Genomic DNA, 55377 nt, shown 5'->3' on the forward strand with positions numbered 1-55377 from the left:
GGCGCTGCGCGAGGCCTTCGGCCGCCTGCCCGCCACCGTCTCGACCAGCGCCTATTGGTCGCGCACCGCCTGACCGGCGCGGCGAAAGGCCCCGCGGGGCGGGCCGGCGCGGCCTATCGGGCGGCGGCGGCCAGCGCCACCTCGACGAAGTCCCGCACCTGCCTGGAGCGGTTCGAGCGTTTCCAGGCAAGCACGGTGCGGTTGCGGAAAAGCGGGTGCATGATCTGCCGCACCTCGACGTTGGAGCCCAGAAAGCCGATCAGGCTTTCGGGATAGATCGTCACGCCCAGCCCGGCCGCGACCAGGCCGATCAGGGCCAATGTGTTGGACGCCTCCAGCGTCACGTTCAGCGAGATGCCCTCGGCGCTGAACAGGTTGTTCAGCCGCCAGCGATATTCGTCCCATTCATGCGTGTCGCCCAGGATCATCTCTTGCCCGGCCAGGTCGGCCGGGGTGACGGCCGGCAGCCGCAGCAGCGCATGGCCGCGGGGCGTCACCACATAAAGCGGGTCCAGGGAAAGCTGGACCGTCTGGTAGTCGGAATGATCGAAGGGCCCGATCATGTAGCCCAGGTCGATCTCGTCATTGGCCAGGGCGATCTTTTGCCCCTGGGTCCGGATATAGCGGATCCTCAGGTCGATATGGGGATGGCGGCGCTGGAACCCGGCGACGGCCAGGGGCATCAGCTCGGTCGCAGCAAAGGCCATGTAGCCGACGGTCAGCGCGCCCAGCTTGCCCGCGGCGATGCGCCGGGCCAGCTGGACCGAGGATTCGTAGCGCTGCAGAAGATGGGCGTTGTCTTCATAGAAGCTGCGGCCGGCCTGGGTCAGCCTGACCTCTCGGGTGGTGCGCTCCAGCAGGCGAAAGCCCAGCACCGATTCAAGCTTCTGGATCCGGCGGCTCAGCGCGGACTGGTCCAGGTTCAGCCGCTCGGCCGTGCGGCGGAAGTTCAGTTCCTCGGCCAGGGTGATGAAGGAATGGACACTCTCGATGCCCTGGAGATCGTGCAAGCGGCCACCTTCCCAGATTGATGCAAACGGCGCATGAATAAATGCTGACACGCCATTTCCCTTGCGTCAAGCATGGCCGGATTATGGCCATCAGAGCGACGGATCACCAGTCCTGCGGGGGCTGGGGCGGCTCGTAAACCAGGGCCCGCGAAGGCGGCCTTGCATCAATGGCACAAGGAAAGACCGATCATGAGCGAAGTCGACACCAAGGAACTGGACCGTCTGCTGCAAGAGGCGTTCGACACGGCCACGAAACTGTATCAGGAGCGCGGCTTCCAGCGCCGCGTGGGCTTTGGCAAGCGTCCGGCGCTGGTCAGCGTCGATCTGGCGAATGCCTGGACCCGTCCGGGCAACCCCTTCACCTGCGACCAGGAGAAGATGGACGGCGAGATCATCCCCGGCATGCAGAAGCTGCTGAAGGCCTTCCGCGCCGCCGGCCTGCCCGTGGTCCATGTCACCACCGCCTATGAGATCACCGACCGCAATGCCGATTTCACCGACATGGGGCTGTGGCACAACAAGATCCCGGTCGATGTCGTCGACCTGGCCAAGCCGGAGCTTTGGGCCATCGACAGCCGCATCGCCCCGGTCGAGGGCGAATACACGCTGCTGAAAAAGCGCGCCTCGTCCTTTCACGGCACGGAACTGGCGGGCATCCTGCGGGCCAACAACGTGGACACCATCCTTGTCACCGGCGTGACCGCCTGCGCCTGCGTGCGCCAGACCATCTGCGACGGCATCGCCGACGGCTTCCGCACCATCGCGGTCAAGGAATGCATCGGCGACCGCGTGCCGGGCGCCGTGGCCTGGAACCTGTTCGACATCGACGCGAAGTTCGGCGACGTCCACACGGTGGACGAATGCGTGGCCTATATCGACGGGCTTGCGGCGCAAAAGATCGCCGCCGAATAATCCCCACGCGGCGCCCGGAAACGGGCGCCGTTTTCATTCCGGTCGCCAAGAACCACACATGAATTCCAAAGGGAGCTTCGCATGACACAAACTGCCGAATCCGATCCCGCCACCCTGAGAAAGGTGACGACCGCCGCGGTCGCGGGCACGGTGATCGAATGGTTTGACTTCGCCATCTACGGCTTCATGGCCCCGATCCTGGCCGTGACCTTCTTTCCCGAAGGCGACGACCTGGTCGGGCTGTTGCAGACCTTCGCCATCTTCGCGATTTCCTTTGCGCTTCGCCCCATCGGCGGGGCCTATTTCGGCATGATGGGCGATCGGGTCGGCCGCAAGCGCGTCCTGGCCCTGACGGTGCTGCTGATGTCGATCGCGACCGTCGCCATCGGCCTGCTGCCCAGCTATCAGGCGATCGGCATCTGGGCGCCGATCCTGCTGACGGTGGCCCGCTGCGTGCAGGGGTTTTCCGCCGGCGGCGAATATGCCGGGGCCGTCACCTATGTCATCGAACATGCGCCGGCGCATCAGCGGTCGCGCTATTCCAGCTACATGCCCGCCTCGACCTTCGCCTCGTTCGCGCTGGCGGCGATGTGTTCCTATCTGCTGACGGCAAGCCTGACGACCGAGCAGATGCACAGCTGGGGCTGGCGCGTGCCGTTCCTGATCGCGGCGCCCCTGGGGCTGGTCGCCCTTTATATCCGGCATCGGCTGGACGAGAGCCCGCTGTTCCAGAAGATCATGGATGCGCCCGCGCCCGAACATGCCCCGCTGCGCCAGACCCTGCGCGAGCAGTGGCTGCCCATGCTGCGGCTTGGCTGCTACATCAGCCTGACGGCGCTGTCCTTCTACATCTTCTCGACCTATATGACGAGCTTCCTGCGCACGGTCGTCGGAATGCCTGCAGACAAGGTGCTGCTGAGCAATGTCATCGCGCTGAGCGCCGCGGCCCTGGCCGCCCCCCTGATCGGCAAGGTCTGCGACCGGGTCGGACGGCGCCCGACCATGGCGGTTTCGGCGCTGCTTCTGGGTTGCCTTGCCATCCCGGCCTATCAGGTGGCATCCGACGGGACCATCGGCTCGGCCGTATCCGCGCAGCTGATGCTGGCGCTTGGCGCGGTGACGGCGAATGTGGTGACGGCCGTGCTGCTGTGCGAGGTCTTCCCGACCCGCGTGCGCTATACCGCCTCGGCCGTCACCTACAACGTGGCCTATGCCGTCTTCGGGGGCACCGCGCCTTTCGTCGCCACCTGGCTGATCGCATCGACCGGAGACCGCCTGGCCCCGGCGATCTACATCACCGTGATCGCGGTCATCGCCTTCATCGTGACGCTGATTTCGCCCGAAACGGCGGGGCGTCCGTTCCGGGGGATCAACCGCTCGGCCGAGGACGCCACGATCGAGCATGGCCGCGTGAAATCCCCGGCCTGAGAGCCTTGCGGCGGTGCCGATGGTGCCGCCGCATCATTTTGCCGGAAGCGAGCGGAAGTGTGCTTTCCGCTCGCGACCGTTTCCGGGGGCGCGCTTCGCGATCCCCAAGGTGCGGCATCCCGGCGGCCCGGAGATGAGCGCGAGATGCATTCCGAGGCTCTCGGGCTTGGCCGTCGGGGCAAGGACGCCCTGAGCTATTGCGGCCCGAACGGCGGCGGCTACGGCGATCCGCTGGACCGGCCGTCGCGCAAGGTGCTGGAGGACGTGCTGGGCGGCTATGCTCGGCGGACATGCTCGGACGGTCTATGGCGTCGCAATCGGCCTCGGCGCCGTGACGGGCGATCCTGCCGCGACGGAAAAGCTGCGCGGCGATGCGCAAGCCGAACAGGGGCCGCGCAAAGCGGCCCCTTGCGCATGGAAAGCCCGGTGCGGCTGGCCTGCGCAATGGTCCCCACTCACTCGGCCAACCTGATCCCGGCGGCCCTGGCCCTCGTCACCCTGACGCCCAGGCCCTTCATCGGACGCAGCGGCGTGGCTCAAGGCGCCGCCTTTCCGCGGCCAGGAATTTTCTTCTCAAAAAAGGGCGGATTTTGGAATGTAAAACCCGATAAAGATGATAGATATTTAAGGGAAGGAGAAAGCCATGATTCGCACGTTACTTCTTCCCGGCCTTGACGGTTCGCCCGCACCGCATTGGCAGCATTGGTGGGCGCAAACCGATCCGCATGCGGTGATCGTCGAGCAGGGCTCGTGGTCGCGGCCCTGCCCGGACCAATGGCTGACCGAGATCGCCGGCGCCCTGCTGCGCCATCCCGGCGCGGTCCTGGTCGGACATTCGCTGGGCGCCATCGCGGCGGTCAAGCTCTTGCTGCAATGGCCGCAGCTTCAGGCAGGCGGGGCGCTGCTGGTCGCGCCGGCGGAACCCGGCCGCGATCCGCGCACCGCGATCTTCGGCAAGATACCCGAAGGCCCGCTGCCGGTTCCGGCGATCGTGGTGGCCAGCCGGAACGACCCCTGGATGGAGCACGAGCGGGCAAGCACCCTTGCCCGTGTCTGGCGCGCAGCCTTCGTCGACCTGGGGGATGCCGGACATGTCAACGTGGCGGCGGGCTATGGTCCCTGGCCCCAGGGCCGCCAGCTGCGCGCGCTGCTGCCCCGGACCCAGAGCCGGCCGGCGGGGTTGCGCCTGCCGCCCCGGACCGCGCCGGGACGACGCGCCTTGCCGGAACGGCCGGCGCTATGACCCGGCAAGGATCGCAATCCAGAAGCGAAAGGACGAACCGATGTATGGCTTTGCCTATGATCCGGGCTTCATCGCCTTTCTGCCGCAAGACGGCGAAGCCCTGCCCGAGCAGCAGGAAAGCCGGCTGGGACAGGCGCTGGCCGTGTTCTGGTCGCTGGCCTTCCTTTGCCTGATGGTGCTGTGATGGACGGCCAGTTTCCGCGGGACGGCAGCCGCCACGTCATCATCGTCGGCGGCGGGGCCAGCGGCGTGCTGGCGGCCGCGCATCTGCTGCGTGCCAATCCCCTGCTGCGCATCAGCATGATCGAGAAGGCGCAGACCCTGGGATGCGGCATCGCCTATGCGACCGAGAACCCGGACCACCTGCTGAACACCCGCGTCCACAACATGAGCGCATTTCCCGACGATCCGGGGCATTTCCTGCGCTGGCTGCACGATTCGGCCGAGGCGCCGGCCGCCACGCCCGATTGCTTTGCCAGCCGGGCGGCCTATGGCCGATACCTGGAGGGCCTGCTGGCGACCTGGGGTCGGGATCGCCTGACCTGCCACCGCCGGGAATGCCTGCGGGTCGAGGAAAGCCGCGGCTGCGTGCGCGCGCATCTGGATGATGGCAACGCGATCACCGGGCATCTGGCCATCCTCGCCACCGGCCATGCGGTTCCGCAGCACCCGCCGCAGGGCATGCGCGGAGCCTGGGACTTCGGCCCTCCGGCCGATCTTGGGGCGGAGGTGGCGATCATCGGCACCGGCCTGTCGATGGTGGACCATGTCGTCTCGCTGCTGGGGCGCGGGCATCGCGGGCGCATCACCTGCCTGTCGCGGCGCGGGCTCCTGCCGCGCGCCCATGCCGCCGGCCATGCCCTTGCCATTGCGCGCGACGAGATCCCGCTGGGTGCGCCGGTCGGCCGCCTGCTGGCCTGGCTGCGCGCGCGCATCCGAGAGGCCGAGGCCGGGGGGCTGGACTGGCGCGATGTCATCGACGGCTTGCGCCCGCATGTCAGCGCCATCTGGCAGGGCTGGGACGAGGACAGCCGGCGCCGCTTCCTGCGCCACGGCGCCGCCTGGTGGGAGGTGCATCGCCACCGCATGCCGCCGCAATCCGCCGCGATGATCGCCGAGGCCGAGGCGCGGGGCCAGCTGCACGTGCTGAAGGCCCGGTTCGAGCGCCTGGCCGGCGACGGCGTGCATGTGCTGACGCCGCAAGGTCCGCTGCGGCTGCCGGCCGATCATGTCATTGACTGCCGCGGCATCCGGCGCGATCCCGAAACCGACAGCGCGCCGGTGGTGCTGGACCTGCTGGCGACCGGGCAGGGGCGGCTGGACCGCCTGCGGCTGGGGCTGGACACCACCGCCGAGGCGCAGCTGATCGCCCGCGACGGCCGCGTCTCGCGGCGGCTGTTCGCCATCGGCCCCTGCGCCCGCGGCGCACTGTGGGAGATCACGGCGATCCCGGACATCCGGCTGCAATGCGCCCGCCTGGCCGGGTTGCTGGACCGGCTGCCCCAAGAAGCCCTAGGTTGAGCCCCGTGCCCCGTTCGCCGGCGGTCGCCACCCGCCGGCGAACGGACAAGCGGCCGATTTTCCGTGGCCTTCTTTATCGGCAAGAATACTCGATTGATCGCATAGACAATATCGTTATTCTTTCCGTCGAATCCCTGGACGCGAAGAAGGCGAAGCCATGCAGGATCTGGACCTGATCGACCGCAAGATCGTGGCGGAACTGATGCGGGATGCAACCTTGCCGATCGCGCAGATCGCCGAAAAGGTGGGTCTGTCGCAAACCCCCTGCTGGAAGCGGATACAGAAGCTCGAGGCGCAGGGCGTGCTGACCGGGCGGGTGGCGCTGGCCGATCCCGTCAAGCTGGGCTTCGGCATCCTGGTCTTTGTCGAGATCGAGGCGCCGGTCCATTCGCCGGAATGGCGCGACGCGTTCACCCGCGCCGTCGCCGGCCTGCCCGAGATCATGGAGGTCTATCGCATGGCCGGGCGCATGGATTACCTGCTGCGCGTGGCGGTGCCGGACATGACCGCCTTCGACCTGTTCTACAAGCGGCTGACGGATGCCGTGCCGATCAAGAACGTCACCTCGCATTTTTCGATGGAGCGCATCCGGTTCAGCACCGCCTATCCGGTGGACACCCGCAACCGCTGAACCGCGGCAAAGGGGGAATCGGGGTGCGCATCCCATTCGCCTCGAGTGTGGATAATTCACTATAAAAGCGATAAAGTTTATCGTGTAAAATGGGGCCGGATGTGCTATGCTGACGGGGCAGCGCAATCCCTGTGCAGCCCGTTTGGAGGACGTGAAATGACCCGCAAACCGAGCAATCGCGACGTGAAACTGGCCATTTTCAAGGAACGTCAGACGCTGAAGGCGGCGGCGGATGTTCTGGACGACCGCGACGCGGTCGAAGCGAAGCAGCTTGAGATCGTTCCCCAACCCCGGACCTGGGAACAGCATTACGACGCTCTTGGCAGATAATTCGGCCATGGGACGGCGGGTCGCCCCGCCGTCCCCCTGCGAACCGGCGGCCGGGGTCCGGCAAGGACATGGACCCCGGCCGTTGCCGTTTCCGGGGGCGGCGGGTCACTCGGCCGCCAGGGGGCGTTCGGGATCGTCCGCCGCGATCCCGCCGTCGATGCGGATGATCCGGTCGGTCATGGCCAGCGTCGTCTCGCGATGGGCGATGACGATGCGCGTCATGCCCAGCCGGCGGATGGCGAGGTTGATGATTTCCTCGTTGGTGCTGTCGAGGTGGCTGGTCGCCTCGTCCATGAGCAGGACCGAGGGCCGGCGATAGAGCGCGCGGGCCAGCACGATGCGCTGCTTCTGCCCGCCCGAAAGCGTGCTGCCCATGTCGCCGACCAGCGTCTCGTATCCCATCGGCATGGCGCGGATCTCGTCATGGATGGCGGCCATGCGCGCGGCGCGCTCCAGATCCTCGGCCGAGACCTGGGCCGCGAAGCCGGTGATATTGTCGATGATCGAGCCGGCGAACAGCCGATCCTCCTGCAACACGCAGCCGACGCGGCTGCGATAGGCCGCAAGGCCGATGGCGTCCAGCGGAACGCCGTCGATCAATACCTGACCCGAGCCGGGCCGGGCCAGCCCGGCCAGCACCTTCAGCAGCGTGGTCTTGCCCGCGCCCGAGGGCCCGGCGACGCCGACGCATTCGCCCGCCTCGATGCGCAGGCCGATGCCCTTCAGCACCTCGGGGTCGTTGTCGGCATAGCGAAAGCGCACCTCGCGCATCTCGAGCCGGGCGGGCTTTGCCGACGGGGGCGGGGCGGCAAGGGGGCGGCGCGCTTCTTCCTCGGGCTCGGCCATGGCGATGTCGGCGATGCGTTCGCCGTGCAGCGCCAGCATGCGGAATTGCAGCACGGTGTCGATGAAGCTGTTGATGCGGTCGGCGAATTGGTCCTTGTAGGCCAGGAAGGCCACGAACATGCCGACCGTCATGGCCGAGTCGATGATCGCCATCACCCCGAAATAGATGATCAGCAGCCGGTCGATGCCAAAGATCGAGGCCGCGCCCGACCGGAAATAGACGTCGAACTTCTGGACCCGCAGCTCGGCGTTCAGGCGCTCGACCAGGTGGTTGATCCAGGTGCCCTGGCGGCGCGATTCCAGGTTCAGCACCTTCACGCTGCCGATCCCGCGCACCGATTCCATGAAATGCGTGTTTTCCTGCGCGGCATGGACGATGGCCTCTTCGGACATGCGGCGATAGATGCCCCAGGTCGAAAGGCGCAGGACCGCGTAAAGCCCCACCCCCAGCAGCGCCAGCCACAAGAGCCAGCCGCCATAGAGCCACATCATCGCGATCAGCGCCAGCGACATCACCCCGTCCAGCAGCGCCGTCACCGCCGATGCGGTCACGGTGCGCTGGATCGAATCCAGCGACCCGAAGCGCGAGACGATGTCGCCGACATGGCGCTTTTCGTAATAGGCCAGGGGCAGGCGCATCAGGTGGTCGAACAGCCCCACCTTCCATTGCAGGGCCAGGCCCGAGCCCGTCAGCAGGGTGATCCAGCTGCGCGCGAAGCTTGCCGCGACCTGCAATATCAGCAGGAAGGCCAGCGCGATGACCAGGATGGTCAGCAGGTCGCGGTCGGCCGCCACCACCACCTCGTCCAGGATCAGCTGGAAGCCGATGGGCATGGCGATCACGGTGATCTCCAGCAGCAGCGAAACCGCCAGCACCTGCGCCACCGCGGCGCCGATGCCGCGCGTGCGCCGGATCATGTCCAGGATGCTGATCCGCACCGTCTCGTCGCGCCGGGCGAAGCCGTCGGTCGGCCATGCCTCCAGCGCGATGCCGGTGAATTTCCGCGACACCTCGGCCATCGGCACCTTGCGCCGGCCGATGGCGGGATCGTGGATGGTGATGCCGCGCGCGCCGACGCGGGTCAGCACCACGAAATGGTTGTGGTCCCAATGCAGCACGCAGGGCAGGCGCAGCCGGGACAGATCCTCCAGGTCCAGCCGCAGGGCGCGGGTCGCCAGGTGCAGCGCCTCGCCGATGCCGGCCAGATCCTTCAGCGTCGTGCCCTTCATCGAGGCCGAGAAGCGCCGCCGGATCGCGGGCAGGTCCATCCGGTGGCCGTGATGGCCGGCGACCATGGCCAGGCAGGCCAGGCCGCATTCGGCCGCCTCGCTTTGCAGGATGACCGGCGTGGCCCCGAAAAGGCGCGCGTTCAGCCGCTGGGGCAGGGCCTGCGTCATCCCGCACCGCCGGAAACGGCGCCCCGCAAGCCGTAGAGCGGTTCGAGGATCCATTGATACAGCGGCCGGGTCTCGACCAGCAGATGCGCCTCGACCTCCATGCCGGCCTGCAAGGGCTGCGCCTGGCCATAGGCGTTCACATGCGGCAGCCTGGGCTGGACGGTGACGCGGTAAAGCACCGGCGCGTCCTGGTTGTCGCGGCGCAGCTCTCCCAGCCCCTCGGGGCCCAGGCTGGCGCGCGAGATCACCGTGACCTCGCCCGGATATTGCCCGAACTTCTGATAGGGGAAGGCCCGATAGCGCAGCAGGACCGGCATGCCTTCGCGCACGAAGCCGATGGCCGATCCCGGTGCCAGCAGCTGCGCGACCAGCGGGCGGTTCTGCGGCACGATGGTCAGAAGCGGCGCCCCCGCCGCCACCGTCTGCCCGGCCAGGGTGATGATCCCGGTCACGGTGCCGTCGCGCGGGGCGGTGACGGCGACCTCGCGCCTCGCCTCGCTTTCCGAGATCTGCTGGTCGATGTCGAGGATCTGGCGCCGGATCTCGGCCGCCTGCGCCTGGGATTGCAGGTCGAAGGCGGCGATCTGGGCCTGCAGGTCGTTCACCCGGCTTTCCGCCTGCACCCTTTCGCGCCGCAAGGCGGGCAACTGCGCGCGCTCGGCATAGAACACGCGCAGGCGCTGTTCGTATTCGGCCGAGACGGCGACCCCGCGCGCGAGCAGGTCTTTCTGCCGCTCGGCGAAGCCGGAAAACTCGCGCACCGTCGCCTCGAGCAATTGCAATTGCTCGTCGATCTGCGGGATTTCGCGCTGAAGGTCGGCCAGCCGGGCCTGGATCGCCCGCTTCTCCAGCGCCCGCATCCGCCTGTCCCGTTCCAGTGTCCGGGTCAGTTCGACCCGCTTGCCGGCCAGGATCTCGGACACCGCGTCCTGGGTGGGACCAAGCGCGGTGGTGACGTCGATGCTGAGCGTGTAGAGCACGTCGCCGCGCCGCACCTGCTGGCCCTCGCCGACGCGAAGCTCGGTGACCCAGCCCGATTGCGGGGCGGTGACGCGGGTCAGCCCGTCCTGGGGCAGGATCATCCCGCCGACCCGGACGCGGCGGGTGTAATCGGCAAAGGTGACGAACAGCACCATCGCAACCACGAAGGCAATCGAGAACAGGGCAAAGGCGACGATCGGGATGCGAGAGATCACCACCGGGCGCCCCAGCCACGCCTGGGCGCGCGCATGCAGCGATTCCGGCCGGAACAAGGGTGCCATTCGTCAGTTCACCGCTGGTTGATGCCGCCGCGCCTTGGGGCGGGCGGCACCTGTCATGCCGGAACCGGCAGCGGGCCCGGAATCGGCCCCGGTCCAGGATCGGGGGCCGGCATGGTGGGAAAGCGCGGCCAAGGCCGCGGCGGCGGCACGATCGGCCGGCGCGGGCGCTGTTCGGGCGGCGGAACCCCGTCGAGGCCGCCGCCGGCGATCCGCCCCAGCATGTCGTCGGGGATGAGGGTCAGGGTCATGTCGGGTCTCTCCCATATCGGCCGCGTTGCGTTCCCAAGGGTCGCAGCGCAAGGCGCCCGAGTCATTAGTGCGGATGTGCTATGTCGGCGCCCGCCCGATGCGCTAGACTGGGGATGAAGGGGGGAGGCCGAGCATGCCGGACAGCGCGCGGGACCGCATCGTTCTGGCGGACGACCATCCGGTCTTTCGCGACGGGCTGCGCCGGATCATCCTGGGCATCGACCCGACCGTCGCCATCGCCGAGGCCGCCAGTTTCGAGCAGGTGCTGCAACGCGCGCGCGACGGCGCGGCCCCCGACGCCTTCATCCTGGACCTGGTCTTTCCGGGCTTCGAGCCGTGCCAGTCGCTTTCCCTGCTGCGGCGGGAGTTTCCGGCAAGCTCGATCATCATGGTCTCGATGATGGACGACGGCGCCACCATCCAGCGGCTGATGCAGGCCGGGGCGGACGGGTTCGTCGGCAAGTCGCTGCCGGCCGAGGCGATGGCGCAGGCGATCCAGGCCATCCGCGCGGGCGAGCCGGTGATCGCCACCGCCGCCGCCGGCTGCGGGCCCGAGGTCGCGCCGGACGAGCCGTCGATCCTGGACCGGCTGACGCCGCGGCAGGTCGAGGTTCTTCGCCATCTCTCGGCCGGCTGCTCGAACAAGGAAATCGCCCGCAACCTGGGAATTTCGCCCTTTACCGTGCGCATCCACGTCTCGGGCGTGCTGCGCGCGCTGGGCGTGCAGACGCGGGCGGCGGCGGCGGCCAGGGCCGCGGCGGCGGGCCTGCCCGGCAGCTGAGGGTCAGGCCGCTGGGCCGGCGAATTTCTGCGCCATCAGCGCCGCGCGCAGCCTGGCGGGATGCACGGGCTTCGGCAGGATCGGCAGCGACTTGTCCGGCAGCTCGTCGGCGATATGCGCGGCGTCGTGGCCGGACATGATGATCGCCGGGACCGGCCGGCCCAGGGCCGCGCGGATGCGCTGGATGCATTCGCCGCCGGTCCCGTCCTCCAGATCCTGGTCGGCCAGGATCAGGTCGCAATCGCGCGGCAGGGCATGGGCCGAGGCCTCGTCCTCGACGATGCAGCCCCAGCTTTCCAGGATGCGGCGGGTGGCGCCCCGGACCTCGTCATGGTCCTCGACCAGCAGGATCCGCATCCCGGCCAGCGCCGTGGCGGGCGCCGCCACCGGGGCGGGCGCGGCCGCGACCTCCTGCGTCGGCTCCAGCCCGGAAATCTCGATCGTCGTGCCATGGCCGGGCACCGAGTCCAGCGCGACCTGCAGTCCCAGCAGCCTTGCCATCCTGACGACGATGGGCAGGCCCAGCCCGATCCCCTCGCGCGTGCGGCGATGGCGGGGACTGCGATAGAACTCTTCGAAGATGCGGGCCTGTTCCTCGGGCTCGATGCCCGGCCCGCTGTCGCAGATCAGGACCGAGACCTGCCCGCCCCGCCGCCGGCACCCGATCACCACCTTGCGCCCCGGCGCGTATTTCACCGCGTTCGACACGAGATTGCCCAGCATCACCGCCAGGATCGCCCGGTCGGTGCGCACCGACAGCCCACTGTCCACGACCCGCAGCGTCACCCCCGCCTTGTGCGCGGCGTCGCCGTGCTGGTCCGCGACATCGCGCAAAAGCGGCCCCAGCGCCACGACCTGCGGCCTGGGCACGATCCGCCCGCTGTCCAGCGTGGACACGTCCAGCAGCGAGCGGAACAGCGCCGACACCCCGTTCAGCGCCCGGTCGATGCTGTCCACCATCCTGGCCTGGTCCTGGTTCAGCCCCGACCGTTTCAGGCAAGAGGTGAACAGGCCGATGGCATGGATCGGCTGGCGCAGGTCGTGGCTGGCCTGGGCCAGGAAGCGCGATTTCGCCAGGTCGGCGCGCAAAGCCTCGTCATGGGCCCGGCGCAGCGCGGAGATCAGCGTATGGGCATAGGCCGGGACGACCAGCGCCATCAGCGCCACGGTGATCAGGAAATAGGGCAACTCGCGCCAATACGGGCTGAACAGCCCGATGCCCAGCACGCTGAACTGCGACAGCGTCATCGCGATCAGCAGGTAGCGGCGGCCATAGCGGATGCCATAGCCGATGGTGATCCACAGCAGCACCACGAAGACCGGCGTCATGGTCTGTCCCGCCACGCCGATCAGGAAGGCGGTGTTGCCGTAGTCCAGCGCCATCGCCAGGGCGCGCCGCCAGTGGCGCACCCCCGGCCTGGCCCGCGCCGACCAGTGGATGAACAGCGCGATGGCGAAAAGCTGCACCATCTCGAGCAGCAGGATGCCCTCGAGCGGCGGCCCGATCACGTCAAGCGCGATCAGCAGCCCGATATAAAGGGCGACGATCCCCGCCAGGGTCAGGCGGACGTTGCTTTGCCGCTGCTCGGTTTCGGCAAAGAACTCGTCGGATCTTGCGGGATGGGCGGGATGGGGCAGCCAGGCTGTCTTCATGCGGTCTCCGGTCCGGCGCCGCGGGCAGCGCCTGGGCAGGTTCCGGCCGATAGTCCATCTGAGCTAGATGCCTGATCCGGCCCGATCCCCAAGATTGATGGGGGGCACATGCCCCGTCAAGACAGGAGAGGACACCATGACCACTGTTCAACACCAGAGCCGGGATCTGCGTGAGCTGACTTCCGCCGAACTCGATGCCGTGGGCGGCGCCTGGAGCATCGGCTCGTCCGGGGACGGCGGCATCTCGTTCGAGATCGGCAATTACAGCGGCACGGTCTGGACCGACGGCGCGGCGATCGGGACGACCAGGAACGGCCAGTATCAGGTCACCTATTACCGCTGGTGAACGCCATGGAGCGTGACACCGCAAACACCCGCACCGGCTGGCGCGAACTCGCCCGCGACGAGGCCGCGCTGGTCGCGGGCGGCAGGTCCGAGGGCGGCTGCATCAAGCCGGTCAAGCTGCCCGGCATCCCGCAAACCCAAGCAAAGTGAGGCATGACCATGCGCGAACTGAATGACACCGAACAGGGGCTGATCTCGGGCGGCAGCGGCGCGTCCGGCGACGGCGGCTTCGGCTATGGCCAGGTTCCGGGGTTCGACCTGGAAGGACCGAGGGGGCCGAACTACACCCATTCCTTCGGCAATGGCTGGAGCCTGACCTTTGGCTCCACCACCGACAGGTCGGCCCAGGGGATCGGGGTGCGCTATGTCTGGAAGTGACCCCGCGCCGCGCCCCGGCCCGCGGGCGCTCGACCCCGACCAGCTGAAGCTGGTCGCGGGCGGCGTGACCGAGGGACCGGACGGCAAGGGCTGCACGGAACCCCGCAAGGGCACGCTGGCGCAGCATTGACGAAAGGACGGCCCCGGTTCCGGCCGGGGCCTTCGCCGTCAGCGTGCTGCGGTCCCCGGCGAGCTGCATTCCGCTGAGCCGGGCGGATGCCCGAGGCCGGGGAAAGGCCGCGCGGGGCAGAGGGGCGAGGCCTGGGATGCCGGCGCGTTCACCATGATGCCGCGTCGGCGCCGAGGCATCATGCCCGGCGATATGACGCTCGACGACTATGGCGCCCGCCGCCGCCATTACCCGCAACAGCTGGCCGCGCCGGTTCCATCAGCCCTTCCGAAAGCTGCGCACGAACCGGAAGATCGCGACGCCGGCCGCGACGGCATAGAGAAAACCGCCGATGAACATGATGCCGTAGATGGCGGCGAAGAGGTCGCGGTCATGCTCGTAGGTATGAGGCTCCAGCGTCGCGGAAAAGACGAACATCGCGATGAGATAGCCGATGGCATAGCCCAGCAGCCCACATGCGGGCACAAGCGCGACCAGCCCGACGATGAGAAGCGCGATCTTTTTCAGCATGGCGCGCCTCGCTAGAAATCCGTCAGGTGATCGAGCGAGAACCTGTCGGACCCGCTCTCGCAGATGTGCCAGTCCTTCTGGGCATTCGCCTCGTCCTGGCGGCCATGGCACCAGCCGCGTTCGTTCAGCGCCAGCCCGTAGATGATCATCGCCTTGCAGGCCACCACGACCTCGACGTCGCGGCTCGGGTTCCTGAGGCAAAGATCGCCGGCCTCGTGGTGAAGTTCCTTCAGCCGCTGGTCGCTTTCGGTCGCTTCGGCGAAAAGCTTTTCCTCGGCTTGGGCCGGCAGGGGGCAGCCGGCTGCCGCGATCATTGCCGTGAAGCCAAGTGCGGTCAGGCGCATGGCCCTCCTCCTCTTCTTCCGAAAAAGTCGCATGGGCCGGGTTCATAGCACGACCGCGCCTTGGGCGACACCGCCCGGCGGTTTGCACGCTGCCTTGGGCGGTTCGCGGCCGATGGCATCTGCCGGGCAGGTCGACAGCGGGCGGATTTCGCGTTAAAAGAGAATACGCGATTCTCTTATGGAGGCGGGTATGAACGCCGACCAAACCGACACCACCGACCTGCCGCTGGTCGACCTGGACGCGACGGCCCAGGCCGAGATGGTCAGCACCGGCGCGGCGACGCCGATGGACCTGCTCACGGCCGCGATCACGCGATGCGAGGCGCTGAACCCGGCGCTGAACGCCCTGGCCTCGCTGGATGCCGATGCCGCCCGGCGGCGCGTCGAGGCGCTGGCGCCGGGTGGTGCCTTCCATGGCGTCCCGACCCTGCTGAAGGATCTGCTGGCCTGGCCCGGCCTGCCCATCGGGCTCGGCTCGCGGCTGATGGCGGGACAGGTCGCGCCGCAGGGCTCGGCCTATACCGAGGCGCTGGAGGCCGCCGGGCTGGTCGTGCTGGGCAAGACCACGACCTCGGAATTCGGGCTGCTGGGCACGACCGAGCCGCTGGCCACGGGGCCCACGCGCAATCCCTGGGATCTGACGCGCTCGACCGGCGGCTCGTCGGGGGGCGCGGCCGCGGCGGTGGCTGCGGGGATGGTGCCGGTGGCGCATGGCTCGGACGGCGGCGGTTCGATCCGCGGGCCGGCGGCGCTGTGCGGCGTCTTCGGCTTCAAGCCGGGGCGCGGGCGGACCAGGCCCGCGGGCATCCCGCCCGAGGCGCCGCTGGCGGGCATCCTCAGCGATCACTGCCTTAGCCGCACGGTCCGCGACAGCGCCACATGGCTGCGCGCGACCGAGGCGCAGGGGCTGCCCGATCCGCTGCCCGAGGCATCGGCGCTGGCCGGTGATCCGCCGGCCGGGCTGCGGATCGGCTGGTTCGCGCGGGACTGTTTCGGCGAGCTGCCCGAGCCGGAGGTGCTGGCCGGGCTGGAGCGGAGCGTCGCGCTGTGCCAATCCCTCGGCCACCGGCTCGTTCCCGTCGAGGGGCCGCGGCTGGACCGCGCGCTTGTGGGCCAGGCGATGTTCGACCTGATGGCGGTGACGACGGCGGGCATGATCGAGATGCTGGCGCCGGGACGCGAAGACGCCGCCGGCCTGCTGGAGCCCTATACGCGCTGGCTGGCCGATCACGGGCGCGGCTTGGCCCCGCCGCGCATCGGCGAGGCGATGCAGGTGATCGCCGCTTCCGGCGCGGCGCTGACGGATTGCCTGGACGGGGTCGATCTGCTGCTGTCGCCGACCATTCCCTTCACCGCCTTTGCGCTTGGCGCATTCGCCCCCGGCACGGCCAACGAGGTGCTGCGCGCCCATTTCGAGCGCAGCGCGGGATATACCGCGCCGGCCTCGCTGGCCGGCTGCCCGGCGATGTCGGTGCCGCTGCATGTCGGCCGGTCCGGCCTGCCGGTCGGCAGCCATTTCGTCGCGCGGGCGGGCGATGACGCGCTGCTCTTTCGCCTTGCCTTCCAGCTTGAACGGGCCGCGCCGTGGCTGCCGCGCCTGCAGGCCCTGTCGCAGAGGCCGGCATGGCGCAAGTCCTGAAGGAGGGCCTGCGGGCGCGGATCCTCCAGGCGGCGGGATCGGAATTCGCCGCCCGCGGCTTCGCGGCCGCGCGGCTTGCCGACATCGCCCGGCAGGCGGGAACGACGGCCAGCAACCTCTACAAATACGCGCCGGACAAGGAGGCGCTGTTCCTGCAAGTCGTCCCGCCGGACCTGGTCGCCCGCCACATGGACCTGCTGCGCGCCCGCCTGGCGGGGTTCGAGCGGGGCGAGGCCTGGACCTTGCTGACCGCCGACGGGTCGGCGGCGGCGGCCGGGTTGCTGGCGTTCTGGGCCAGCCATCGCCATGCGGTGGCGATCCTGATGAGCAATGCCCAGGGCACCCGCTACGAGACCATGCGCGAGCGGATGATCGAGGAGATGGCGACCGGCGCCATGCTGCGCTTTCCGCGCGGGAACGATCCGGCGCTGGCCTTCGTGCTGCGCCGGATCTTTTCGGCCACGCTCGACACGATCTCCGCCATCCTGCGGGAATACGAGCGGCCCGAGGACATCGGCGAGGCGATCCGCCATTTCTGGCGCTTCCAGCTGGCCGGGCTCCAGGCCCTGCTGGTCGAGGGAAGCCGGGAGACGGGCCAGACGTGATGCGACCGGCGGATGGCCTGGGCAGAGCGCCGGCGAGGGGTCGGTCTGGCGGGCAAAGGCAGCCGGAATGATCCTCCTCATGCTGCGAAGCAGCGTTCCTCGAGCGGACATGCGAATGCGATCCGGGGCTGGTGGCGGGGCAATCCTGGTCGGCCTCAAGACGGAAGCGGCGGGCTCGTTCCTGGCGGGCAGCTTGACGCCGCCGGGTCTTGCTGACGAAGTTCGACCCGGCCCCATGATGCAGGACGTGGCAAGGCGGCCGGAAACGATGCATGTTCGAGAGGCGGGAAGATGGCGACGGAACTGCTGATTGTGCTGGGGCTGCTGGCTGCGGCGATTGCGATGTTCGCCCTCAACCGGCCGCGCATGGACGTGGTCGCGATCCTGGCGCTAGTGGCCTTGCCGCTGACCGGCATCATCAGCCTCGACGAGGCGCTGGCCGGTTTCAGCGACCCCAATGTCATCCTGATCGCCGCGCTTTTCGTCCTGGGCGAGGCGCTTGTGCGCACGGGCGTCGCGCAGCGCACCGGCGATCTGCTGGTGCGCCGTGCCGGCGCGTCCGAGATGCGGCTGATCGTGCTGCTGATGGCGGTCGTTGCCGGGATCGGCGCCTTCATGAGCTCGACCGGCGTGGTCGCGATCTTCATCCCCATCGTGCTGCGGATCGCGGCGAAGATCGGCGCGGCGCCGGGGCGGCTGATGATGCCGCTGAGCGCGGCGGCGCTGGTCAGCGGGATGATGACGCTGGTCGCCACGGCCCCGAACCTGGTGCTCGACAGCCTGCTCAGGCGCGAGGGGTACCAGGGCTTCGGCTTTTTCGACTTCACGCCATTCGGGCTGCCGATCCTGCTGCTGGGGATCGGCTACATGCTGATCGCCCGCCGCTGGCTGGCGACCGACAGCCCGGCCAGCGTCAATCGGCGGCCGAGGCTTGCCGACTGGATCGCCAGCTATGGCCTGGCCGGGCGCGAGTTCCGCCTGCAGCTGTCGGCCCGGTCGGGGCTGGTCGGCAAGCGGCTCGACCAGCTTGATCTGCGCGGGACGGCGGGGATCAACATCCTGGGGATCGAGCGGTCGACCGCCTATGGCCGACGGCTGATCCAGCCGCGCGCCGACACCGTATTGCAGGCCGAGGACGCCCTGTTCCTGGACGTGTTCGGCGAAGGCACGGATATCGAGGCTTTCTGCACCAGCCATGGGTTGCGGCGCCTGCCCATTTCGGGGCGCTACTTCACCGACCACGCGCAAGAGATCGGCATGGCCGAGCTGATCGTGCCGCCCGATTCGCCGCTTGTCGGCAGAAGCATCGCGCAGTCGCGGTTCCGGTCGGTCCACGGCCTTGCCGTCGTCGGCCTGCGCCGCGACAACCGGCCGATCCGGGATGTCGATGCGCGGACCGTGCTGCGCGGCGGCGACGTGCTGCTGTCGGTCGGTCCCTGGAGCCGGATCCGGCAGGTGCATCAGGGCCGGGATCTGGTCGTTCTGGCCCTGCCGGAAGAGATCGATGAGCTGTTGGAGGCGCCTTTCCGGGCCGTTCCCGCCGTCGCCATCCTTGCCCTGGTCGTCATGATGATGATTACCGGCATGGTTCCCAATGTGCTGGCGGCGCTGATCGGCTGTCTGCTGATGGGGCTTTTCGGCTGTGTCGACATGGCCTCGGCCTATCGTTCGATCCATTGGCAGAGCCTCGTGCTGATCATCGGCATGTTGCCCTTTTCGCTGGCGCTTCAGAAGACAGGCGGCATCGAGCTGGCAGCCGAGGCGCTGCGCGCCATGGTCGGGGATTCGACGCCCCGCGCCGCGCTGGCATTGATCTTCGTGACCACGACGGCGCTGGGCCTGTTCATCTCGAACACGGCGACCGCGGTCTTGATGGGGCCGGTCGCGCTGGCCCTGGCGTCCGACCTTGGGGTGTCGCCCCATCCTTTCGCGATGACCGTGGCGCTGGCGGCATCGGCCGCCTTCCTGACGCCGGTGTCTTCGCCGGTCAATACCCTGGTCGTAGGTCCGGGCGGCTATGGGTTCTGGGATTTCACCCGGATCGGTTTGCCGCTGGTCGCCATCGTCCTGATCGTCGCGATCGGGCTGGTGCCGGTGATCTTCCCCTTCCATCCGGGATGAACGGGAAGCGGCCCGCCGGATCTCGCAAGGACGAAAGCCGCCGCGAAATCCGCGCCGCCACGACGGCTTTGCGGGGCGAAGCTGCCGGTCGGCTCTTGATGCCTCTGCCCGGCAATGGTTAGAATTCCCGGCATCGACCGAGTGGCAACTAGGGTTCCGGGCGATCTGCCGCTGGACCGAGCGTTGCAGAGACCGGGGAAGTTCCCCGGCTGCACCCAAGGGACAAAAGCCCAGGGGAGGAGACGTCGAGATCAACCGCGCCGATGGCGCAAAGGGGGTCTCAATGACGCTTGCCTCGCTGCTTCTTGTCGTTCTTGCATCCTTCATCCATGCCAGCTGGAACCTGCTGGCCAAACGTGCCGCCTCGGTCGGGCCGGTGTTCGTCTTTGCCTATAACCTGGTCGCCTGCGTCGCCTATGCGCCATGGGTGATCTGGCTGCTGGCGCAGGGCGGCGTCGACTGGACCAGGGAAGGCATCGGCTTTGTCCTGCTCAGCGGGCTGATCCATCTGGCCTACAGCCTGTGCCTGCAGCGCGGCTACAGGGTGGCGGACCTGTCGGTGGTCTATCCGGTGGCGCGGGGGACCGGGCCGATGCTGTCCTCGATCGGCGCATTCCTGATCCTGGGGGAAAGCCCGACCGGCACGGGCCTGGTCGGGCTGGTCCTTGTCGTTCTCGGCATCCTGCTGATCGCCACGCAGGGAAGGCTGGCCGCCTTCGCCCGCCCCGGCGGGCAGGCCGGGGTTCGATGGGGCACGGCGACGGGCGGGCTGATCGCCAGCTATACCGTGGTCGATGCCTATGCGGTGAAAGCCCTTGGTATCGCGCCGGTGGTGCTCGACTGGTTCTCGAACCTGCTGCGGTTCTTCCTGCTGCTGCCGCTGGTGCTTGCCAACCCTCGCCGTGCCATGGGCGCGATGCGGGGCCATTGGTGGGCCGCCTTGGGCGTGGGGCTGCTGTCGCCGCTGTCCTATATTCTGGTGCTTGCCGCGCTGACGGGTGGCGCACCGCTCAGCCTTGTCGCGCCGATGCGTGAAATGTCGATGATGGTCGGCGCGCTGATGGGGATGCTGATCCTGCGAGAGGCGGTCGGCCCGTGGCGGCTGGCTGGTTGCGGCGTGCTGATCGCGGGCGTGATCCTGTTGTCGGCATCGTGACGACCGCGACGGTCCACCATGCGCTCTGCGCATCATCGCAGGAGGTTCGGCCGGCCCGCTGCCTGCGCGCCCAGCCAGGGGCGGGTCCGGCGCGGATCTGCGCAAAGCGGTCGCCCGTGCTTGCCGCAAGGATGCTTCCGTATCGGCGATAGAGGATAAACGCTTCATTGGAAGCGGCCCCGCCGCCGGATCAAAGAACGCCGCCGTTCGGGTGCCACGCTTCTGCGAGGTGGAAGCCGGGGCAGCGCGCCAGGAAGCCCTTTGGCATCGGGTTTACCACCTGCGGCATTGGTCGAAGGAAGGTCGGCTGGCATTCACGCAAATGCCGGATGGTATTGCCCTGCCTCTTGCCCGGCCAGGGCCAGGGCCCTATTTTCCGGGGCGAAAGGACAGTTTCATGCATCAGTCGATCCGCAAGCGCTAAGGATCCGGTTTCCGGTTTCGCCACCCCTGCCTGCCGGCGGGGTGTCCTTTTGCACTTGCTGGACTGACATCATGAAAACCTTCCACACCTTCGACACCCCCGATGGCTGGGCTTCCGCCGCCGAGGCCTTCCGCGACGATTTCGCCACGGGCGAGCGTATCCAGGTCGCGCCATGGGGAGGTTATGCCATCCTGGGCCACCGGGAACTGGTCAGCCTCGCCCGCGATCCGCTGGCCGACGGCATGGCGCCCGATCCCGCCGCGATGGCGGATACGCCCGCGCTGCTGTCGCTGCTCGACCGGGCGCTTTTCACCAAATCCGGCGATGCCCACCGGACCCAGCGGGCCGCGCTGATCGCCGCCTTCAATACCGTGCCGCTGGCCGGGATCGCGCGCGAAGCGGTGCGGCGGGCGCTGCCCTCCGGCCCGGCCCGGATCGACCTCAGGGCCGGGTTGATCGCGCCGGTCGTGCGCCGGGTCTGGGGCGAGATCATCGGGCTTGACGCGACGGCGGCCCTGCAGTTGGAAGATGCGGTGCGGGACATGGCCCATGTCCTGTCCCTTTCGCCCGATCCGGCCAAGGCCCATCTGGCCGAAGCGGCCGCCGGCAGGGTGCGGGACCTGTCGCTGGCGGCGCTGGAGGGCGGGACGCCCTTTTCGCGGAACCTGCGGGACCGGCTGGGCGACGGGCTGGCCGCCGACCTGATCGCGGGCATGGCCTTCGACGCCATCGAGTCGGCCGCCACCGGGCTGGATGCGGCGCTGCGGGTGGCCTTTGCGCATCGGCGCCAGGTGACGGCGACGGCGCAATGCGCCAACGAATGCCTGCGCCTGGCCAGCTCCACCCCGATGACCATGCGGCTGACGACGGGCAGGATTGCCCTGGGCGATCTGGCGATGCAGGCCGGGACCGTCCTGTCGATGGTCTGGGCCGCGGGCAATCACGACCCGCTGGCGTTTCCGGCGCCGGAACGGTTCGACCCCGACCGCCAGGGCGCGCGCCCGCTGATGTTCGGCACGGGGCAGCATGCCTGCCTGGGCCACGCGATCATCCGGGCGACCTTGGTGCAGCTGCTCGGCGTGCTGGAGGCATTCGCCCCCGAGGCCGGCACCCCGCCAGCACGCTGGTCGCCGTTTGCGAAGGACTCTCTGCCCGCCCTCGGCATCCGTTTCGAGGGCTGATCGCCGCGGGTGGGCCGGTCCATGAATGCCGCAGCCCACTCATGGCCCTTTCCTGGGGCGATGCAGATCGCGCCTTGTTTGCAGCGGGCCGCACCTTGCCCGAGTTCCCGACTTTCGCCGCGGGGGCTGCGGCCGATGCTGCGATTGGCAGCCCGCATCGGCCGTGCCAGAGTGAGGAAGAAGACCCGCGACAGAAGCAGCCGATGACGACGGCACCGCAGCATGGTCCCTCTGGTCCCGAGCCGGATCGGTGCGCCGCTGGCCGGGGAGAGGCGGTCCCTGCCACGGCCCGGACCGGGCGCGCTGGGGTTGGGCGTCGATCCCTGTCGTGGATGGCGAACCAGCCTGCCGGATCGAAGGGGAGGCGGATGAGCGAAACAGGAAAGGAAAGCATCATGAAGGAACTGCCGCTGAGCCGCGCCTTCACCCTGATCGAGCCGGGACCAGTGACGCTGGTCACCACGCATGACGGCGCGAGGGACAACGTGATGACCATCACCTGGACCATGGTGATGGATTTCACCCCGCGTTTCGCCATCACCACCGGGCCATGGAACCATTCCTGGACCGCGCTCGGCGAGACCGGGGAATGCGTGATCGCCATCCCGACGCTGGACATGATCGACACGGTGATCGGCATCGGCACCTGCTCGGGCGCCGAGGTGGACAAGTTCCAGCGGTTCGGCCTGGCGCGCCTGCCCGCCCGCCATGTCCGCGCACCGCTGATCGGCGACTGCCTTGCCAATATCGAATGCCGCGTGGTCGATATAATCGAGCGGCACGGCATCGTCGTGCTGGACGGGCTGGCGGCCTGGTTCGACGGCGACCGTCAGGAAACGCGGACCCTGCATGCGGTGGGCGACGGCACCTTCGTCGTCGACGGAGACAGGCTCGACCGAAGGGAGGCGATGCGGTCGAAACTGCCCGAGGGGATATAGACGGAACCTTGCGGAGACCGGCGGCCGAGGGTGTATCAAAGCTCGGTATCCGGGAAGGCTTGCGAAGGCGAGTTCGGTGTCACGCCTCAGGGCCAGATCGTGCTTGACGTCATGGACGATGGGCGCGGCCTTTCGGCGGGCAACGAGACGCGGATCTTCGAGCCGTTCTTCACCACCCGCCGCGCCTCGGGCGGCACCGGCATGGGCGTTGCGGTGGTGCGCAACCTGCTTGCCGCCCACCGTGCGGGCATCATGCTGTGTTCATGCCAACCAACCCGGTTTCGCATTACCTTCGCCCCCCGGCGCGACAGGCTGAGCCCCGCGCTCGACGGACCCAAAGCATGATGCCGACCGGCCCTGCTGGTTGCCGGCAGCGCTTCCCGACCCCGGCCGCGACGACAAGCGGATCAGGACCAATCCGCGGGCTTGTTCGTGATCGCGCTGGGGACATTGCTGCGGATTTTGCCATCCTCATTAGGCCGGGGGGCGGATCAAGCCATGCGACGGAGCGGCCCCATCCCCGTTCGGGGGCGGCCATGTTCCGTTTCGGCGATTGCCCTTGGCGCCCATGCGGGCTGGTCATGCAGGGCGCAAGCTGCAACCCGCCGGCGGGCATCCCATCCTTCCCTTTCCAGCCGCGGCAGGAACCTCTTTGCGTGGCTCGTCGGAAAGCTGACGGCCGATGTCGCATTGCTGCTGCGCCGGAACAAGGGCGCGGGACAGGATGCCCGCGAATGCCGAAATGCGTCCCCATCGGAAGGTTTCTCAAGAGGTTGCCGAGAATGCTGAAAGAACGGATAGCGGGTTTGCTCGACCAGCGCCGGCCCGGCCATTCCTTGCCCCGCGACTTTTATGTCGACGACGAGATCTTTCGCGCCGACATGCAGGCGGTGTTCGAAACCGACTGGATCTTTGCCTGCAACGTGGTCGAGATTCCGCGCCCCGGCGACTACCTGACGCTGAAGGTCGGCGACAATCCCGTCGTCGTGCTGCGCGACCGCGAGGGCGGGATCGCGGCCTTTCACAACAGCTGCCGCCATCGCGGCTCGCTGATCTGCCAGAAGGAGAGGGGGCGCGCGAACCGCCTGGTCTGCCCCTATCACCAATGGGTCTACGAACTGGACGGCAGCCTGATCAATGCCCGCCAGATGCCCGAGGATTTCGACAGGGCGGCCCATGGCCTCGTCCCGGTCCATGTCGAGGTGATCTGCGGCATGGTCTATATCTGCCTTGCCGAGCAGCCCCCTTCGCTGGCGCGCTTCCGCGCCGGGGTCACGCCCTATATCGCCCCGCACATGCCCGACCGCACCAAGGTCGCCTTCACCTCGACCATCGTCGAGGAAGCGAACTGGAAGCTGGTGATCGAGAACAACCGCGAATGCTATCACTGCGCGGGCAACCACCCCGAACTGCTGGTGACGCTGGTCGAATTCGCCCTGCCCGACGATCCGCTGGTCAAGGCGCAATTCCAGGGGCTGATGGACCGCTCGGCTGCGCGCTGGGACGGGCTGGGGCTGCCGCACAAGCCGGCCGAGGGCGGCGTCGAGTTCCGCTGCATCCGCCTGCCCTTCAACGAGGGTTGCCTGTCCTTCACCATGGACGGCAAGCCCGCGTGCAACAAGCTTCTGGCCGATTTCACCGAACCCGACCTGGGCTCGGTCCGCATGTTCCGGGTGCCGAACAACTGGAACCATTTCCTGTCCGACCACATCCTGCATTTCCGGGTGCTGCCGCTGTCGGCGAACCGGACCGAGGTGCGCACGACATGGCTGGTCCACGAGGATGCGGTCGAGGGCGTGGATTACGACCTTCGGCGCCTGACCGAGGTCTGGCTGGCCACCAATGACGAGGATCGCGTGCTGGCCGAGAACAACCATCGCGGCATCCTGTCGCGCGCCTACCGGCCCGGACCCTATGCGCCTTCCGAGTTCATGCTGAACAATTTCTCGGAATGGTATGCGGGCAAGATGGGTGATTTCACCGGCGGCCCGCAGGCGCGGATCGCGGCGGAGTAAGGCGCATGGACATGCAAGCCCCTTCAGCGGCCCTGCTGTCGCTGTCCTGCATCGCCGTCCGCGACGAGACGCCCACCGTCAAGACCTTCCGCCTGCGCGCAGGCGACGGCCCGGTGGGTTTCGTGCCCGGCCAGGCGCTGGCGCTGAGGGTGCCCTTGCCGGGGGGTCCGGTCTGGCGCAGCTTCACCATCTCGGGCGGCGCGGGGGGCGATCTTGAACTGACGATCAAGGCGCAGGCGCCGGGCGGCGCGACCCGCTGGCTGCACGGGAACCTGCGCGAGGGCAGGGGTATCCAGGCCCGCCCTCCGCGCGGCGCCTTCACCCTGGGGCTGCGCGGCAACGACCGGCTGGCCTTCGTCTCGGGCGGGTCGGGGGCCACGCCGATGATGGCGATGCTGCGGCATCTGGCGCAAACCGATCCCGAAGCCGATCTGGCGTGGTTCCACGCCGCCCGCGATCCGGCCGAGGTGCTCTTTGCCCGCGAACTGACCGAGATGCAGGGCCGGATGCCCAACCTGGCGGTGGCGGTCAGCGTCAGCCAGGCCGCCCCCGGCTGGTTCGGCTATCGCGGGCGGATCAACCGGGCGCGGCTGGCCGCCGCCATCTCCGACCTGGGGCGACGCGAGGTGTTCTGCTGCGGCCCGCAGGGCTTCATGCACGAGGTCCGGCTGATCCATGCCGCCGAGGGCGGCGCGCGGGCGCAGTTCCACACCGAAAGCTTCGGCGGTGCCGACTTGGCCCCGCCGCCCATGGCAACCGCCGCCGCCGATGCCCCCGGTTTCGGCCTGACCGTGAACGGCCGCGCCATCGGCATCCGCCCGGACGAGACGCTTCTGCAGGCCAGCCTGCGCCAGGGGGTCGTCATTCCCTGCGGCTGCGGCGCAGGCATGTGCGGCACCTGCATGGTGCGGATCGTCTCGGGCCGGGTCGACAGCCGGCCGAACGGCGGGCTGACGCCGGAAGAGGCGGCCGAGGGCTATGTGCTGGCCTGCTCGACCCGCGCGGCGTCGGATGTCGAGATCAAGCTGGCCTGACACCCGGATCACGGTCGGATTCCTTTTCCTTCCGGGCGGAAACCTGATGTCGGCGGGGCTGGCCTTGCCCCAAGGATGACCCTGCCGCGATGCCCGCCGACCAGCCACCAGAGGACGCAAGATGACTACAGACCCCCGATCCGTCGCCGGCAAGCGCCTTGAGATCGCGGAACGGACCCAGATCCTGATCGTCGGTGCCGGCCCCGCCGGGATCGCCGCCGCCCGCCACGCGCATCGGGGCGGCGCGCAGGTGCTGCTGGTGGACGAACATCCGGTGCCCTTCGAGACCATGGGCGAAAGCGTCCCGCAGATCTGGGGCGGCCGCATGGGCGGCGCGGTCCGCAACCGCAACGCCATGACCGAACGGATGCTGGAGGCGCGGCCCGATCTGGTCGAACTGTTCGAGGCCGGCATCGACATCCGCCTGGGCACCGCCTGCTGGGGGCTGTTCGCCAACCAGCCCAACCTGGGCTGGATGCCCGGCCTGGTCGCCGGGCTGGTGGACGAGGGCCAGGGCAGCCATCTGGTCGGCTTCGACCAGGCCATCGTGGCGAGCGGGCGGCGCGACATGGGGCTGGCCTTCCCCGGCTGGGATTTGCCCGGCGTGCTGGGCGCCGGCGCCGCGCTGATGCTGGCGCGGCTTTACGATGCGCTGGACAGCCGGCGCGCGGTCATGCTGGGCTCGACCCCCGAGGCGCTGCTGGCGGCGCTGGACCTGATCGACGCGGGCGTGACCATCGCCGCCGTGGTCGAACAGGCCGCCGCCCCCGCCGCGCCCCAGGATCTGGTCGCGCGCATCCGCGCCGCCGGGGTCGAGATCGTCACCGGCGAAGCGCCGCGCGGCGTCACCTCGGACGCGGATGGCGTCACCGGGCTGGTGCTGCGCAACCGCACCATCCCTTGCGATTCCGTGCTGCTGGGCGTGGGCGCGGTGCCGATGATCGACCTGCTGCATGCCGCGGGCGCGCGCTGTGCCTTCGACAACGATCGCGGCGGCTTCGTGCCGCTGCTGGGCGCGGGCGGCGAAACCAGCCTGCCCGGCATCCGCGCCGCCGGCGACTGCGCGGGCATCTGGCCCGCGAAAACCGCCGATCCCGTGCTGGCCGATGCCGAGGGGCGACTGGCCGCCGGGGCCGCGCTGGCGGCGCTGGGGCTGGCGGATGCTCCGGCCGAGAACGCGCCGCAGCCCGGCCCCGCCGCCGATCTGGGCGAATACCGCAAGGCCTGGGTCCGCGCCTCGGTGGTCGAGGCCGTGGCCGAGATGCCGGTCTGCCAATGCGAGGAGGTCACGGCGCGCGAGATCCTGGAGGTCAGCCCGCCGCGCTATCTGAACGCGCCGCATCTGCCGAACCTGACGCGCAGCCTGACCCAGATCCTGGGCGAGGGGCCGCCCGATCCCGACCAGATCAAGCGGCTGACCCGCGCCGGCATGGGGCCCTGCCAGGGCCGCCGCTGCCGCGAGCAGATCCAGGCGCTGCTGGCCTTGCAGGACGACCTGTCGCTGGGGGTGGTGCCGCTGGCCGGCTATCGCAGCCCGGTCCGGCCGATCAGCCTGGCCGCCGCCGCCATGCCCGAGGATCCCGCCATCGCCGCCGCCTGGGATTCCTGGTTCGGCATGCCGCGCCAATGGGTCCCCTTCTGGGATGTCGAGGAACATTACACGGTCGCCGCGCTTGCGACGGAGAAGGAACATGTCAGCGAATAACCCCATCCCCGGCATCGACGCCGGCGACGACAATCGCGGCGCCCCGGTCATCGTGATCGGCGGCGGCGTCACCGGCCTTTCCACCGCCTTCTGGCTGGCCGAGGCGGGGGTCGACGTGCTGGTGCTGGAACGCGGCATCACCGGCTGGGAGGCCTCGGGGCGCAATGGCGGCGGCTGCTCGCACCACCACAGCCCGCTTTTCGCCGAGGAACAGCGGCTGTGGCCGATGATGGACGAATTGCTGGGCTATCCGACCGAGTTCCGGCCGAACCGCATCCGCATCGCGCTGTCGCCCGAGCAGTTCGCACTTTACGGCCGCGCCGTGGCCAATGCCCGCAAGCAGGGCTTCCGCGCCGACGACCTGGATGCGCAGACGGTGCGCGAGCTGGTGCCGCTGGCCGGGGACAATGTCCATGCCGGGCATTACTATCACTTCGGCGGCCATGCGAACCCGCACCGCACCGTGCAGGCCTATGCCTGGGCGCTGCGCGACCGCGGCGGGCGGCTGCGCCAGCACGTCACCGTCACCGGCTTCCGGCGACAGGGCGACCGGGTGACGGCGGTCGAGACCGACAGGGGCGTCTTCGGCTGCGACCACCTGGTCATCGCGGCGGGCCCGCAGACCGGCCGGCTGGCCGCGATGCTGGAGGTGGCGATCCCCATGCGCGCCGCCCGCGCCGAGATGATCGTGACCGAGCCCCTGCCGCTGATGCCGCTGGGCGGGATCGACGGCAACGGGCTCTATGGCCGCCAGACCCTGCGCGGCAACCTGGCCTATGGCGGCGGCCCGCATGAATGGGTCGAGACCGAGGAACAACCGGGCGGGCCGCGCCCCTCGACTCCGCTGGCGGGCAGCATCGCCCGGCGCGTGGCCGAGCTTTTGCCCAAGGCCGCCCATGCCCGCGTCATCCGCAGCTGGGCTGGCATCATCGAGAACACCCCCGACGGCCGCCCGGTCATCGACCGTCCGGCACCGTGGCAGAACCTGACCGTCGCCACGCTGTCCGGCGTGGGCTTCGGCCTGTCGCCGGCCTCGGGCCGCGCGCTGATGCAGCTGGTGATGCGGGGGCATTGCGATTTCGCCGATCTCTCCAGCCTGCGGCTGGCCCGCTTCGACCGGCTGGAGCCGGACTGGGACGCGCTTCAGGGCTGGCTGCCCGCCGCGATGGCCTCGGCCTGATGCGGACCGCTTGAAGCAGGGCGACTTGAAGAGCGGGGCGGCTTGGCCGAACATGGCGCATCGCAACCCGGATCCGCCGATGTTCTACCATGACGCGGGCGAGCCCCTGTGCTTCGCCTTCCTGATGATCGAGGGGCTCTCGATGCTGAGCCTAGCCTCGGCGACGGAACCCTTGCGCGCCGCGAACCGCCTGCTGGGGCGCGACGCCTTTCGCTGGGATCTGTGCAGCATCGACGGCCAGCCGGTCATGCCTTCCTCGGGCATCCCGTTTCCGGCCATCCCCGTCGACCAGGCGATCGAGCGCAACCACGCCCTGTTCATCTGCGGCGGCGCGCGCGTCGATCCCCAGGACGAACGCCCCTATCTTGCCGCGCTGCGGCGGGCGGCGCATCGCGGCCGGGCCATCGGCGCCCTGTCCACGGCCAGTTACCTGCTGGCCAAGGCCGGGCTGCTGGACGGCTATCGCTGCACCATCCACTGGGAAAACCGCGCCGCCTTCGAAGAGGATTTCCCCCACCTGCCGATCACCGGCACGCTTTACGAGATCGACCGCAACCGGCTGACCTGTTCGGGCGGGACGGCCTCGATGGACCTGATGCTGCATATCATCGCTGACCTGCACGGGCGCGACCTGGCCAACGGGGTCGCCAACCAGTTCCACCATGCCCGCATGCGCGATGCGGGCGAGAACCAGCAGGGCGGCCGGGCCGAACAGATCGGCACCCTGCCGGGGACGATGCAGATGGCCATCCGGCTGATGCAGGCCAATATCGAGACGCCGTTGCAGATCGAAAGGCTGGCCGCGCTGACGGGGGTCAGCGAGCGGCAGATGGAGCGCAACTTCCGCAGCTTCCTGGGCATGACGCCGGCGCGCTGCTACCTGTCGCTGCGGGTCGAGCGTGCGCGCGAGATGCTGCTTTACACCGAACAGCCGATCATCGACATCGCGGTCGCCACGGGCTTCGCCTCGACCTCGCATTTCTCGAAATGGGTCAAGGAATTCTATGGGATACGCCCCAGCGAGATGCGCGAACAGGCACGCGCCGCGCGGGCCCGGTCGCGCCGCATCGCCTGAGCCGCCGCTCAGGTCGCGCCCAGCAGGCCGAACAGCGCCCCCGAGCCGCCGCCGTCGCCCAGCCGGTCCACGGTCCTTTCCAGTTCGGCGGCGCGGATCTCGCCCAGAACCGGCGCGGCATAGGCGCGGAACTTGGCGCGCACCGCATCCGTCGTTGCCGGCGCCTCGGGGTCGCCCGCCGCCTCGGTCGGGCCGGATTCCAGCACCTGGCCGCTTTTCATCACCAGCCGCACATCGGCAAAGCGGCGGGCCGGGAAGGCGGCATTGAAATCCTCGCGCTCGGTGACGGTCATGCCGGTGGCAAGGGCGCGGATCAGCGGGTCGGCCAGGCCGTCCTCGGCCACGTCCGCGGGATCGACGCGGCCCCGCACCAGCGCCACGGCGGCGGGATAGGCGGTGGAATACTGCGCCTCTTCGGTGCTGGCCGGATCGCGGGTGGCAAGGCGGCGGGACTGGTGGAAGGTGGCGATCTCGATCCGCTCGACCTGATCGGCGGTCACGCCATGCCGCGCCCGCAGGTCCAGCACCGCCTGGACCGAGGGCTGCGCCCAGCGGCAGACCGGCCAGGGCTTGAAATACTGCTCGGCGATGCGCCAGGTCGTGCCCAGATCGGCCCACAGGTCGGCCACATCCGCGCCCTCGACCGTGATCGCCGGGGCGCCGGTGAAACCATCCGCCGCCAGATAGGCGGCCGAGACCCCGGCCATCGCGCCCCAGCCCGAGCCGTCCTTGACCATGGTCGGGTGGTCGATGCAGCGCATCATCTGGCTGCGCGGGCCGTGATATTCGGCGATGCCGATGGCCTCGCGTGTCCTGGCGCCGTCCAGCCCCAGCACCCGCGCGCCCAGCGACGCCGCCGCAACCGCGATCCAGGCACCGGAGGTGTGATAGTCGCAGGCGGTGCGGTGCAGCGCGATGCCCGCGCGCGTCCCGATCTCATACCCGATGACCAGACCGGCCAGAAGCTCGCGGTCGTCCGCCCGCCCCTCGGCCTGCATCAGCGCCAGCAGGGCGGGCAGGCTGCCGCAGCCGACATGGCCCTTGGTCAGCTTGTGGCCGTCATGGCCGTCCAGCGCGTCGATGGTCATGCCGCCCGCCAGCGCCGCGCCCGCCGGGCTGACCATGCGGCCATCCATCAGCATCGGGGCCGCGCGGGTGCCCGCGCCGAAATGTGCCGCCGCGTGGTCGCGGATGATGCGCGACAGCCGCGTCCGGCTGCCGCCCGCCGCGACCCCCAGCAGGTCCAGAAGCCAGCGGCGGCCCAGGTCCAGCACCGCATCCGGCATGTCCGCCGCGCGCATGTCGTGCAGGAAATCGTGAAAGGGCGATGTCATGATGTCGTCCTCAGGCAGCCGGTTGCGGGGCGTGGCGCGCGACCAGTTCGCGCCGGAGCACCTTGCCGCTGGGGTTCAGCGGCAGGCTTTCCAGGAACTCGTAGCGGCGGGGCCGCTTGTAGGGCGCCAGATCCTCGCAGGCCTTGCAGAATGCGTCCAATGCCTGCGGGCTCAGCGCCGGGTCTGAGCGGACGACGAAGGCCGTCACCGCCTGGCCCCATTTCTCGTCCGCCAGCCCGACGACCGCCACCTCCTGCACGCCGGGGCAGCGATAGAGGATCTCCTCGACCTCGCGCGGATGGATGTTTTCGCCGCCCGAGACGATCATGTCGTCGGCCCGGCCGTGGAAATAATAGAACCCGTCCCGGTCCTGGCTGAACAGGTCGCCGGTATAGATCCAGCCCGCCTTCAGCTTCTTCTGCGTCTCGAAGGGGTTGTTCCAATAGCCCTGCATCGCCTGCGGGCCGCGCACGATCAGCTGGCCCACCTGTCCGCGCGGCACGGTTTCCGAGGGCGGCACCTCGCGCAGCGGGTCGTCGGTCACGATCCGGCATTCCGAAATCAGCGTCGGCTTGCCGCAGGATCCCAGCTTGCGCAGCGCGTCCTGCGGATGCAGCACCAGCGTCAGCGAGGCCTCGGTCATGCCGTAGCCGTTGAAGATCGCCGGGCAGAACTCGGCCATCACCCGCGCCATCGTCGCGGCGGAAATGGCCGCGCCGCCGGTGGTGATCAGCCGCAGCGAGGACAGATCCTGATCGCGGAAGCGCGGATGAAACAGCATCTCCTGGATCTGGGTGGGCACGGCGAACAGGGTGGTGATGCGCTCGGCCGCGATGGTGTCCAGCGTCTTTTCCGCCTCGTAGCGGCCGATCACGACATTGGTGCCGCCGACCAGCAGGTGCGGAATGAAATAGGCCTGCATCCCGCCCACGTGGTAAAGCGGCGCGATATGCAGCGCATTGTCGGTATGGTTCAGCGAATATTCCATGACGCAGTTCATCGCGATGGCGATGTCGTTGGCATGGGTGTGGATCACCCCCTTGGGCCGACCCGTCGTCCCCGAGGTATAGACCAGCGAGGAAATCGCATCCCCCGAGGGAATGATGCGTGGCTCGTCGCGGTCCGCGGTCTGCTCGGCCAGGGTTTCGAAATGCAGGTGGCCGGCGGGGATATGCGCCCGGTCGTAGGCGCAGCCGATGAAATCATGGACCGAATGCATCTGCGCCGCGATCCTTTCGACGTTCCCGGTCAGGCTGCGGCCATAGATCAGCACGCGGGCGCCGGAATCCTGCAGGATATGGGCGGCCTCGCCCGCCGAAAGGCGGAAGTTCATCGGCACCGCCACCGCACCGAGCATCTGGCAGGCGAAATAGGTCGTCACCGAGTTTTCAGAGGTGGAGACATAAAAGGCCACGCGGTCCCCCGGCCGCACCCCCAGGTCGGACAGCGCCTGCGCAAAGCGGCGCACGCGGGCCAGCCATTCGGCATAGGTCCAGCGCCGGTCCTCGAATACCAGGGCCAGGTGATCCGGGTAGCGGTCGGCGGAAGCCTCGAGAATGCGGGCGATATGCATCGGTTTCCCCTGCCTGTCACAGATTGGGACGGATCGCCGGCATCTCGCGTGCCGCGATCAGGTATTTGCACATCTCGGAGCTGCCGCCGACGATGGGCAGCGCGCGGGCGTCGCGGTAAAGCTGCTCGACCCGGCCGTATTGGCAGGTGACGCCGTCGCCGCCCAGGATCTGCACCGCGCGGTCGGAACAGAAGACGGCGGTTTCGGTCGCGACCAGCTTGGCCTGGCTGGCCTCGCGCATCAGATCCTTGCCGCCGATGCCGCCGTCATGCATCCTGGCCGCCCGCTGGGTCAGCAGTTCGGCCGCGTCGATCCGCCAGCTCATCTGCGCGATCATGTCCCAGATCAGCTGTTTCTGGCCCAGCCGCTCGCCGAAGCTGACGCGGCTTTGCGCGTGGTCCCGCGCCAGGTCGAAGGCCGCGCGCGCGACGCCCAGGCCCGAGCCGCCCAGGATCACCCGCTCGAAGTTGAAGGCGCCCAGCATGATGCGGAAGCCGGCATTCACCTGTCCCAGCAGGTTTTCCTCGGGGACGCGGACCCCGTCCAGCGCGACCTCGCCCACGACCGAGCCGCGCCGGCCCATGAAGTCGTAAAGGCGGGGAAAGGACAGGCCGGGGGTATCGGCGGGAACCAGCACCGCGCTCATGCCTTTTTGCGGGGCGGCGTCGGGATCGGTGATGCCCCAGACGATATAGACATCGGCCTTGGTCGCGTTCGAGATATAGCGCTTGAACCCGTCGATCACCCATTCGCGGCTGGCCGCGTCAAAGCGGATCGCGGTTTCCATGCCGGCGCTGTCGGAACCGACATTCGGCTCGGTCATGCAGATCGAGCCGACGGCGCGGCCTTCCAGGATCGGCATCAGGTAGCGTTCGCGCAGCGCCGGCCGGGCATGGCGGTGGATCGGGTAGGCGCAGGACAGGGCCGTGGCGACGGTCGTCTCGAAGGCGTAGTTCAGATAGGCGGCCTCTTCCGAGACGATCACCGCATGGGTCAGGCCGGGCCGCGACAGGCTGCCCGCGTAAAGGTCGGGGAACATCAGCTTCAGATAGCCGGCCTCGCCCAGGGCCCGCGCGACTTCCAGCTGGGCCGCGAAATCCTGGTCGCGCTCGATCCGGTCCACGCGCGGGGCCAGTTCGCGGGCCAGAAAATCGCGAATCTCGGCGCGGAAGGCCCGGTCCTCGTCATTCAGGAAGAAATCGCGCATCGTCGTCTTGCCTCATTCGCGGACGAAATCCGGGACGCCCAGGGTGTCGATCAGCCGCGCCGTCTCGCGCTGGACCAGCGCCAGGTTGCTGTCGCGCACGGTGGGCAGCAGGTGGCGCGCGCGGCGCAGCACGTCGTAATCCAGCGTCGCGGCGATGATCTCTTCGCCGGAACCGGCCACGGCCAGTTCGCGCCCGAAGGGATCGACGATGCGCGAACCGCCCCAGAAGGTCAGGTCGCGCTCGGTCCCGGTGCGGTTCACCATGACGACCGGAGCGCCATAGATCATCGCATAGAACCGGCAGGTCAGCGCCCAGCCGCCGGGGTTGTCGAAATCGGCGCCCACCGCCTCTTCGCCGGAACTGACCGGGCAGATCAGCAGGGTGGCGCCATGCAGGAAGGCCAGATGGGTCAGCGCCGGGTTCCAGACATCGGCGCAGATCAGCAGGCCCGCGCGCCAATGGCCGTCCAGCTCGCAGGTCTCGACGAAGCGGCCGGGCGCGTAATGCTTGCCCTCTTCCAGCTTGCCATAGGTGGGCAGGTTCACCTTGCGGTGCAGATGGATCATCCGCCCGTCGCACAGGATTGCGGCCGCGTTGTAGAATTGCGCGGCCGGCCCCTCCTCGATGAAGCCCAGCGTCACGGCCATCGGCCCCGCCGCCTCGGCCAGCCGCTTCAGCCGCGGATCCTTGCGCGACATGGCGGCGTCCAGCAGGTTCTCGGAGCCGTAATGGCCGGTCAGCGACAGTTCCGGCATGACCAGCATGTCCAGCCCGGCCTCGCGCCCCCGCGCGATCCAGTGCAGATGGCGGTCCAGGTTGGCGTCGACATCGCCGATCTCGCTGGAGAATTGCGCGGCCCCGATGGTGATCGTCTTGCTGGTCGTCATCGCCCCGGCCCTTTCGCATCACCACCCCGAGGGCAGGGGCGCCGCCGCCCCCGCCCGTTCCACCTCAGATAAGGCCGTTATCCTGCAGGAACTTCGCCGCCGCATTCTCGACCGAGACCTTGTCCACGTCGACGCTGGCATTCAGCGCGGCCATGACCTGATCGTCCAGCTTGGCCGAGACCTCGTTCAGCAGGTCGCCGATGCCGGGGTTCGCCTCCAGCACCTCGGTGCGGATCACGGGCGCCAGCGCATAGCTGGGGAAATAGCCCTGGTCGTCCTCCAGCACGGTGAAGTCGAAGGCGGGAATGCGGCCGTCGGTGGCAAAGACCAGCCCCACGTCGACCTGCCCGTCCCGCAGCGCCTGATAGACCAGCCCGGTATCCATGCGCTTGACATTGGCGCGGCCGAACTCGAAGCCGTAAGCGGTCTCCAGCGGCTTCAGCCCATCCGGGCGGGCATAGAATTCGGCGTTGGAGCCGAAGCTGAGCGCCTGGCCGCCATTGATCGCCGCCGCAAGATCGGAAATGGAGGCGATGCCCTTTTCGCCGGCATCCGCCGCGCGCATCGCCAGGCCATAGGTGTTGTTCGCCTGGGACGGGTTCAGCCAGACGATGCCCTTCTGGGCGTCCAGTTCCTTGACCGTGTCATAGGTCTGCTGGGGGTCCAGCTTTTCCTCGATCTTGTTGTAGGTGATCAGCGAAGTGCCGGTATATTCCCAGTAGACGTCGATCTGGCCGTTCTCCATCGCCTGGCGCACCGCGGCCGAGCCCATGCCGGCGCGATTGTCGACCCTGTGGCCGTTCGCTTCCAGCACCTGCTGCGTGATCGCGGACAGGATCTGCTGTTCGGTGAAGTTCTTGCCGCCGACGACGATGTCGTCCGCCTGCGCGCCGGTTGCGAATGCCGCGAAGGCAAGTGCCGCAAGGCCGGATTTGACGGTGATGTTCATGGTGTTAGCTCCCTTTGGCTGTTGGTTTTGTTCCGCCTTATCGAAGCGGATTCACGCCCTTCGGGATCAGCCGCAACTGCGCCTGTCCCATCAGGAAATCGACGGCCACGGCCAGCGCGGCCGTCGGGACCGCGCCCGCCAGCAGCATGCCCGTGTCCATGAGGTCGATGCCGGTGAAGATCAGTTCGCCCAGGCCCCCGCCGCCGATCAGGAAGGCCAGCGGCGTCGTGCCCACGTTGATCGCCAGCGCCGTGCGGATGCCCGAGAAGATGACATAGAGCGCATTCGGGATCTCGACCCGCATCAGGATCTGCCGCTGCGTCATGCCCATGCCCGTCGCGGCCTCCTTCAGGTGCGAAGGCACGGCCAGGAGCCCGGCATAGGTATTGCGCACGATGGGCAGGAGCGAGGCCACGAACAGCCCGAAGAAGGCCGGGGGAAAGCCGATGCCCAGAAGCGTCATCGACAATGCGATGACCGCAAGCGTCGGGATGGTGGTGCCGATGTTGAAGACCTGCATCACCGTCTCGGCATAGCGCTCCATCGAGGGGCGCGACAGCCAGATGCCCACCGGCACGCCCGCCAGGATCGCCGCGCCGCCGGAGCTGGCGACCAGGAACACGTGCTGGCGCGTCAGGTAGGTGATGTCGTCCCAGTATGCCGTGATCTGGTCCAGCAACCCCGAGGTCGCCACCCAGATGCCCAGCAGGAAGACCAGCAGCATCGTCGCCCCGCGCCCCAGACCCAGCCAGCGTGTCATGACGCCCCCTGTTCCGGTCCCGCGCCCTTGTCGGGGCCATAGGTCGCGCGCAAGGCCGCGGTCACGTCCGGCTGGGTGATGACGCCCGCGAAGCGGCCGTGATCGTCGGTGCAGGCCAGCCACATCGTGTCATGCGCGAACATTTCCGATACCACGGCACGCAGGTCCGCGCGGATCGGCACCGTGGCGGGCAGCGGATGGGCAAAGTCCCGGACCGCGCCCGAGGCGCCGGCCATCTCTTCGGCGGTCACGAAGCCCACCGGGCGACGGTCGCTGTCGATGACGACCGCGCGGCGCGCCTTTGCGACGGTCAGCTGGTGCAGCGCGTCCGACACCTTGGTCGACCGCGCGGTCACCGGCACCTCGGTGGAGGCCACCTCTTCGGCCGTGACCAGCCGCAGCCGCTTGAGCGTGCGGTCCGCGCCCACGAAATCGGCGACGAAGGCATTGGCGGGATGGGCCAGGATCATGTCGGGCGTGTCGTATTGCTCGATCCGGCCGGCGCGGAAGATGGCGATCTTGTCGCCCATCTTCACCGCCTCGTCGATGTCGTGGCTGACGAACATGATGGTCTTCTTCAACTCGGCCTGCATCTTCAGGAACTCGTCCTGGATGATCTCGCGGTTGATCGGGTCGATGGCGCCGAAGGGCTCGTCCATCAGCATGACCGGCGGATCGGCGGCCAGCGCCCGGATGACGCCGACGCGCTGCTGCTGGCCGCCCGACAGCTCCTTGGGATAGCGCCGCAGGAACTGGCGCGGGTCGAGCCCGACGAGGTCGAGCAGGTCGGCCGCGCGCTGCCGGGCCTTGCGGATGTCCCAGTTCAGCAGCCGGGGAACGACGCAGATGTTCTCCTCGACGGTCATGTTCGGGAACAGGCCGATCTGCTGGATCACATAGCCGATGTTGCGGCGCAGCTGGATATCGTCCAGCTGCGAGGTGTCCTGGCCGTCGATGTAGATCTTGCCGCTGGTAGGCGGGATCAGCCGGTTGATCATCTTCAGCGCCGTGGTCTTGCCGCAGCCCGAGGGCCCCAGCAGGATGCAGATCTCGCCGGTGGGCACTTCCATGTTCACCCGGTCGGCGGCCACGATGTCGGCGCCGGGGGTCTTGAATCTCTTGGTCAGGTCTTCGAGTCGGATCATCCGCAAAAGTCCTTGCTCGGAAGCGTCAGCGTTTCAGCCCGGCCGGGGTCAGCCGCTTTTGCAATTGCAAAAGCGCCCAGTCGGCCACGATGGCGAGAAGGGAGACGGCGAGAGCGCCGGTGACAAGCTGGCGCGGGTCGGTCTGCGAGATGCCGCGCGCGATCAGCACGCCCAGGCCGCCGGCGCCGATATAGGCGGCGATCGCCGCGACGCCGATGTTCATGACCACGGCGGTCCGCACGCCCGCCATGATGACCGGGATCGCGATGGGGATCTCGAGCCGGGTCAGCCGCTGAAAGGGCGTCATGCCCATGCCCGTCGCCGCCTCGCGCAGCGCCGGATCGACGTTGGTGATGGCGGTATAGGTGTTGCGCACGATGGGCAGCTGCGAATAGAGCAGGATCGCGATCACCGCGGGCAGCCAGCCGATCCCCTGGCCGATCTTGGACAGGATCGGGATCATCAGGCCGAAGAGCGCGATCGAGGGAATGGTGACGATGATCGAGGCTACATAGAGCACCCCGTCCGCGACGCGCCGGTTCTGGGTGATGGCGATGCCGATGGGCACGCCCGTCAGGATCGCCAGCCCCACGGCCACGGCAACGATCGAGATGTGCTCGCCCGCCAGACGCAGGATGACCGGCCAGTTATTCGCAATGAAACCAATTATTTCCATATCCGTCTTTCCCTCGGGCAGAGATGGAGGCCTGATCGGCGCTATCCCGGAATAGCCCGGTTGAAACGGCATCAAGTTGCGCCAATTCGTCATCAGCTTGCACGAATCCGTCGCGAGGACGGTTCAGGCGCCATTGAGCCGGGGCGGAGATCCTCCCTCCGCCGGATCGCATATCGCATATCTGTCGCATGGCTCCATCTTGCAACAATTCCGGCCGCAGGACCACCCTGCCGTGTCCGGCCGCCGGGGCCCATGGGACGGAATTGGTTGAAGGCGGAAGGATATCTGGCTCATCGCGACGATCCAGGGACGAAGATGAGCCAGCGAGGCGTTGACCGGAAAGCGGCCGCCGTTCGGGCGGATGAACTGCCGCGCGATGCGTATTTCTTGGCCTCGCCGCCAGTAGCGGGCCGGCCGTCGAGAGCCAGGTCGGGATGCCGCAGACCTGCTGCGCGCTGCGCCTTTGGCTGGCTGAGGGTCGTATCGGACCTCTCGGCGAACATCCTGGCAGGCATCGCCCGTATCGGCATCCGAAGCGGCGGGCTGGGCGGAACCCGCCGAATCTTCCGGCCATGGGCCGGGGGGTGCTACGGATATGCCTCGGGGTTCAGGAATCCAGGCGCATGCTTGCCATTTCTTTTGCAAGCGCGTTGCACATCAGATGCTTGGCCGGGTCGATCGGGCTTGAGGTCGATACGAAGATCCCCACCCGGATGTTTGCCAGCATCTCCTGGATCAGCGGCACGAAGCGGAGCTGGCCGTCCTCGACGTCGTCGTAGAAGCCGATCTTGGTGTAAAGCCCGATCCCGTGACCGCCCAGGATCATCTGCTTCGCAAGAAACAAAGTGTTCGTGAAGATATGCGTCGACAGCGGCGTCACCAATGTCGTGATCGCCTGGTCGATGATCGAATTGCCGCCTCGGGCGTCTATGGTGCGCACCAGCCTGTAGGCGGCAATGTCGTCGATGGTGACACTGGTCCGGCCCGCAAGCGGATGGTCGGGACGGACGATGACGCCGAAGGGCGCGGATTTTTCGGATAGCAGCCTGACGCCGGGATGGTCCGAGAACGTAAAGGCGATCCCGATCTCTGCCGCGCCGCCGGCCACGGCCTGCAAGGCGTCCTCGGGTTGGGCGGTCGTGACCGAGATCGAGATGTCGGGATAGATCTTGCCGAACTCATTCATCGCCCGAGGCAGGCAGCCCATCGCAATCGAATCGATCGTGTGGATATTGATATGCCCCGTGCGCAGATCGCGCATGTCGTCGATCAGGATCTTGGTGCGCTCGAAATCGTGAAGCACCGTGCGGCAATGCTCGAGAAGGATCGCGCCGACTGCCGTAAGCTCTACCCCCTCGGGGGTGCGGTCGAAGATCGAGACGCCCAGCCGCTGTTCGACGTTGAGGATCTTGCGGTTGACCGAGGTCGAGGAGACGTTGAGAAGCTGCGCCGCCTTGCGGATCGACCGCTGTCGGGCGACCTCGTCGAAATACTTCAGGAAGCTGGTATGCATGCTGCCTCCACGCGAAAGGGGGGTGATGCGTTTTCTGCACCACCGTTGGCAGAACTTTCTTCTATCTGCACTGCCTCTGCAACGCTAAAGTCAGGGCAACAAGGTCGAAACAAGGGCCGCCTTCCCACCAACAGAGAGATGGAAAGATGCGATACAGAGCAAGGATGGACCGGCGCAGCCTGCTGCGGGGTATGACGGCCCTTGGCGCCGCCTTTGTTGGAACCCGGATCAGCATCGAACGGGCCTGGGCCGACGACACCCATACGATCAAGCTGCAACTCGGCTGGCTGGCGGGGAATGGCATCCTGGGCGAGCTGGCCGCCGATCAGAACGGCTATTTCGCCGAGGAAAGGCTGGCGCTGGACGTCGTTGCCGGGGGTCCGAACGTGGACGGCGTTGCCTCGGTCGCGTCGGGACGGGCCGAGATCGGTTCCATCAGCTCCAGCCCGTCGCTGATGCTGGCACGCTCCCAGGGGCTGCCGGTCAAGTGCATCGCGGCGGGTTATCAGCAGCACCCCTTTACCTATTTCTCGCTTGAGAAGAACCCGGTGCGGGAGCCGAAGGATCTGATCGGCAAGACCGTCGCCACCAACGGCACCGCGCGGATCCTGTTGCAGGCGCTGCTGGCCGCCAACGGCATCCCCGAGGATCAGGTCGAGGTGCTTGTGATGGGCGCGGACATGTCGCCGCTGCTGACGGGCCAGGCCGATGTGGTGACGGGTTGGAAAACCAATGTCAGCGCCTTGTCGGTGCTGGGGCCCGAGCGGGTCGACATGACCCTGTGGGATGCGGGCATCAAGCTTTACGCCAATCCCTACTATGTCACCGACAAGTCGCTGAACGAAAACCCCGAGCAGGTCCGCGGGATGTTGCGCGCGATCGCCCGCGGCTGGGGCTGGGTGCATGACAATCCCGAGGCCGCCGTCGACATCCTCGTGTCGCGTTATCCCAACCTCGACCGGGATGCCGAACTCGCGGCGGTGGGTTCCGTGGTCGAATACAGCTTCAACGAGGTGACGCGCGAACACGGCTGGGGCACGATGACGCGCGAAAACTGGCAGGCGCAGATCGACATCTACGATCGCCTTGGCCAGTTCGAAGGCGCGGCGCCTGCGGCCGATGACGTCATGACCCTTTCGGTGCTGGATGAAATCGCCGCGGTGCGGCCGGTATACGGTTGAACGACATGATGGAACCCATGGAAACCCTTGTGGGGCAGCCGGTCGGTGCGACGCATGGGAACGCTTCGGCGGCCCGGCTGGACGCGGCAACGGTCCGCTTCGGAACCTATACCGCGATCGACAAGCTTGACCTGGAGCTTGAGGCCGGTGCGTTCTACACCATCCTTGGCCCGTCGGGATGCGGCAAGTCCACGCTGCTGCGGCTGGTCTCGGACCTGATCCCCGCCGCGGGGGGCGATGTCTCGATCTTCGGCAAGACGACCGAAGAGGCGCGGCTGGCGCGGGAATTCGCCTTCGTCTTTCAGGATGCCGCCCTGCTGCCGTGGCGGTCGGCGCTGAAGAATGTCGAGTTGCCGCTGGAAATCGGGCGCAAGCGCGGGGTCGCAATCCCCACCGGGCCGCGCAATCCGCGCGAATTGCTGGAGCTGGTCGGCCTGAAGGGGCGCGAAAACGCCCTTCCGCACGAACTTTCGGGCGGGATGCGCCAGCGGGTCGCCATTGCGCGCGCGCTGCTGTGCCAGCCCAAGCTGCTGCTGATGGACGAGCCCTTCGGCGCCCTGGACGAAATGACCCGCGACCGGCTGAACCTTCAGCTGCTGGATATCTGGCGGGAAACGGAAACGACGATCCTGTTCGTGACCCATTCCATTTCCGAGGCGGTCTTCCTGGGGCAGAAGGTGATCATGCTGCGCGCCAATCCCGGACGCCTGCGCGAGATCGTCGATATAGACCTGCCCGAGCCGCGGCAGATGAAACTGCGCGATACGCCCGAGTTCAACCGCTATTGCAGCTATCTGCGCGAACTTCTGGAGACCTGCTGATGGCTGTCATCGAAAACCTTGGCATCGCCGATCCCCATGCCCTCGCCCGAAGCGCGGCGCGCAAGGAAAGGCTGGTCTCGACCATCGTGCCCATCGCAACGGCAGTCGCGCTGATCGGGCTGTGGCAACTGGGGGTCAGGGCCTTCGGCGTGCCGACCTATATCGCCCCCGCGCCTTCGGATGTCGCCGTCACCTTTGTCGAGAAGTTCCCGCTGCTGATGCAGAACTTCTGGCCCACCTTCTTCGAGAGCGTGGCGGGCTTCGTGGTGGGCAATCTGGCCGCCATCCTGATCGCGGTGGCCTTTGTCCATTCCCGCAATGTCGAGCGGGCGTTCTTCCCGATCGCCGTCTTCGTGAACACGATCCCGATCCTGGCCATCGCGCCGATCCTCGTGCTGATCTTCGGGCCGGGCATGACGGCAAAGGTGGTGATCGCCGCGCTGATCTGCTTTTTCCCGACCCTGGTCAACATGGTGCGCGGCCTGCAATCGGTCAGCCCCCAGACGCTGGAACTGGCGCGCATCCTGTCGGCCTCGAAGGCCGAGGTCTTCTGGAAGATGCGCCTGCCGTCGTCGCTGCCGTTCCTGTTCTCGGCGCTGAAAATCTCGGCCACGACCTCGGTCATCGGTGCGATCGTGGGCGAATGGGTCGGGGCGGATCTGGGCCTGGGTGCGCTGATCATCGACGCGACCTTCAATTTCAACTCGCCGCTGCTCTACGCCACGGTGCTCATGTCCTCGGGGCTGTCGGTCCTGATGTTCGCCCTGGTCACGCTGGCCGAACGCCGGATCGTGCGCTGGTAGCCTGAGACCCTTCGAAAACAACCGGAAATCGACGCCGTGGGCCCGACCCGCCCCGGCGTGACAGGAGGAGCTTGTCCAAAATGACCGATCGCATCAGGGATTTTCTTACCACCACGGCCGAGCAGGTGCCGGTCGTCAGCGACACCGATGTGGTGGTGATCGGGGCGGGACCGGCAGGTCTGTCCGCCGCCGTGTCGGCCGCCCGGAACGGGGCGCGGGTGACGCTGGTCGAGCGCTATCACCACCTGGGCGGCATGGCGTCGGGAGGCATGGTCCTTGTGCTGGACGACATGGTGAACGACGGGATCGAGATCGTCACCACCGGCATCGTCAGCGAATTCGTGGACAGGATGCAGCGCCAGGACGGCGCCGTCTTTCCCCCGCCCGAAGATTGCCTGACCAACTGGGAAATGTGGCGGAAATGGGCGCGCTGGGGCTGCATCGACTTTCACAAGCAGGGCATGCCGCAGCCGATCATCCACGCGGTCGCCTTTGATCCCGATGCCTGGAAGCGGGTCAGCCTGGACCTGGTCGCCGAGGCCGGGATCGAGCTGCGCACCCACAGCTGGTTTTCGGAAGCCATCGTCGAGAACAACCGCGTCACCGGCGTGATCGTGCAGACCAAGCTGGGCCGGCAGGCGATCCGGGCGCGGATGGTGGTCGATGCCTCGGGCGACCTGGACGTGGCGGCCTCGGCGGGCGCGTCCTTTGCGACCGGACAGTTCATCGTCACGACGGTCTTTCGCCTGATGGACGTGGACACCGCCAAGGCGGAAGCGTTCGAATATGAAAACCCCGAAGCCTTCAAGGCCCTGGACCGCCAGGCGAGGCGGGTCATCGGCGGGGCCTGGGGGATGTGGTGGCTGAAGACGCCGCTGCCCGGCGTCGTCTGGTGCAACTGCCCGCATATGCCGGGCTATGACGGCCTGTCGCCGGAACACATGGTCGAGGCCGAATACGAAGGCCGCCGCCGGATGATGGCGCTGCTGGAATTCGCCCGCGCGAACCTGCCGGGCTTCGAGAATGCCAAGATGCTGGGCGCGGCCGAGCAGATGGGCATCCGGCAGACGCGGCTGCTGCAGGGCGAATACGTCGTCACCAAGGACGATGTGAAACGGCGCCGCCATTTCGACGACTCGGTCTGCCGTGGCCGGGACTATTACACCCCCTACCGGGCGCTGCTGCCCAAGGGCATCGACAACCTGATCGTCGCCGGACGCCACTATTCCGTCGAAAGCGAGGCGCAGAAGCAATCGCGCGAAATCCCCCCCTGCATGGCCCAGGGCGAGGCCGCGGGCGTGGCCGTGGCCAAGGCGCTGGAGGCGAACTGCGCGCTGCGCGACGTCGATGTCAGGGCCATCCAGAAACAGATGCGGGCGCAGGGCGCCGATCCGGGCGACATGCCCTCGGCCAACGCACTGATCGAACCAATCGCCGCCGCCTGAGAAAGGGAACGACCATGACGAAACAGCACCTTCCGCTGGAGGGCATCCGCGTCCTCGACTTTACCCAGGTGATGATGGGGCCCTGCGCCACGCAGATGCTGGCCGATTTCGGTGCGGACGTGATCAAGATCGAGCGGCCGGGCGAGGGCGACCTGTCGCGCAATTTCTTCGGCGAGCCGAGCGAGGAGGCGATGAACAACGCGGTCTTCGCCTCGCTCAATCGCAACAAGCGGTCGGTGGAGATCAACACCAAGTCCGAGGCGGGCCGCCGGATGATCTATGACCTAGTCGCCCAGTCGGACGTGGTCGTGGACAATTTCCGGGCCGGGGTGATGCGGCGCCTGGGTTTCGACTATGACACGCTGTCGAAGATCAACCCCGCCATCATCTGCGCCTCGGGCACCGGCTTCGGAGAAGTCGGCCCCTATGCCCACAAGGGCGGCCAGGACGTGCTGGCCCAGGCGATGACCGGGGTCATGGAAAAGACCCAGGATCCGGCGGTTCCGAAGTCGATCTATCCGACCACGCTGTGCGACTACACCGCCGGGATGCATCTTGTGCAGGGGATCCTTGCCGCGCTGCTGGCGCGGGCCAAGACCGGGCGCGGGCAGAAGGTCGGCGTCTCGCTCTACGATTCGATGATCGCCATGCAGATGCAAGAGGCCGCGCAATGGTCGAAGCATCGCGAGGTGCTGAACTGGGCCGCGATGCCCCTGACCGGTGTCTTCGACACCAGCGACGGGGCGGTGGTGGTGGTCGGCGCCTTCAAGCCGCATCCGCTGCGCGACATCTGCGCGGCCCTGGAGATCGAGGATCTGTCGGCCGATTATCCGAACCTTGCGGCGCAGCGGGCACACAAGCCCTATCTGCAGGGACGCTTCCGCGATGCCTTTGCAACCAACACGACCGCCCATTGGATCAAGCGGCTCGAGGATCAGGACCTGCTGTGCGCGCCCGTCCGTTCCCTGGGCGAGGCGCTGGATGACGCCCAGACCGCGGCCAATGGCATGCTGCTGGACCTGGACCATCCGATCCTGGGAAAGATCAGCCTGGTCGGCTCGCCCGTTCATCTCAGCGAGGCTCCGGTGGTGATCCGCCATGCGCCGCCGCGACTGGGGGAGCATACCGACGAGGTCATCCGCGAATTCAGCCTGAACGCCGTCGCGCGGAAGGAGGCGGTATGACCGTCCGCTTCGAAGTCGTCGACCAGGTCGCGCGCGTCACCATCGACCGCCCCGACCGGATGAATGCCGTCGATGCGGCAACCGATGCCAGGCTTGACCGCATCTGGTCGGAAATCGAGACGCGCAGCGATGTCCGCTGCGTGGTCCTGACCGGGGCGGGGGACCGGGCCTTCAGTGCCGGCGCGGACATGAAGGCCGCGAACGGGCTGAGCGGGCTGGAATACTGGGGGGCGGCCAATCCGAACGGCTTTGGCGGCATCGCCCTGCGGCAAAGCCTGACCGTGCCGGTCATTGCCCGGATCAACGGCCTTGCCCTTGGCGGCGGGTTCGAGATGGTGCTGGGCGCGGATATCGTCATCGCCTCGACCGAAGCCCGGTTCGGGCTGCCAGAGGCGCGGGTCGGACGCCTGCCCTTGGACGGCGGCATGGTCGCCCTGCAGCGTCTGATCCCCCGCAACATTGCGGCCGGGCTGATGATGACGGGCCGGATGCTCTCTGCCCAAGAGGCCGCGCAGTTCGGGCTGGTCAATGCGGTCGTGCCGCCCGACCGGCTGGATGCCGAGGTTGACGCCTGGGTCGCGGACATCCTGTCCTGCGCGCCCCTGTCGGTGGCCGCGATCAAGGACACGATCCGCTCGACGGCCCACCTGAATCCGCACGAGGCGCGCGACCTGCGCCGCCCGGCCCTGATCGCTGCCCTGCAATCCGAGGATTCGATCGAAGGCGTCGCCGCATTCCGCGAAAAGCGCGCGCCCGTCTGGCGCGGCCGGTAGGCGCCATGGCGCTTGTCATCCAGGGCCGGTGCATCGACGTCAAGGACGGGATCTGCACCACCTCCTGTCCCGTCGACTGCATCTACGAGGGCGAGCGGATGTTCTACATCCACCCGACCGAATGCATCGAATGCGGCATGTGCGAAAGCATCTGCCCCGTCGACGCGATCCGATACGAGGATGAGCTGGACCCCGAAAACGCCATCTTCGCGCGCATCAACCGCGAGGTCTTCATCAACGAGGCGGGCGAGATGGAAGAACCCGGCGGCTGGTCCCGCGCCATGGCGCCCCGGCCGGATCACCCGGATCTGCCGGTCGGTCCTCGTCCAGCCATGCAGGGAACCCAAAGGAGAACAGGATGAAAGGGATCGTCGCTGCGGTGCCGACACCGATCGACGCACGGGGCCGCTTTCTGGGGGCCGCCTTTGTGGAACATGCGCGCTGGGCCCTGGCCAACGGCTGCGACGGATTGAACGTCCTGGGGTCTACCGGCGAGGCGAATTCCCTCGACACCGGGACGCGCCGCATGGTCATGATCCAAGCCGCCGAGGCGCTGGACCTTTGCCGCCTGATGGTCGGAACCGGCACGCCGTCGATTGACGAAACCATCGCCCTGACCTGTCATGCCGATGACCTGGGCTATCCTGTGGCCCTGGTCCTGCCGCCCTATTACTATACGCCCCCGTCCGAAGAGGGGCTGATCGCCTGGTATCTGGCGCTTCACGCGGCGCTGGGCGACCGGCCGATCCGGGTCTGGTTCTACAATTTCCCGCAGATGACCGGCTTCGTGATCCCCGAGAGGGTGATCGCGCAGCTGCACGCCGCGGCGCCGCAGCGGTTCGACGGCATCAAGGACAGCTCCGGCGACCTTTCCTATTGCCGCAGCCTGGCCTTCAGGCTTCCCCACCTGCAGGTCTTTCCCAGTTCGGAAACCTCGCTGGCCGAGGGACGAAGGGACGGCTTCGCGGGCTGCATCTCGGCCACGGCGAATCACACTGCCCCGATATGCGCCCGCGTCTGGCGGGGAGAGGCGGGCCTGGCGCCCCGGCTGGCCGAGCTGCGGGCCGCCATATCGGCATGCCCCCTGATCCCCGCGGTCAAACATCTGGTGGCCCGCCGCACCGCCAACCCCGAATGGCAGAACGTGCTGCCGCCCTTCACGGCCCTTGGCGCGTCAGCCATCGCATCGCTGGATCGACTGGCGTTCGATCGCGTCGCAGCCTGAACCCAGCAGGAGACAATCATGAAAGACATGAACGAAATCCAGGGCAACCTGGTCGGTGGCGAATGGCTGCTGGACGGCGACTGCCGGCCCAACGTCAACCCGTCCGATACGCGCGACGTCATCGGGCGTTTTGCCTGCGCGGGTCGCGCCGCGGTCGACCAGGCCATCCAGGCTGCCCGGTCGGCCTTTCCGGCTTGGGCCTTTGCCGGTCCGCAGGTCCGGCATGACCTGCTTGATGCCGTCGGCACCGAATTGCTGGCGCGCAAGGAAGAGATCGGCCGCCTTCTTGCGCGGGAAGAGGGCAAGACCCTGCCCGAGGCCATGGGCGAGACCATCCGCGCAGGCCAGGTCTTCAAGTTCTTTGCCGGAGAGGCGCTGCGCGTCACCGGCGATGCCCAGCAGTCGGTCCGCCCCGGCATCGACGTCGCCGTCACCAGAGAGCCCGTGGGCGTCGTCGCCCTGATCACGCCCTGGAACTTTCCGATCGCCATCCCGGCCTGGAAGATCGCGCCCGCGCTGGCCTATGGCAATTGCGTGGTGTTGAAGCCCGCCGAATTGACGCCGGGCTGCGCCCATGTGATCGCGCAGCTTCTGCACAAGCATGGCTGCCCGGCCGGCGTCTTCAACCTGCTGATGGGGCCGGGATCGGTCGTGGGGGATGCCCTGGTGTCGCATCCGGGCGTCGACGCGGTGTCCTTCACCGGCTCGGCCGCGACCGGGTCGCGCATCGCCGCGACATGCGGCACCCTGCGCCGGAAGGTGCAGCTCGAGATGGGCGGCAAGAACCCGATGGTCGTGATGGATGACGCGGATCTGCGGACTGCGGTGCAGGCCTGCCTGAATGGCGCGTTCTTCTCGACCGGGCAGCGCTGCACCGCGTCTTCGCGGCTGATCGTGCAGAAAGGCATCCACGATGCCTTTGTCGAGATGCTTGGCCGCGAAATGCGGGCCCTGCGCGTTGGCGATGCCTTGCAGGCGGATACCCAGATCGGCCCGGTGGTCGACCAGCGCCAGCTGGATTCCAACCTTGCCTATGTCGAGCTGGCGCGAAGCGAAGCGGCCGAGGTGGTTGGCGGCGAGCGGCTGGAGCTGGACAAGCCCGGTTTCTACCAGGCCCCGGCCTTGTTCCTGGAAACGACGAACGACGCCCGCATCAACCGCGAGGAAATCTTCGGCCCCTGCGCCTCGGTCATCCGGGTCGGGGATTTCGACGAGGCCCTGGCCATTGCCAATGACACGGAGTTCGGCCTTTCAGCCGGGATCTGCACTGGCAGCCTGAAATACGCCTCGGAATTCCGCCGCAGGGTCGAGGCGGGGATGGTCATGGTGAATCTTCCGACCGCGGGCGTCGACTATCATGTGCCGTTCGGAGGGCGTAAGGGCTCGTCCTTCGGCCCGCGGGAACAGGGCCGCTATGCTGCCGAGTTCTACACGGTGGTGAAGACAGCTTATCAGCTTGCCTAGCAATCGGGCCACTGGCCGCCCATGCCATGGCCTGGAGGCGGGACGAATGCATGGCTAAGCCCGCGCGGGCCGGTGGCGCATCCCGTTCCGGCCCGCGAAGCGCGGTGCGGGGACCATGCCATCGAAGGGCCGAAGCTCGGCTTGCCGATCCCGAAGCGCGATCCGAATGCCGCCTTGCCGGGACCGGACGATTTGCCGCGCGTCGGCATCATGGCAGGGCTGGGCTTTGCCATGCTGGGGCTTTGGGACATGCGGGTGCGGCGGCCTCTGCGATGGGCTGCGCTTGTCGGGGGCCTTCGGGGCCTCGACCAAGATCGGTTGCCAGCCCTTTACCGGCCATGGCCTGAGGCGCATCCCGGAATCGCATGTGCTGCTGGCCGTGGCGGCCTGGCGGATCGGCTTTGTCGTGGTCTCTTTCTGCGCCCTTCCGCGGCGCAGGCGGCCTGCGGGCGGATCGCCGCGACTCCGGTGCCCTACGCCTATTCCCTGTTTCTGCCCCGCAGGGTGCTGGTCCTCCGTATGCTGCCGCCTTTTGCTCGGGCCGGGTCGCTGGGCTGGTGGATGCTGCTGCGGGTGCTTTGCTCGCCTATACCTTCTTCGGGCTCAGCGCGCTGAGCCATCAGCTGGAAGGCCCGTTCGCCGTCGTCTATGCCGTCTTCCTGGGCATCGTCCATCGCAAGCCGAACTTTGCCGAATTCTACCTTAGTCTGGTCCATACCGGCACTTCGGGCGGTGCGCTGATGACGGTCGTCTCGGTCTCGGGGCTGGACGCCTGGCTCATCGCGCGCGAGCAGATCCCGATGATGCTGGCGCAGAACGTCTCGGAGATGGTGTCGGGCCCGGCCCTGATCTTCGTCGCCATCCTGCTGGTGGTGCTGGTGCTGGGCCTGTTCATGGATGCCACGCCGGTGATCCTGATGCTGGTTCCCGCCATCACGCCATCGGTCACGGCCTTCGGGATCGATCCCCTGCATCTGGGCGTGCTGTTCCGCATCGTCTGTGTGCTGGGGCTGATCACCCCGCCCGTTGGTGTGGCCCTCTACGGCGTGGCGCTGGTGTCGCGGCTGCCGATGGAACGAATCTTCGTCGCGTCCATCCCCTTCATCATGCTTCTGGTGCTGGTGGCGATCATGGTCGCGTTCCCTCCGATCATCACTTGGCTTCCGAGCAAATGGGGCTAGGAATGGATCAGCGGGGCAAAGCCAGCCCTGTCGAGATGACGCCGGTGCTGAGATCGGCGCCGGCTTTGCGCCTCGTTCACCATGCGCTTGAGCATGCCGAATCTCGCGGCTGGTCGGTGGCGGTCGTCGTCGTGGATCACGGCGGCGAGGCGTTGGCTTCGGCGCGGATGGACGGCGTCGGGGCTCCCACGCTTGGTTTTGCCGCCGACAAGGCCTTCACGGCCGCCACGATGCGACGTTCGACGCGGGATTTCTGCGCCCGCATGAACGGTGCCGACGATCTGAGGGCAGGGCTGGCAAACCGCCCGCGGCTGATCACTTGGGAAGGTGGTTTACCCATCCTTCACGGCGAGGCCATCGTGGGCGGAATCGGCGTGTCGGGGGCGCTGGGACATGAGGATGCGGAATGTGCCCAGGCGGGGCTTTGCCGTCTGGGCCTGTCCAGCGGGATCTGAAGCGGGTCAGGCGCTGACCAGGCGCAGGATCGTGTCGATATTGAAGCGGAGGCGCTCTTCCAGCGCCTCTTTCGCCATCAGGTCGCGCTCGAAGATGATCGAGCCGGTGAAGCGGTTGGTCAGATAGTAATAGCCGATCGCGGCGATGGTGATGTTCAACTGCACCGGATCGATTCCCGGCCGGAACTCGCCGCTTGCAACCCCGCGCTGCAGGATGGTGTCGACCATCGACACGAAGCGGCGGCTGTAGATCTTGACGATCTCGGATTTCTTCAGGTGCTTGGCCCGGTGAAGGTTCTCGCTGTTGACCAGCGTGATGAACTCGGGGTGTTTCAGGTAATATTCCCAGGTGAAGCGCACCAGCCGCTCCAGCGCCTCTTTCGGGGGCAGGTGGTCCAGATCCAGCTTCTGTTCGGCGTCGCGAATGTCGATATAGGCATTCTCCAGCACGGTCTGGAACAGCTCTTCCTTGCTGCCGAAGTAGTGATAGAGCATCCGCTTGTTGGCATCGGCCTTTTCCGCAATCACGTCCACGCGGGCGCCGCCCAGGCCATTGCGGGAAAACTCGTTCAGCGCCGCCTTGAGGATGCGTGCCTTGGTCGCTTCCGCATCGCGGGTGCGGTGCTTGGTGCGCTGTGGCGTCTTGGCTTCTGCGGTCACGCTGCGTCTCCGGTAATTCTGTGCTGGTCCAATGCCGTCCTACGGAAAGTTATCGCACTCCTTGCCCGGCGCAAGACGGAGATGGCAACTTTATGCACCATCCGGTTAATGATTCCGCTTGACTCGCCTCCCTGCAAACAAGTAACCAGTTAGTGCATTATCGACTGTGCCGCCATGTCGGGTCTGAGGAGAGATCCTGGCGGCGCCTTGCAAGGGAGGCTGAGGATGTCCACGTTCATCAAGGACTTTATCGACCGCGAGGTCATGACCCGCCGCAAGCTGCTGCTGGCGGGTGCCGCCGGCATCGCGACGATGGCCGTTCCGGGGATGTCCGGCCGCGGGCAGGCGCGCGCCGCGCTGGTGGGCCCTGCCATTGCCTGGAGCTATCGCGACCGTGCCTCGGCCTATTGGAACGCTGTCGTGTCGGGCGGTGAGGCCTTTGTCGAATCCATCGGGCGCGGCAAATCCGATCTGGTCAGCCTGATCAGCGAGGGGTCGTCGGAAAAATCGCTGGCCGACATCAAGGCTTTCCTGGCCAAGACGGGCGGCAACTGCGCCATCGCCTGCGATCCGAACGACAGTCCCAACGCCCGGCCCATCGTCGAGGCGGTGCAGGCGGCGGGGGGCTATATCTCGACCATCTGGAACAAGACCGACGACCTGCACCCTTGGGATTTCGGCGACAACTACGTCAGCCACATGACCTGGTCGGACGAACAGCCGTCCGAGCAGACCGCGCGGATCCTGTTCGAGGCGATGGGCGGCAAGGGCGGCGTCGTGCACCTGGGCGGGATCGCGGCGAACAATCCGGCGGTCGAGCGGTTGGCCGGGCTGCATAACGCCCTGAAGGATTTCCCCGACATCGAACTGCTGGACGCGCAGCCCGCCGATTGGGACACGACCAAGGCGGCGCAGCTGATGTCGTCCTTCCTGACCCGCTATGGCGACCGCATCACCGGCGTTCACTGCGCCGCCGACAACATCGCCTATGGTGTGATCGAGGCGCTGCGGGCCGAAGGCATCACCGACATGCCCATCGTCGCCTATGACGGCAATCCCGAGGCGGTGAAGCTGGTCATGGACGGCCAGCTTCTGGCGACGGTCTTTACCAATCCCTACTGGGGTGGCGGCATCTCGGCGGCCCTGGCCTATCATGCCGCGATCGGCACGTTCAAACCCTCGGACGAGCCGCAGGAGCATCGCGAGTTCTACGGCCCGACGATCCTGATCACGCAGGCCGATGCAGCCGCGTTCAAGGCCCAATATCTGGACGCCACGCCGGATTATGACTGGACCGACTTCTGGGGGCCGGGCAACGGCCAGATCCAGTATCGCTGACTTCTGAAAATCCACGGGTCGACCGCGCTGCGGTCCTCCCCGCCGTCCTTTCCAGGGGCGCGCGGCCGGGCAGTGTTGAGGAGAACTGCGTTGAAGATGAAGCTCACCCGCGAGAATGTCATCCGATGGGCTCCGGCCCTCGTGCTGCTGGGGCTGGTCGTGCTGTTCACGGCGATCAATCCCGCCTTCCTGTCGCAACGCAACCTGGCCCGGATCGCGCTGGCCGCGACGCCGCCGATGATGGTGGCGCTTGGCGTCACCATCATCATCGTCATGGGCTCCATCGACCTGTCGATGGAGGGGGCGGTGTCGCTTTGCGCGGTGCTGTTCTGCCTGCTGTTCCTGAAGCTGGGCGGTTCCCTGGGCGCGGGCGCCTGGCTGGCCATTCCGGCGATCCTGCTCTGCGGCGCCTTCTTCGGCTGGCTGACCGGGATGGTCCATGTGCGGCTTCAGATCCCGTCGTTCATGGCCAGCCTGGCGATGGGCTTCGTTGGCACCGGGGCGGCGGTGTTGGTCACGGGCGGGGATATCGTCCGCATTAATGACGATGTGTTCCGCGCCCTGCTGACCTGGCGCATCCTTGGCTTTCCGCTGATGGTCCATATCGCCGTCCTGCTGGTCCTGCTGGCCTGGTTCATCCAGAACCACACGACGCTTGGCCGTAACTTCTACGCCGTCGGCGGCGGCGAGGAGCTTGCCCATGCCTCGGGCGTGAACGTGCGCCGGGTGCGGCTGGCGGGTTTCGCGCTGGCCGGGGTGTTCTACGCCATCGCCGCGATCTTCCAGGTGGCGCGGCTGGGGCAGGCGGAATCGGTGACAGGCGCGAACCTGATGTTCATCGCCATCACCTCGGTCGTCGTCGGCGGCGTCGCGCTGTGGGGTGGGATCGGCGGCGTGCTGAACGCGGTCGTCGGCGTGCTGATCGTCAATGTCATCGGCAATGGCATGGTCGTCATCGGCCTGCCCAACTACCTGCAGGACGGGTTGCTGGGCGTCCTTGTCATCGTCGCGGTCGTGCTGTCCACCGACCGGCGGCTTGTCAGTTTCGCGAAATGAGGCCGCCATGTATCAGCTAAGCTCGGTCGACAAGAAATTCCCCGGCGTCCATGCGCTGAAATCCATCGACTTCCACATCAAGCGCGGCGAGATCGTCGGGCTCGTCGGTGAGAACGGCGCAGGAAAGTCGACGCTGATGAAGGTGATCTACGGCGCCTATCAGCCCGACGGCGGCCAGATCCTGATCGACGGCAAGCCGGTGCATTTCGCCAATCCCCGGCAGGCGATGAAACGCGGCATCGGCATGGTCTTCCAGGAACAGTCGCTGATCCCCAACCTGACGGTGATGGAGAACATCTTCCTGGGCTACGAGGCGCAGTTCACCCGCCTGGGCGTGGTGAACTGGAAGGCGATGGCCGCGGCTGCGAAGAAACAGCTTGCCAAGGTCAAGCTGGAGATCGATCCCGCCACGGTGACTTCGGCCCTGTCCTTTGCGCAGCGCCAGCTGGTCGAACTGGCCAAGGTGCTGACGCTGGAGGAACGGGTCGAGGGCGACCTAGTCATCCTGCTGGACGAGCCGACCTCGGTGCTGTCCGAGGAGGAGGTGAAGCTGCTCTTCAAGCTGGTGCGCGAGCTGACCAGCCGCGCGTCCTTCATCTTCGTCAGCCACCGCATGGACGAGGTGATGGCGCTTTCGGACCGCATCTATGTGATGAAGGACGGGCAGGTGATGGATGTCGTCGCCAAGGCGGAAGCCGATGCCAGCGCGATCCAGCACAAGATGGTCGGCCGCCACGTGGACCGCGAATATTACCGCGAACAGCGCCAGAAGCCCTATGACGCCTCGCGGACGCTGTTCGAGATGCGCGACATCGTCCTGCCGGGGCGCCCGCACAAGCTGGACCTGGCGCTGCATCCGGGCGAGGTGCTGTGCCTGGTCGGGACCGAAGGCTCGGGTCGCGAGGCGATCCTGCGCACGATCTACGGGATGCTGGCGCCGGTCTCGGGCCGCTTCGAGATGAAGGGGCAAGAGCTTCGCGACTTCAATCCGCGCCGCTCGGTCGCGATGGGCGTGGGCTATGTGCCGCGCGAGCGCAAGGTCGAGGGCATCGTTTCGGGCATGAACGTCTATGAGAACATGACCCTTTCCCAGCTGGGACGCTATTCCAGGGCGGGGGTGATCGACGTGGCGCGCGAAAAGGCGCTGGCGCGGGACTGGATCAGGAAGCTGTCGATCAAGGCGCATTCCGAATTCGCCGATTGCGGCAACCTGTCGGGCGGCAACCAGCAGAAGGTGGTGCTGTCGAAATGGCGCTCGGGCGGGTCCGACATCATGCTGCTGGACCACCCGACGCGGGGGCTCGACATCGGCGCCAAGGAAGACGTCTACGACATGATCCGCGACATGAGCGACGACGGCGTCGGCATCGTGCTGGTGGCCGACACGCTGGAAGAGGCCATCGGCCTGTCGCACACCATCGTCGTGCTGAAGGATGGCGCGATCCGGCAGCGCTTCGATTGCCGGCCGGGCGCCAAGCCGTCGCTCTACGATCTTCTCCACCACATGATCTGAGGCGCAGATGACCATGCAACGCATCAAACCGCATCTTCCCTGGATCACCCTGCTGGTGCTGACCGCCATGGTCGGCGTGGTGGATCCGAATTTCCTGCGCCCCGCGAACCTGCTGAGCCTTGCGGGCGACATCGTGCCGCTGTTCATCATGGCGCTGGGGCTGACCTTTGCCATCTATATCGGCGGGAT

At 67.5% G+C, this 55377-nt stretch carries 58 protein-coding genes (2 of these 58 only partly in view); 41 read left to right on the forward strand and 17 right to left on the reverse strand.

Annotation, left to right across the window (positions count from 1 at the left end; all coding sequences use genetic code 11):
• Window positions 1–73, forward strand: the end of a protein-coding gene (locus KF941_RS25425) for a siderophore-interacting protein (protein WP_072461824.1). The gene continues 974 nt to the left of window position 1, outside the view; the window shows 73 of its 1047 coding nt (coding positions 975–1047); the start codon falls outside the window, past its left edge; its stop codon occupies window positions 71–73.
• A 40-nt stretch (window positions 74–113) separates the two neighbouring features.
• On the opposite strand, the gene KF941_RS25430 is transcribed toward KF941_RS25425, so the two are convergent.
• The gene (locus tag KF941_RS25430; RefSeq protein ID WP_072461825.1) at window positions 114–1010 is read right to left on the reverse strand and encodes a LysR substrate-binding domain-containing protein; all 897 of its coding nucleotides are present in this window, start codon (window positions 1008–1010) and stop codon (window positions 114–116) included.
• Window positions 1011–1199: 189 nt separating this feature from the next.
• On the opposite strand from KF941_RS25430, the gene KF941_RS25435 reads away from it, so the two are divergent.
• From KF941_RS25435 to KF941_RS25465, 7 genes are all read left to right on the forward strand, one after another.
• Complete coding sequence (locus tag KF941_RS25435) at window positions 1200–1922, forward strand: isochorismatase family protein (protein ID WP_036750528.1); 723 nt, start codon at window positions 1200–1202, stop codon at window positions 1920–1922.
• Between the two features lie 81 nt (window positions 1923–2003).
• Window positions 2004–3350: an MFS transporter gene (locus KF941_RS25440; protein ID WP_072461826.1), complete on the forward strand. Its 1347-nt coding sequence runs from the start codon at window positions 2004–2006 to the stop codon at window positions 3348–3350.
• A gap of 643 nt (window positions 3351–3993) precedes the next feature.
• Entirely contained in the window at window positions 3994–4593 is a 600-nt protein-coding gene (locus tag KF941_RS25445; protein ID WP_214274953.1) for an alpha/beta hydrolase, read from the forward strand.
• A 40-nt stretch (window positions 4594–4633) separates the two neighbouring features.
• Window positions 4634–4777 (forward strand): hypothetical protein, encoded by a 144-nt coding sequence (locus KF941_RS25450; protein ID WP_214274954.1) that lies wholly within the window; start codon window positions 4634–4636, stop codon window positions 4775–4777.
• The gene (locus tag KF941_RS25455; protein ID WP_214274955.1) at window positions 4777–6114 is read left to right on the forward strand and encodes an FAD/NAD(P)-binding protein; all 1338 of its coding nucleotides are present in this window, start codon (window positions 4777–4779) and stop codon (window positions 6112–6114) included. The genes KF941_RS25450 and KF941_RS25455 overlap by 1 nt, the downstream gene beginning before the upstream one ends.
• A 157-nt stretch (window positions 6115–6271) precedes the next feature.
• Complete coding sequence (locus KF941_RS25460; protein ID WP_036750536.1) at window positions 6272–6745, forward strand: Lrp/AsnC family transcriptional regulator; 474 nt, start codon at window positions 6272–6274, stop codon at window positions 6743–6745.
• Between the two features lie 156 nt (window positions 6746–6901).
• On the forward strand, window positions 6902–7075 hold the full coding sequence (locus KF941_RS25465) for a hypothetical protein (RefSeq protein WP_175562328.1): 174 nt from the start codon (window positions 6902–6904) through the stop codon (window positions 7073–7075).
• 105 nt (window positions 7076–7180) lie between these two features.
• On the opposite strand, the gene KF941_RS25470 is transcribed toward KF941_RS25465, so the two are convergent.
• Genes KF941_RS25470 through KF941_RS25480 form a run of 3 tightly spaced genes read right to left on the reverse strand, consistent with a single transcriptional unit; the run spans window position 7181 to window position 10829 of the window.
• Window positions 7181–9319, reverse strand: coding sequence for a peptidase domain-containing ABC transporter (locus tag KF941_RS25470; RefSeq protein ID WP_214274956.1), 2139 nt, complete (start codon window positions 9317–9319; stop codon window positions 7181–7183).
• Entirely contained in the window at window positions 9316–10581 is a 1266-nt protein-coding gene (locus KF941_RS25475) for an HlyD family efflux transporter periplasmic adaptor subunit (RefSeq protein ID WP_114537401.1), read from the reverse strand. Before KF941_RS25475 ends, KF941_RS25470 begins: the two co-directional genes overlap by 4 nt.
• A gap of 53 nt (window positions 10582–10634) precedes the next feature.
• A complete protein-coding gene (locus KF941_RS25480; protein ID WP_072461831.1) occupies window positions 10635–10829 on the reverse strand; it encodes a hypothetical protein in 195 nt (64 codons plus the stop codon).
• 134 nt (window positions 10830–10963) lie between these two features.
• On the opposite strand from KF941_RS25480, the gene KF941_RS25485 reads away from it, so the two are divergent.
• Complete coding sequence (locus KF941_RS25485; RefSeq protein ID WP_114537403.1) at window positions 10964–11611, forward strand: response regulator transcription factor; 648 nt, start codon at window positions 10964–10966, stop codon at window positions 11609–11611.
• Between the two features lie 3 nt (window positions 11612–11614).
• On the opposite strand, the gene KF941_RS25490 is transcribed toward KF941_RS25485, so the two are convergent.
• Window positions 11615–13264, reverse strand: a complete 1650-nt coding sequence (locus KF941_RS25490; protein ID WP_072461832.1) for a hybrid sensor histidine kinase/response regulator — start codon at window positions 13262–13264, stop codon at window positions 11615–11617.
• A 136-nt stretch (window positions 13265–13400) separates the two neighbouring features.
• On the opposite strand from KF941_RS25490, the gene KF941_RS25495 reads away from it, so the two are divergent.
• The 4 genes from KF941_RS25495 to KF941_RS25510 are packed head-to-tail and all read left to right on the forward strand — an operon-like array spanning window position 13401 to window position 14117.
• Window positions 13401–13610 carry a hypothetical protein gene (locus KF941_RS25495; RefSeq protein ID WP_072461833.1) on the forward strand — a complete coding sequence of 70 codons (210 nt, stop codon included), beginning with the start codon at window positions 13401–13403 and terminating at the stop codon, window positions 13608–13610.
• A gap of 5 nt (window positions 13611–13615) precedes the next feature.
• On the forward strand, window positions 13616–13759 hold the full coding sequence (locus KF941_RS25500) for a hypothetical protein (RefSeq protein WP_181820585.1): 144 nt from the start codon (window positions 13616–13618) through the stop codon (window positions 13757–13759).
• A 9-nt stretch (window positions 13760–13768) separates the two neighbouring features.
• Complete coding sequence (locus KF941_RS25505) at window positions 13769–13987, forward strand: hypothetical protein (RefSeq protein WP_139293939.1); 219 nt, start codon at window positions 13769–13771, stop codon at window positions 13985–13987.
• Entirely contained in the window at window positions 13974–14117 is a 144-nt protein-coding gene (locus tag KF941_RS25510) for a hypothetical protein (protein WP_157034052.1), read from the forward strand. Before KF941_RS25505 ends, KF941_RS25510 begins: the two co-directional genes overlap by 14 nt.
• Before the next feature lie 258 nt (window positions 14118–14375).
• On the opposite strand, the gene KF941_RS25515 is transcribed toward KF941_RS25510, so the two are convergent.
• Together KF941_RS25515 and KF941_RS25520 are read right to left on the reverse strand one after the other, a co-directional pair.
• Window positions 14376–14627, reverse strand: coding sequence for a hypothetical protein (locus tag KF941_RS25515; RefSeq protein ID WP_114537405.1), 252 nt, complete (start codon window positions 14625–14627; stop codon window positions 14376–14378).
• Window positions 14628–14638: 11 nt separating this feature from the next.
• Window positions 14639–14971 carry a hypothetical protein gene (locus KF941_RS25520; RefSeq protein WP_036750550.1) on the reverse strand — a complete coding sequence of 111 codons (333 nt, stop codon included), beginning with the start codon at window positions 14969–14971 and terminating at the stop codon, window positions 14639–14641.
• Between the two features lie 190 nt (window positions 14972–15161).
• On the opposite strand from KF941_RS25520, the gene KF941_RS25525 reads away from it, so the two are divergent.
• From KF941_RS25525 to KF941_RS25580, 12 genes are all read left to right on the forward strand, one after another.
• On the forward strand, window positions 15162–16610 hold the full coding sequence (locus tag KF941_RS25525) for an amidase (RefSeq protein WP_214274957.1): 1449 nt from the start codon (window positions 15162–15164) through the stop codon (window positions 16608–16610).
• Window positions 16595–17215 carry a TetR family transcriptional regulator gene (locus KF941_RS25530; protein WP_214274958.1) on the forward strand — a complete coding sequence of 207 codons (621 nt, stop codon included), beginning with the start codon at window positions 16595–16597 and terminating at the stop codon, window positions 17213–17215. Before KF941_RS25525 ends, KF941_RS25530 begins: the two co-directional genes overlap by 16 nt.
• 291 nt (window positions 17216–17506) lie before the next feature.
• The gene (locus tag KF941_RS25535; RefSeq protein WP_214274959.1) at window positions 17507–19336 is read left to right on the forward strand and encodes an SLC13 family permease; all 1830 of its coding nucleotides are present in this window, start codon (window positions 17507–17509) and stop codon (window positions 19334–19336) included.
• A gap of 283 nt (window positions 19337–19619) precedes the next feature.
• A complete protein-coding gene (locus tag KF941_RS25540) occupies window positions 19620–20492 on the forward strand; it encodes an EamA family transporter (RefSeq protein WP_214274960.1) in 873 nt (290 codons plus the stop codon).
• A gap of 495 nt (window positions 20493–20987) precedes the next feature.
• Window positions 20988–22097, forward strand: a complete 1110-nt coding sequence (locus tag KF941_RS25545; RefSeq protein WP_214274961.1) for a cytochrome P450 — start codon at window positions 20988–20990, stop codon at window positions 22095–22097.
• A 368-nt stretch (window positions 22098–22465) separates the two neighbouring features.
• Window positions 22466–23035, forward strand: a complete 570-nt coding sequence (locus tag KF941_RS25550) for a flavin reductase family protein (protein WP_240540622.1) — start codon at window positions 22466–22468, stop codon at window positions 23033–23035.
• A 30-nt stretch (window positions 23036–23065) separates the two neighbouring features.
• On the forward strand, window positions 23066–23380 hold the full coding sequence (locus KF941_RS25555) for a sensor histidine kinase (RefSeq protein ID WP_346429029.1): 315 nt from the start codon (window positions 23066–23068) through the stop codon (window positions 23378–23380).
• A 437-nt stretch (window positions 23381–23817) separates the two neighbouring features.
• The gene (locus KF941_RS25560; RefSeq protein WP_072461841.1) at window positions 23818–25050 is read left to right on the forward strand and encodes an aromatic ring-hydroxylating dioxygenase subunit alpha; all 1233 of its coding nucleotides are present in this window, start codon (window positions 23818–23820) and stop codon (window positions 25048–25050) included.
• 5 nt (window positions 25051–25055) lie between these two features.
• Entirely contained in the window at window positions 25056–26084 is a 1029-nt protein-coding gene (locus KF941_RS25565; protein WP_214274962.1) for a hybrid-cluster NAD(P)-dependent oxidoreductase, read from the forward strand.
• A 121-nt stretch (window positions 26085–26205) separates the two neighbouring features.
• Window positions 26206–27789, forward strand: coding sequence for an NAD(P)/FAD-dependent oxidoreductase (locus KF941_RS25570; RefSeq protein ID WP_214274963.1), 1584 nt, complete (start codon window positions 26206–26208; stop codon window positions 27787–27789).
• On the forward strand, window positions 27776–28969 hold the full coding sequence (locus KF941_RS25575; protein WP_214274964.1) for an FAD-binding oxidoreductase: 1194 nt from the start codon (window positions 27776–27778) through the stop codon (window positions 28967–28969). The genes KF941_RS25570 and KF941_RS25575 overlap by 14 nt, the downstream gene beginning before the upstream one ends.
• Window positions 28970–29048: 79 nt before the next feature.
• A complete protein-coding gene (locus KF941_RS25580; RefSeq protein WP_052095713.1) occupies window positions 29049–30044 on the forward strand; it encodes a GlxA family transcriptional regulator in 996 nt (331 codons plus the stop codon).
• A gap of 8 nt (window positions 30045–30052) precedes the next feature.
• Here KF941_RS25580 and KF941_RS25585 read toward each other — a convergent pair whose 3' ends face one another.
• The 9 genes from KF941_RS25585 to KF941_RS25625 all read right to left on the reverse strand — a co-directional run bounded on the left by KF941_RS25585 (window position 30053) and on the right by KF941_RS25625 (window position 40089).
• Window positions 30053–31378 carry an MmgE/PrpD family protein gene (locus KF941_RS25585; RefSeq protein WP_214274965.1) on the reverse strand — a complete coding sequence of 442 codons (1326 nt, stop codon included), beginning with the start codon at window positions 31376–31378 and terminating at the stop codon, window positions 30053–30055.
• 10 nt (window positions 31379–31388) lie between these two features.
• Window positions 31389–32951 carry a long-chain-fatty-acid--CoA ligase gene (locus KF941_RS25590; protein WP_214274966.1) on the reverse strand — a complete coding sequence of 521 codons (1563 nt, stop codon included), beginning with the start codon at window positions 32949–32951 and terminating at the stop codon, window positions 31389–31391.
• A gap of 16 nt (window positions 32952–32967) precedes the next feature.
• A complete protein-coding gene (locus KF941_RS25595) occupies window positions 32968–34158 on the reverse strand; it encodes an acyl-CoA dehydrogenase family protein (protein ID WP_214274967.1) in 1191 nt (396 codons plus the stop codon).
• 12 nt (window positions 34159–34170) lie between these two features.
• Window positions 34171–35046 carry a nitrilase-related carbon-nitrogen hydrolase gene (locus tag KF941_RS25600; protein ID WP_114537418.1) on the reverse strand — a complete coding sequence of 292 codons (876 nt, stop codon included), beginning with the start codon at window positions 35044–35046 and terminating at the stop codon, window positions 34171–34173.
• Window positions 35047–35110: 64 nt separating this feature from the next.
• The gene (locus KF941_RS25605; protein ID WP_214274968.1) at window positions 35111–35995 is read right to left on the reverse strand and encodes a glycine betaine ABC transporter substrate-binding protein; all 885 of its coding nucleotides are present in this window, start codon (window positions 35993–35995) and stop codon (window positions 35111–35113) included.
• 37 nt (window positions 35996–36032) lie between these two features.
• Window positions 36033–36755: an ABC transporter permease gene (locus KF941_RS25610; RefSeq protein ID WP_072461849.1), complete on the reverse strand. Its 723-nt coding sequence runs from the start codon at window positions 36753–36755 to the stop codon at window positions 36033–36035.
• Window positions 36752–37900 (reverse strand): betaine/proline/choline family ABC transporter ATP-binding protein, encoded by a 1149-nt coding sequence (locus KF941_RS25615; protein ID WP_214274969.1) that lies wholly within the window; start codon window positions 37898–37900, stop codon window positions 36752–36754. Before KF941_RS25615 ends, KF941_RS25610 begins: the two co-directional genes overlap by 4 nt.
• Window positions 37901–37925: 25 nt before the next feature.
• A complete protein-coding gene (locus KF941_RS25620; RefSeq protein WP_036750581.1) occupies window positions 37926–38576 on the reverse strand; it encodes an ABC transporter permease in 651 nt (216 codons plus the stop codon).
• 607 nt (window positions 38577–39183) lie between these two features.
• Window positions 39184–40089, reverse strand: a complete 906-nt coding sequence (locus KF941_RS25625) for a LysR family transcriptional regulator (protein ID WP_036750583.1) — start codon at window positions 40087–40089, stop codon at window positions 39184–39186.
• A 146-nt stretch (window positions 40090–40235) separates the two neighbouring features.
• Between KF941_RS25625 and KF941_RS25630 the strand changes: the two genes are divergently transcribed.
• The 12 genes from KF941_RS25630 to KF941_RS25680 all read left to right on the forward strand — a co-directional run bounded on the left by KF941_RS25630 (window position 40236) and on the right by KF941_RS25680 (window position 50621).
• On the forward strand, window positions 40236–41270 hold the full coding sequence (locus tag KF941_RS25630; protein WP_214274970.1) for an ABC transporter substrate-binding protein: 1035 nt from the start codon (window positions 40236–40238) through the stop codon (window positions 41268–41270).
• Between the two features lie 17 nt (window positions 41271–41287).
• A complete protein-coding gene (locus tag KF941_RS25635) occupies window positions 41288–42091 on the forward strand; it encodes an ABC transporter ATP-binding protein (protein WP_214274971.1) in 804 nt (267 codons plus the stop codon).
• Window positions 42091–42894 carry an ABC transporter permease gene (locus tag KF941_RS25640; protein WP_214274972.1) on the forward strand — a complete coding sequence of 268 codons (804 nt, stop codon included), beginning with the start codon at window positions 42091–42093 and terminating at the stop codon, window positions 42892–42894. The genes KF941_RS25635 and KF941_RS25640 overlap by 1 nt, the downstream gene beginning before the upstream one ends.
• 80 nt (window positions 42895–42974) lie before the next feature.
• On the forward strand, window positions 42975–44339 hold the full coding sequence (locus KF941_RS25645) for an FAD-dependent oxidoreductase (RefSeq protein WP_214274973.1): 1365 nt from the start codon (window positions 42975–42977) through the stop codon (window positions 44337–44339).
• A gap of 14 nt (window positions 44340–44353) precedes the next feature.
• The gene (locus KF941_RS25650; protein WP_072461856.1) at window positions 44354–45523 is read left to right on the forward strand and encodes a CoA transferase; all 1170 of its coding nucleotides are present in this window, start codon (window positions 44354–44356) and stop codon (window positions 45521–45523) included.
• Window positions 45520–46296, forward strand: a complete 777-nt coding sequence (locus KF941_RS25655) for an enoyl-CoA hydratase-related protein (RefSeq protein WP_036750593.1) — start codon at window positions 45520–45522, stop codon at window positions 46294–46296. The genes KF941_RS25650 and KF941_RS25655 overlap by 4 nt, the downstream gene beginning before the upstream one ends.
• 5 nt (window positions 46297–46301) lie before the next feature.
• Window positions 46302–46658, forward strand: coding sequence for a ferredoxin family protein (locus KF941_RS25660; RefSeq protein ID WP_072461857.1), 357 nt, complete (start codon window positions 46302–46304; stop codon window positions 46656–46658).
• Window positions 46655–47521, forward strand: a complete 867-nt coding sequence (locus KF941_RS25665) for a dihydrodipicolinate synthase family protein (RefSeq protein ID WP_072461858.1) — start codon at window positions 46655–46657, stop codon at window positions 47519–47521. The genes KF941_RS25660 and KF941_RS25665 overlap by 4 nt, the downstream gene beginning before the upstream one ends.
• Before the next feature lie 27 nt (window positions 47522–47548).
• Window positions 47549–48985 carry an aldehyde dehydrogenase family protein gene (locus KF941_RS25670; RefSeq protein ID WP_214275243.1) on the forward strand — a complete coding sequence of 479 codons (1437 nt, stop codon included), beginning with the start codon at window positions 47549–47551 and terminating at the stop codon, window positions 48983–48985.
• Between the two features lie 249 nt (window positions 48986–49234).
• Window positions 49235–49600, forward strand: a complete 366-nt coding sequence (locus KF941_RS28595) for a bestrophin family ion channel (protein ID WP_346429036.1) — start codon at window positions 49235–49237, stop codon at window positions 49598–49600.
• Entirely contained in the window at window positions 49543–50166 is a 624-nt protein-coding gene (locus KF941_RS25675; protein WP_214274974.1) for a TRAP transporter large permease subunit, read from the forward strand. The genes KF941_RS28595 and KF941_RS25675 overlap by 58 nt, the downstream gene beginning before the upstream one ends.
• A gap of 2 nt (window positions 50167–50168) precedes the next feature.
• Window positions 50169–50621, forward strand: coding sequence for a heme-binding protein (locus KF941_RS25680; protein ID WP_214274975.1), 453 nt, complete (start codon window positions 50169–50171; stop codon window positions 50619–50621).
• Between the two features lie 6 nt (window positions 50622–50627).
• Here KF941_RS25680 and KF941_RS25685 read toward each other — a convergent pair whose 3' ends face one another.
• Window positions 50628–51281 (reverse strand): TetR/AcrR family transcriptional regulator, encoded by a 654-nt coding sequence (locus tag KF941_RS25685; protein ID WP_036750604.1) that lies wholly within the window; start codon window positions 51279–51281, stop codon window positions 50628–50630.
• Window positions 51282–51506: 225 nt separating this feature from the next.
• On the opposite strand from KF941_RS25685, the gene KF941_RS25690 reads away from it, so the two are divergent.
• From KF941_RS25690 to KF941_RS25705, 4 genes are all read left to right on the forward strand, one after another.
• Window positions 51507–52619, forward strand: coding sequence for a sugar ABC transporter substrate-binding protein (locus tag KF941_RS25690; protein ID WP_240540624.1), 1113 nt, complete (start codon window positions 51507–51509; stop codon window positions 52617–52619).
• A 96-nt stretch (window positions 52620–52715) separates the two neighbouring features.
• Entirely contained in the window at window positions 52716–53675 is a 960-nt protein-coding gene (locus tag KF941_RS25695) for an ABC transporter permease (RefSeq protein WP_240540666.1), read from the forward strand.
• Between the two features lie 7 nt (window positions 53676–53682).
• Window positions 53683–55188 carry a sugar ABC transporter ATP-binding protein gene (locus KF941_RS25700; protein WP_214274978.1) on the forward strand — a complete coding sequence of 502 codons (1506 nt, stop codon included), beginning with the start codon at window positions 53683–53685 and terminating at the stop codon, window positions 55186–55188.
• Window positions 55189–55195: 7 nt separating this feature from the next.
• Window positions 55196–55377, forward strand: partial view of an ABC transporter permease gene (locus KF941_RS25705; RefSeq protein WP_028717433.1) — the start only. 760 nt of this gene lie beyond the right edge of the window; only the first 182 of its 942 coding nucleotides appear in the window; the start codon lies at window positions 55196–55198; the stop codon falls past the right edge of the window.

Origin of the sequence: Paracoccus sp. pheM1 (assembly GCF_018499825.1) — a bacterium.
GTDB classification, from domain to species: domain Bacteria; phylum Pseudomonadota; class Alphaproteobacteria; order Rhodobacterales; family Rhodobacteraceae; genus Paracoccus; species Paracoccus versutus.

Excerpts from the sequence above, each read along its gene's own strand:
- KF941_RS25435 (WP_036750528.1), top strand. The coding sequence starts at position 1,200 with ATGAGCGAAGTCGACACCAAGGAACTGGACCGTCTGCTGCAAGAGGCG.
- KF941_RS25440 (WP_072461826.1), top strand. The coding sequence starts at position 2,004 with ATGACACAAACTGCCGAATCCGATCCCGCCACCCTGAGAAAGGTGACG.
- KF941_RS25445 (WP_214274953.1), top strand. The coding sequence starts at position 3,994 with ATGATTCGCACGTTACTTCTTCCCGGCCTTGACGGTTCGCCCGCACCG.
- KF941_RS25450 (WP_214274954.1), top strand. The coding sequence starts at position 4,634 with ATGTATGGCTTTGCCTATGATCCGGGCTTCATCGCCTTTCTGCCGCAA.
- KF941_RS25455 (WP_214274955.1), top strand. The coding sequence starts at position 4,777 with ATGGACGGCCAGTTTCCGCGGGACGGCAGCCGCCACGTCATCATCGTC.
- KF941_RS25460 (WP_036750536.1), top strand. The coding sequence starts at position 6,272 with ATGCAGGATCTGGACCTGATCGACCGCAAGATCGTGGCGGAACTGATG.
- KF941_RS25465 (WP_175562328.1), top strand. The coding sequence starts at position 6,902 with ATGACCCGCAAACCGAGCAATCGCGACGTGAAACTGGCCATTTTCAAG.
- KF941_RS25470 (WP_214274956.1), bottom strand. The coding sequence starts at position 9,319 with ATGACGCAGGCCCTGCCCCAGCGGCTGAACGCGCGCCTTTTCGGGGCC.
- KF941_RS25475 (WP_114537401.1), bottom strand. The coding sequence starts at position 10,581 with ATGGCACCCTTGTTCCGGCCGGAATCGCTGCATGCGCGCGCCCAGGCG.
- KF941_RS25480 (WP_072461831.1), bottom strand. The coding sequence starts at position 10,829 with ATGACCCTGACCCTCATCCCCGACGACATGCTGGGGCGGATCGCCGGC.
- KF941_RS25485 (WP_114537403.1), top strand. The coding sequence starts at position 10,964 with ATGCCGGACAGCGCGCGGGACCGCATCGTTCTGGCGGACGACCATCCG.
- KF941_RS25490 (WP_072461832.1), bottom strand. The coding sequence starts at position 13,264 with ATGAAGACAGCCTGGCTGCCCCATCCCGCCCATCCCGCAAGATCCGAC.
- KF941_RS25495 (WP_072461833.1), top strand. The coding sequence starts at position 13,401 with ATGACCACTGTTCAACACCAGAGCCGGGATCTGCGTGAGCTGACTTCC.
- KF941_RS25500 (WP_181820585.1), top strand. The coding sequence starts at position 13,616 with ATGGAGCGTGACACCGCAAACACCCGCACCGGCTGGCGCGAACTCGCC.
- KF941_RS25505 (WP_139293939.1), top strand. The coding sequence starts at position 13,769 with ATGCGCGAACTGAATGACACCGAACAGGGGCTGATCTCGGGCGGCAGC.
- KF941_RS25510 (WP_157034052.1), top strand. The coding sequence starts at position 13,974 with ATGTCTGGAAGTGACCCCGCGCCGCGCCCCGGCCCGCGGGCGCTCGAC.
- KF941_RS25515 (WP_114537405.1), bottom strand. The coding sequence starts at position 14,627 with ATGCTGAAAAAGATCGCGCTTCTCATCGTCGGGCTGGTCGCGCTTGTG.
- KF941_RS25520 (WP_036750550.1), bottom strand. The coding sequence starts at position 14,971 with ATGCGCCTGACCGCACTTGGCTTCACGGCAATGATCGCGGCAGCCGGC.
- KF941_RS25525 (WP_214274957.1), top strand. The coding sequence starts at position 15,162 with ATGAACGCCGACCAAACCGACACCACCGACCTGCCGCTGGTCGACCTG.
- KF941_RS25530 (WP_214274958.1), top strand. The coding sequence starts at position 16,595 with ATGGCGCAAGTCCTGAAGGAGGGCCTGCGGGCGCGGATCCTCCAGGCG.
- KF941_RS25535 (WP_214274959.1), top strand. The coding sequence starts at position 17,507 with ATGGCGACGGAACTGCTGATTGTGCTGGGGCTGCTGGCTGCGGCGATT.
- KF941_RS25540 (WP_214274960.1), top strand. The coding sequence starts at position 19,620 with ATGACGCTTGCCTCGCTGCTTCTTGTCGTTCTTGCATCCTTCATCCAT.
- KF941_RS25545 (WP_214274961.1), top strand. The coding sequence starts at position 20,988 with ATGAAAACCTTCCACACCTTCGACACCCCCGATGGCTGGGCTTCCGCC.
- KF941_RS25550 (WP_240540622.1), top strand. The coding sequence starts at position 22,466 with ATGAGCGAAACAGGAAAGGAAAGCATCATGAAGGAACTGCCGCTGAGC.
- KF941_RS25560 (WP_072461841.1), top strand. The coding sequence starts at position 23,818 with ATGCTGAAAGAACGGATAGCGGGTTTGCTCGACCAGCGCCGGCCCGGC.
- KF941_RS25565 (WP_214274962.1), top strand. The coding sequence starts at position 25,056 with ATGGACATGCAAGCCCCTTCAGCGGCCCTGCTGTCGCTGTCCTGCATC.
- KF941_RS25570 (WP_214274963.1), top strand. The coding sequence starts at position 26,206 with ATGACTACAGACCCCCGATCCGTCGCCGGCAAGCGCCTTGAGATCGCG.
- KF941_RS25575 (WP_214274964.1), top strand. The coding sequence starts at position 27,776 with ATGTCAGCGAATAACCCCATCCCCGGCATCGACGCCGGCGACGACAAT.
- KF941_RS25580 (WP_052095713.1), top strand. The coding sequence starts at position 29,049 with ATGTTCTACCATGACGCGGGCGAGCCCCTGTGCTTCGCCTTCCTGATG.
- KF941_RS25585 (WP_214274965.1), bottom strand. The coding sequence starts at position 31,378 with ATGACATCGCCCTTTCACGATTTCCTGCACGACATGCGCGCGGCGGAC.
- KF941_RS25590 (WP_214274966.1), bottom strand. The coding sequence starts at position 32,951 with ATGCATATCGCCCGCATTCTCGAGGCTTCCGCCGACCGCTACCCGGAT.
- KF941_RS25595 (WP_214274967.1), bottom strand. The coding sequence starts at position 34,158 with ATGCGCGATTTCTTCCTGAATGACGAGGACCGGGCCTTCCGCGCCGAG.
- KF941_RS25600 (WP_114537418.1), bottom strand. The coding sequence starts at position 35,046 with ATGACGACCAGCAAGACGATCACCATCGGGGCCGCGCAATTCTCCAGC.
- KF941_RS25605 (WP_214274968.1), bottom strand. The coding sequence starts at position 35,995 with ATGAACATCACCGTCAAATCCGGCCTTGCGGCACTTGCCTTCGCGGCA.
- KF941_RS25610 (WP_072461849.1), bottom strand. The coding sequence starts at position 36,755 with ATGACACGCTGGCTGGGTCTGGGGCGCGGGGCGACGATGCTGCTGGTC.
- KF941_RS25615 (WP_214274969.1), bottom strand. The coding sequence starts at position 37,900 with ATGATCCGACTCGAAGACCTGACCAAGAGATTCAAGACCCCCGGCGCC.
- KF941_RS25620 (WP_036750581.1), bottom strand. The coding sequence starts at position 38,576 with ATGGAAATAATTGGTTTCATTGCGAATAACTGGCCGGTCATCCTGCGT.
- KF941_RS25625 (WP_036750583.1), bottom strand. The coding sequence starts at position 40,089 with ATGCATACCAGCTTCCTGAAGTATTTCGACGAGGTCGCCCGACAGCGG.
- KF941_RS25630 (WP_214274970.1), top strand. The coding sequence starts at position 40,236 with ATGCGATACAGAGCAAGGATGGACCGGCGCAGCCTGCTGCGGGGTATG.
- KF941_RS25635 (WP_214274971.1), top strand. The coding sequence starts at position 41,288 with ATGGAAACCCTTGTGGGGCAGCCGGTCGGTGCGACGCATGGGAACGCT.
- KF941_RS25640 (WP_214274972.1), top strand. The coding sequence starts at position 42,091 with ATGGCTGTCATCGAAAACCTTGGCATCGCCGATCCCCATGCCCTCGCC.
- KF941_RS25645 (WP_214274973.1), top strand. The coding sequence starts at position 42,975 with ATGACCGATCGCATCAGGGATTTTCTTACCACCACGGCCGAGCAGGTG.
- KF941_RS25650 (WP_072461856.1), top strand. The coding sequence starts at position 44,354 with ATGACGAAACAGCACCTTCCGCTGGAGGGCATCCGCGTCCTCGACTTT.
- KF941_RS25655 (WP_036750593.1), top strand. The coding sequence starts at position 45,520 with ATGACCGTCCGCTTCGAAGTCGTCGACCAGGTCGCGCGCGTCACCATC.
- KF941_RS25660 (WP_072461857.1), top strand. The coding sequence starts at position 46,302 with ATGGCGCTTGTCATCCAGGGCCGGTGCATCGACGTCAAGGACGGGATC.
- KF941_RS25665 (WP_072461858.1), top strand. The coding sequence starts at position 46,655 with ATGAAAGGGATCGTCGCTGCGGTGCCGACACCGATCGACGCACGGGGC.
- KF941_RS25670 (WP_214275243.1), top strand. The coding sequence starts at position 47,549 with ATGAACGAAATCCAGGGCAACCTGGTCGGTGGCGAATGGCTGCTGGAC.
- KF941_RS28595 (WP_346429036.1), top strand. The coding sequence starts at position 49,235 with ATGCGGGTGCGGCGGCCTCTGCGATGGGCTGCGCTTGTCGGGGGCCTT.
- KF941_RS25680 (WP_214274975.1), top strand. The coding sequence starts at position 50,169 with ATGGATCAGCGGGGCAAAGCCAGCCCTGTCGAGATGACGCCGGTGCTG.
- KF941_RS25690 (WP_240540624.1), top strand. The coding sequence starts at position 51,507 with ATGTCCACGTTCATCAAGGACTTTATCGACCGCGAGGTCATGACCCGC.
- KF941_RS25695 (WP_240540666.1), top strand. The coding sequence starts at position 52,716 with ATGAAGCTCACCCGCGAGAATGTCATCCGATGGGCTCCGGCCCTCGTG.
- KF941_RS25700 (WP_214274978.1), top strand. The coding sequence starts at position 53,683 with ATGTATCAGCTAAGCTCGGTCGACAAGAAATTCCCCGGCGTCCATGCG.